The 57671-nt window shown below is 56.5% G+C and carries 50 protein-coding genes and 1 tRNA gene (2 of these 51 cut by a window edge); 19 read left to right on the top strand and 32 right to left on the bottom strand.

Annotation, left to right across the window (positions count from 1 at the left end; translation table 11 throughout):
• Both AB3N39_RS00275 and AB3N39_RS00280 read left to right on the top strand, forming a co-directional pair.
• A protein-coding gene (locus AB3N39_RS00275; protein ID WP_367896990.1) for a hemagglutinin repeat-containing protein crosses the window boundary here: on the top strand, window positions 1-9247 show its 3' portion. 2888 nt of this gene lie to the left of the window's left edge; 9247 of the gene's 12135 nt are visible here — the last part of the coding sequence; the start codon falls outside the window, past its left edge; its stop codon occupies window positions 9245-9247.
• Complete coding sequence (locus tag AB3N39_RS00280) at window positions 9244-9474, top strand: hypothetical protein (protein WP_047651828.1); 231 nt, start codon at window positions 9244-9246, stop codon at window positions 9472-9474. The genes AB3N39_RS00275 and AB3N39_RS00280 overlap by 4 nt, the downstream gene beginning before the upstream one ends.
• A gap of 40 nt (window positions 9475-9514) precedes the next feature.
• Here AB3N39_RS00280 and AB3N39_RS00285 read toward each other — a convergent pair whose 3' ends face one another.
• The 4 genes from AB3N39_RS00285 to AB3N39_RS00300 all read right to left on the bottom strand — a co-directional run bounded on the left by AB3N39_RS00285 (window position 9515) and on the right by AB3N39_RS00300 (window position 13049).
• Window positions 9515-10603 carry an AAA family ATPase gene (locus tag AB3N39_RS00285; protein ID WP_367896991.1) on the bottom strand — a complete coding sequence of 363 codons (1089 nt, stop codon included), beginning with the start codon at window positions 10601-10603 and terminating at the stop codon, window positions 9515-9517.
• A 145-nt stretch (window positions 10604-10748) separates the two neighbouring features.
• Window positions 10749-11708 (bottom strand): DUF523 and DUF1722 domain-containing protein, encoded by a 960-nt coding sequence (locus tag AB3N39_RS00290; RefSeq protein ID WP_111964276.1) that lies wholly within the window; start codon window positions 11706-11708, stop codon window positions 10749-10751.
• A 102-nt stretch (window positions 11709-11810) separates the two neighbouring features.
• The gene (uraH, locus tag AB3N39_RS00295) at window positions 11811-12224 is read right to left on the bottom strand and encodes a hydroxyisourate hydrolase (RefSeq protein ID WP_252093524.1); all 414 of its coding nucleotides are present in this window, start codon (window positions 12222-12224) and stop codon (window positions 11811-11813) included.
• 99 nt (window positions 12225-12323) lie between these two features.
• Window positions 12324-13049, bottom strand: a complete 726-nt coding sequence (locus AB3N39_RS00300; protein ID WP_136195873.1) for a MerR family transcriptional regulator — start codon at window positions 13047-13049, stop codon at window positions 12324-12326.
• Between the two features lie 117 nt (window positions 13050-13166).
• Here AB3N39_RS00300 and AB3N39_RS00305 point away from each other — a divergent pair, with 117 nt between their 5' ends.
• On the top strand, window positions 13167-13691 hold the full coding sequence (locus tag AB3N39_RS00305; RefSeq protein WP_008500115.1) for a lipocalin family protein: 525 nt from the start codon (window positions 13167-13169) through the stop codon (window positions 13689-13691).
• Window positions 13692-13694: 3 nt separating this feature from the next.
• Here the strand turns inward: AB3N39_RS00305 and AB3N39_RS00310 are convergent, their stop codons facing one another.
• Genes AB3N39_RS00310 through AB3N39_RS00335 form a run of 6 tightly spaced genes read right to left on the bottom strand, consistent with a single transcriptional unit; the run spans window position 13695 to window position 19731 of the window.
• The gene (locus AB3N39_RS00310; RefSeq protein WP_367897319.1) at window positions 13695-14705 is read right to left on the bottom strand and encodes a fimbrial protein; all 1011 of its coding nucleotides are present in this window, start codon (window positions 14703-14705) and stop codon (window positions 13695-13697) included.
• Window positions 14705-15223, bottom strand: coding sequence for a fimbrial protein (locus AB3N39_RS00315; protein ID WP_111964279.1), 519 nt, complete (start codon window positions 15221-15223; stop codon window positions 14705-14707). Before AB3N39_RS00315 ends, AB3N39_RS00310 begins: the two co-directional genes overlap by 1 nt.
• Entirely contained in the window at window positions 15214-17739 is a 2526-nt protein-coding gene (locus AB3N39_RS00320) for a fimbria/pilus outer membrane usher protein (RefSeq protein WP_367896992.1), read from the bottom strand. Before AB3N39_RS00320 ends, AB3N39_RS00315 begins: the two co-directional genes overlap by 10 nt.
• Window positions 17740-17759: 20 nt before the next feature.
• Window positions 17760-18437 (bottom strand): molecular chaperone, encoded by a 678-nt coding sequence (locus AB3N39_RS00325; RefSeq protein ID WP_115876729.1) that lies wholly within the window; start codon window positions 18435-18437, stop codon window positions 17760-17762.
• A 53-nt stretch (window positions 18438-18490) separates the two neighbouring features.
• Entirely contained in the window at window positions 18491-19075 is a 585-nt protein-coding gene (locus AB3N39_RS00330; RefSeq protein WP_115876728.1) for a fimbrial protein, read from the bottom strand.
• A gap of 53 nt (window positions 19076-19128) precedes the next feature.
• The gene (locus AB3N39_RS00335; protein WP_143344467.1) at window positions 19129-19731 is read right to left on the bottom strand and encodes a LuxR C-terminal-related transcriptional regulator; all 603 of its coding nucleotides are present in this window, start codon (window positions 19729-19731) and stop codon (window positions 19129-19131) included.
• 706 nt (window positions 19732-20437) lie between these two features.
• On the opposite strand from AB3N39_RS00335, the gene AB3N39_RS00340 reads away from it, so the two are divergent.
• The 5 genes from AB3N39_RS00340 to AB3N39_RS00360 all read left to right on the top strand — a co-directional run bounded on the left by AB3N39_RS00340 (window position 20438) and on the right by AB3N39_RS00360 (window position 24451).
• Complete coding sequence (locus tag AB3N39_RS00340) at window positions 20438-21199, top strand: winged helix-turn-helix domain-containing protein (protein ID WP_127729064.1); 762 nt, start codon at window positions 20438-20440, stop codon at window positions 21197-21199.
• Between the two features lies 1 nt (window position 21200).
• Window positions 21201-21680, top strand: coding sequence for a hypothetical protein (locus tag AB3N39_RS00345; RefSeq protein ID WP_127729066.1), 480 nt, complete (start codon window positions 21201-21203; stop codon window positions 21678-21680).
• A 189-nt stretch (window positions 21681-21869) separates the two neighbouring features.
• Window positions 21870-22808, top strand: a complete 939-nt coding sequence (locus AB3N39_RS00350; RefSeq protein ID WP_367897320.1) for a GlxA family transcriptional regulator — start codon at window positions 21870-21872, stop codon at window positions 22806-22808.
• A gap of 85 nt (window positions 22809-22893) precedes the next feature.
• Window positions 22894-23892, top strand: coding sequence for a class I SAM-dependent methyltransferase (locus AB3N39_RS00355; RefSeq protein ID WP_367896993.1), 999 nt, complete (start codon window positions 22894-22896; stop codon window positions 23890-23892).
• A 103-nt stretch (window positions 23893-23995) separates the two neighbouring features.
• Window positions 23996-24451 (top strand): acetyltransferase, encoded by a 456-nt coding sequence (locus AB3N39_RS00360; protein WP_143344469.1) that lies wholly within the window; start codon window positions 23996-23998, stop codon window positions 24449-24451.
• Here the strand turns inward: AB3N39_RS00360 and rhuM are convergent.
• Both rhuM and AB3N39_RS00370 read right to left on the bottom strand, forming a co-directional pair.
• Window positions 24441-25478, bottom strand: a complete 1038-nt coding sequence (rhuM, locus tag AB3N39_RS00365) for a virulence RhuM family protein (protein WP_143344470.1) — start codon at window positions 25476-25478, stop codon at window positions 24441-24443. The genes AB3N39_RS00360 and rhuM overlap by 11 nt on opposite strands.
• Before the next feature lie 61 nt (window positions 25479-25539).
• Window positions 25540-25881 carry a SymE family type I addiction module toxin gene (locus AB3N39_RS00370; RefSeq protein ID WP_143344471.1) on the bottom strand — a complete coding sequence of 114 codons (342 nt, stop codon included), beginning with the start codon at window positions 25879-25881 and terminating at the stop codon, window positions 25540-25542.
• A gap of 116 nt (window positions 25882-25997) precedes the next feature.
• On the opposite strand from AB3N39_RS00370, the gene AB3N39_RS00375 reads away from it, so the two are divergent.
• Entirely contained in the window at window positions 25998-26180 is a 183-nt protein-coding gene (locus AB3N39_RS00375; RefSeq protein WP_127729074.1) for a YlcI/YnfO family protein, read from the top strand.
• Between the two features lie 61 nt (window positions 26181-26241).
• On the opposite strand, the gene AB3N39_RS00380 is transcribed toward AB3N39_RS00375, so the two are convergent.
• Together AB3N39_RS00380 and AB3N39_RS00385 are read right to left on the bottom strand one after the other, a co-directional pair.
• Complete coding sequence (locus AB3N39_RS00380; RefSeq protein ID WP_143344472.1) at window positions 26242-27270, bottom strand: hypothetical protein; 1029 nt, start codon at window positions 27268-27270, stop codon at window positions 26242-26244.
• 162 nt (window positions 27271-27432) lie between these two features.
• Window positions 27433-27527 (bottom strand) — tRNA-Sec (locus tag AB3N39_RS00385).
• Between the two features lie 289 nt (window positions 27528-27816).
• Between AB3N39_RS00385 and AB3N39_RS00390 the strand changes: the two genes are divergently transcribed.
• Complete coding sequence (locus tag AB3N39_RS00390) at window positions 27817-29208, top strand: glycoside-pentoside-hexuronide family transporter (protein WP_367896994.1); 1392 nt, start codon at window positions 27817-27819, stop codon at window positions 29206-29208.
• 12 nt (window positions 29209-29220) lie between these two features.
• A complete protein-coding gene (gene yicI, locus AB3N39_RS00395) occupies window positions 29221-31539 on the top strand; it encodes an alpha-xylosidase (RefSeq protein ID WP_367896995.1) in 2319 nt (772 codons plus the stop codon).
• Between the two features lie 60 nt (window positions 31540-31599).
• Here yicI and AB3N39_RS00400 read toward each other — a convergent pair whose 3' ends face one another.
• Both AB3N39_RS00400 and xanP read right to left on the bottom strand, forming a co-directional pair.
• On the bottom strand, window positions 31600-33303 hold the full coding sequence (locus AB3N39_RS00400; RefSeq protein ID WP_252093534.1) for an AsmA family protein: 1704 nt from the start codon (window positions 33301-33303) through the stop codon (window positions 31600-31602).
• Window positions 33304-33422: 119 nt separating this feature from the next.
• Complete coding sequence (gene xanP / locus AB3N39_RS00405) at window positions 33423-34814, bottom strand: xanthine/proton symporter XanP (protein ID WP_127729084.1); 1392 nt, start codon at window positions 34812-34814, stop codon at window positions 33423-33425.
• 225 nt (window positions 34815-35039) lie between these two features.
• On the opposite strand from xanP, the gene gltS reads away from it, so the two are divergent.
• The gene (gene gltS / locus AB3N39_RS00410; protein WP_133293503.1) at window positions 35040-36242 is read left to right on the top strand and encodes a sodium/glutamate symporter; all 1203 of its coding nucleotides are present in this window, start codon (window positions 35040-35042) and stop codon (window positions 36240-36242) included.
• Between the two features lie 2 nt (window positions 36243-36244).
• On the opposite strand, the gene recG is transcribed toward gltS, so the two are convergent.
• Genes recG through gmk form a run of 5 tightly spaced genes read right to left on the bottom strand, consistent with a single transcriptional unit; the run spans window position 36245 to window position 42111 of the window.
• Complete coding sequence (recG, locus tag AB3N39_RS00415) at window positions 36245-38326, bottom strand: ATP-dependent DNA helicase RecG (RefSeq protein WP_252093535.1); 2082 nt, start codon at window positions 38324-38326, stop codon at window positions 36245-36247.
• A gap of 3 nt (window positions 38327-38329) precedes the next feature.
• Entirely contained in the window at window positions 38330-39019 is a 690-nt protein-coding gene (trmH, locus tag AB3N39_RS00420) for a tRNA (guanosine(18)-2'-O)-methyltransferase TrmH (protein WP_047059694.1), read from the bottom strand.
• A gap of 4 nt (window positions 39020-39023) precedes the next feature.
• Window positions 39024-41138, bottom strand: a complete 2115-nt coding sequence (gene spoT / locus AB3N39_RS00425; protein ID WP_111964293.1) for a bifunctional GTP diphosphokinase/guanosine-3',5'-bis pyrophosphate 3'-pyrophosphohydrolase — start codon at window positions 41136-41138, stop codon at window positions 39024-39026.
• Between the two features lie 19 nt (window positions 41139-41157).
• Window positions 41158-41433: a DNA-directed RNA polymerase subunit omega gene (gene rpoZ / locus AB3N39_RS00430; RefSeq protein ID WP_000135058.1), complete on the bottom strand. Its 276-nt coding sequence runs from the start codon at window positions 41431-41433 to the stop codon at window positions 41158-41160.
• 54 nt (window positions 41434-41487) lie between these two features.
• A complete protein-coding gene (gene gmk, locus AB3N39_RS00435) occupies window positions 41488-42111 on the bottom strand; it encodes a guanylate kinase (protein WP_010426438.1) in 624 nt (207 codons plus the stop codon).
• Window positions 42112-42362: 251 nt separating this feature from the next.
• Here gmk and ligB point away from each other — a divergent pair, with 251 nt between their 5' ends.
• Window positions 42363-44033, top strand: coding sequence for an NAD-dependent DNA ligase LigB (gene ligB, locus AB3N39_RS00440; protein WP_143344484.1), 1671 nt, complete (start codon window positions 42363-42365; stop codon window positions 44031-44033).
• A gap of 2 nt (window positions 44034-44035) precedes the next feature.
• Here ligB and AB3N39_RS00445 read toward each other — a convergent pair whose 3' ends face one another.
• Both AB3N39_RS00445 and AB3N39_RS00450 read right to left on the bottom strand, forming a co-directional pair.
• Window positions 44036-44653, bottom strand: a complete 618-nt coding sequence (locus AB3N39_RS00445) for a trimeric intracellular cation channel family protein (RefSeq protein WP_023334014.1) — start codon at window positions 44651-44653, stop codon at window positions 44036-44038.
• A 205-nt stretch (window positions 44654-44858) separates the two neighbouring features.
• Window positions 44859-45722, bottom strand: coding sequence for a YicC/YloC family endoribonuclease (locus AB3N39_RS00450; RefSeq protein WP_090420358.1), 864 nt, complete (start codon window positions 45720-45722; stop codon window positions 44859-44861).
• A gap of 125 nt (window positions 45723-45847) precedes the next feature.
• On the opposite strand from AB3N39_RS00450, the gene rph reads away from it, so the two are divergent.
• Both rph and pyrE read left to right on the top strand, forming a co-directional pair.
• Window positions 45848-46564 carry a ribonuclease PH gene (rph, locus tag AB3N39_RS00455; protein WP_048975619.1) on the top strand — a complete coding sequence of 239 codons (717 nt, stop codon included), beginning with the start codon at window positions 45848-45850 and terminating at the stop codon, window positions 46562-46564.
• Window positions 46565-46631: 67 nt separating this feature from the next.
• Window positions 46632-47273 carry an orotate phosphoribosyltransferase gene (pyrE, locus tag AB3N39_RS00460; RefSeq protein WP_367896996.1) on the top strand — a complete coding sequence of 214 codons (642 nt, stop codon included), beginning with the start codon at window positions 46632-46634 and terminating at the stop codon, window positions 47271-47273.
• A gap of 40 nt (window positions 47274-47313) precedes the next feature.
• Here pyrE and slmA read toward each other — a convergent pair whose 3' ends face one another.
• From slmA to coaBC, 3 genes are all read right to left on the bottom strand, one after another.
• The gene (gene slmA / locus AB3N39_RS00465) at window positions 47314-47910 is read right to left on the bottom strand and encodes a nucleoid occlusion factor SlmA (RefSeq protein ID WP_008502690.1); all 597 of its coding nucleotides are present in this window, start codon (window positions 47908-47910) and stop codon (window positions 47314-47316) included.
• A 120-nt stretch (window positions 47911-48030) separates the two neighbouring features.
• Window positions 48031-48489 carry a dUTP diphosphatase gene (gene dut, locus AB3N39_RS00470; RefSeq protein WP_133293509.1) on the bottom strand — a complete coding sequence of 153 codons (459 nt, stop codon included), beginning with the start codon at window positions 48487-48489 and terminating at the stop codon, window positions 48031-48033.
• Window positions 48467-49678 (bottom strand): bifunctional phosphopantothenoylcysteine decarboxylase/phosphopantothenate--cysteine ligase CoaBC, encoded by a 1212-nt coding sequence (coaBC, locus tag AB3N39_RS00475; RefSeq protein ID WP_367897321.1) that lies wholly within the window; start codon window positions 49676-49678, stop codon window positions 48467-48469. Before coaBC ends, dut begins: the two co-directional genes overlap by 23 nt.
• Window positions 49679-49850: 172 nt before the next feature.
• Between coaBC and radC the strand changes: the two genes are divergently transcribed.
• From radC to mutM, 4 genes are all read left to right on the top strand, one after another.
• On the top strand, window positions 49851-50519 hold the full coding sequence (radC, locus tag AB3N39_RS00480; RefSeq protein WP_143344485.1) for a DNA repair protein RadC: 669 nt from the start codon (window positions 49851-49853) through the stop codon (window positions 50517-50519).
• 218 nt (window positions 50520-50737) lie between these two features.
• Entirely contained in the window at window positions 50738-50974 is a 237-nt protein-coding gene (gene rpmB, locus AB3N39_RS00485) for a 50S ribosomal protein L28 (protein WP_002436699.1), read from the top strand.
• 22 nt (window positions 50975-50996) lie between these two features.
• Window positions 50997-51164 carry a 50S ribosomal protein L33 gene (gene rpmG, locus AB3N39_RS00490; protein ID WP_003024094.1) on the top strand — a complete coding sequence of 56 codons (168 nt, stop codon included), beginning with the start codon at window positions 50997-50999 and terminating at the stop codon, window positions 51162-51164.
• Window positions 51165-51236: 72 nt separating this feature from the next.
• Complete coding sequence (gene mutM / locus AB3N39_RS00495; RefSeq protein WP_143344486.1) at window positions 51237-52046, top strand: bifunctional DNA-formamidopyrimidine glycosylase/DNA-(apurinic or apyrimidinic site) lyase; 810 nt, start codon at window positions 51237-51239, stop codon at window positions 52044-52046.
• 2 nt (window positions 52047-52048) lie between these two features.
• On the opposite strand, the gene coaD is transcribed toward mutM, so the two are convergent.
• The 6 genes from coaD to AB3N39_RS00525 form a co-directional block, all read right to left on the bottom strand.
• Window positions 52049-52528: a pantetheine-phosphate adenylyltransferase gene (coaD, locus tag AB3N39_RS00500; RefSeq protein ID WP_367896997.1), complete on the bottom strand. Its 480-nt coding sequence runs from the start codon at window positions 52526-52528 to the stop codon at window positions 52049-52051.
• Window positions 52529-52531: 3 nt separating this feature from the next.
• On the bottom strand, window positions 52532-53302 hold the full coding sequence (locus AB3N39_RS00505) for a glycosyltransferase family 2 protein (RefSeq protein ID WP_115876711.1): 771 nt from the start codon (window positions 53300-53302) through the stop codon (window positions 52532-52534).
• The gene (gene waaA, locus AB3N39_RS00510; RefSeq protein WP_029740803.1) at window positions 53302-54576 is read right to left on the bottom strand and encodes a lipid IV(A) 3-deoxy-D-manno-octulosonic acid transferase; all 1275 of its coding nucleotides are present in this window, start codon (window positions 54574-54576) and stop codon (window positions 53302-53304) included. Before waaA ends, AB3N39_RS00505 begins: the two co-directional genes overlap by 1 nt.
• 66 nt (window positions 54577-54642) lie before the next feature.
• Window positions 54643-55632, bottom strand: coding sequence for a glycosyltransferase (locus AB3N39_RS00515; protein WP_143344487.1), 990 nt, complete (start codon window positions 55630-55632; stop codon window positions 54643-54645).
• Between the two features lie 11 nt (window positions 55633-55643).
• Window positions 55644-56744: a glycosyltransferase gene (locus AB3N39_RS00520; RefSeq protein ID WP_143344488.1), complete on the bottom strand. Its 1101-nt coding sequence runs from the start codon at window positions 56742-56744 to the stop codon at window positions 55644-55646.
• 2 nt (window positions 56745-56746) lie between these two features.
• Window positions 56747-57671, bottom strand: the 3' portion of a protein-coding gene (locus AB3N39_RS00525) for a glycosyltransferase family 4 protein (protein WP_111964301.1). 203 nt of this gene lie beyond the right edge of the window; only the last 925 of its 1128 coding nucleotides appear in the window; its start codon lies beyond the right edge, outside the window; the stop codon is at window positions 56747-56749.

Genomic DNA, 57671 nt, shown 5'->3' on the forward strand with positions numbered 1-57671 from the left:
CGCCACCGCGCTGCTGCTGAACCTGACCCGACAGGCCAGCAACGATGCCGACGGGCGGGTAATTGCCCGGAACGGCCTGACGCTGACCGCCGCCAGCCTGACGAACGGCGGCCTGATGGCCGGTACCGACGCGCAGTTTAACAGCGCGTCGGTGACCAACGGCGGCACGCTGCAGGGGACACACTCCCTCACGGCGACCGGGACACAGCTCAGCAACCAGCAGGCGGGCATGCTGCTCTCCGGCGGCGCGCTCGACCTGCACCACACCACCCTGAACAACGCCGGGCTGCTGCAGGGCAACACCCTGAACCTGGCCACCGGCGAGTGGATGAATACAGGCAACGCGCTGGGGGAAGCGGGCGTGACGGCGGCGGTGACCGGCACGCTGACCAACAGCGGCAAGGTGCTCAGCCAGCAGGCGCTGGACGTCCAGGCCGGCAGGACCGATAACCGGGGCCAGCTGCTGGCGAAAGTGCTGACCCTGCGGGGCGACCTGCAGAACAGCGGCCTGCTTCAGGGCAGCAGCACGCTGGCCTGGTCCGGCAACACCTTCACGAACCAGCCTCAGGGCCAGGTGACGGGCGGCGAGACCCTGACGCTCAGCGGACAAACGCTGAGCAACGCGGGCAGCCTGCAGGGGCGCCGCGCGACGCTTGACGCCGGGAGCCTGAATAACCAGGGCAGCGTTCAGGCGCTGGACGCCCTGACGCTTTCCGCGACCGGCAGGCTGGATAACACCGGCGCCCTGCTCAGCCAGAACCTGTTCACGCTGACGGCGGCGCAGCTGTTCAGCGACGGCCAGCTGGCCGGGAAGGCGCTGACGGTGAACGCCGCGCAGCTGACCAACACCGGCATGCTGCAGGGCAACGACACGCTGGCGCTGACCACCCGCGCGCTGAGCAACGGTGCCACCGGTCAGCTGGTGAGCGGCAGTTCGCTGGACCTGTCCCTCGACACGCTCGATAACGCCGGCCTGCTGCTGGTGAAGGGCGGGTTTACCCTGCGGGGCAGCGACCTGACCAACCGGGGCGATATTCAGGCGCAGGACCTGGATTTGGGCCTGAGCAGTGCCCTGACCAGCACGGGGAACATCGTTGCCACCGGAGATGCCGCGCTTCACGCGACGACGCTGACCAGCAGCGGCACGGTGGCGGGCAAAACGCTGACAGCTGGCGCGACGGAGCTGCGCAACAGCGGCCTGATGCAGGGCAGCAGCGCGGTTAACGCCGCCGCTGACCGCTTTATCAACGAGCAGAACGGCAAATGGCTCTCCGGCGGCGGCTTCACGCTGACGGGCGGAGAGCTGACGAACGCCGGTACGCTGCAGGGCGCGACGCTGGGCATGACCGGCACCACCCTCACCAACAGCGGCACGGTGAACGGGCAGACGGGACTCAGCGGCACGCTCGGCGGGGCGTTAACCAATACCGGGCTGCTGCAGAGCGGCGGCACGACCGCCTTCACCGCGGATACCCTGGCGAACCCGGGGCGCATCACGGGCGGTACGCTGTCCCTCACCGCCCGCGAGATGAACAACGGCGGGCTGATGCAGGGAACGAACGGCCTGGCGCTCACCGGCACCGCGCTGACCACGGGCGCGACCTCGCGCACCCTCTCCGGCGGCATGCTGACGCTGGATGCAGGCCAGCTGACCACCCAGGGCACGCTGCAGGGGAACGGCGCGGACATCCGCGCCAGCGACTGGACGCACGGCGGGTCCCTGCTCAGCCAGGGAGCGCTGACGGCCACGACCGGCGGCACGCTGACCTCAGCCGGCTCGCTGATGAGCCAGGGGCGGGCGGATATCACCGCGCAGACGCTGGACAACCGCGGGCAGCTCCTCAGCGAGGGGGATGTGACGCTCGGCGGCAGCACGCTTAAAAACAGCGGCACCGTGCAGGGGAACACCCTCGCGCTGCATCAGAACAGCATTAACAACCAGGGCACGCTGACCGGCCTGCAGAGCCTGACCGTTCAGGGGGAGCAGCGGCTGATGGCGCGCATGGCGATGGCCGCGCCGCAGCAGGCGCTGATCAACGGCGCAGGCGGCAGGCTTCTCACTCAGGGCGCGCTGACGATTGCGTCCGGCGCGGTGACCAACGCCGGGAGCTGGCAGGCGCAGAACATTCTGCTTAACGCGCAGTCGCTCAGCAACAGCGGCACGGTGCAGAGCGCCGACGGGCTGCAGATGACGCTGGCCGACACGCTCACCGGAACCGCGGGCAGCAGGATCACCGCGCTGGGTGCGGCGACGCTGCAGGCCGCGACGCTGGCGAACCAGGGCCAGTGGGCGGCGAAAAACCTGACGCTGACAGGCGGTACGCTCAGCAACAGCGGCGCCATCAGCGGCGTGAATGGCCTGACCCTCAGCCAGACCGGCGCGGTCAGCCAGCAGTCTGGCGGCACCCTGCTGTCCGGCGGGGCGCTGAACGTCACGGCGGCCTCCGTCACCAGCGACGGCAAAATGCAGGGGAGCACGCTCGGCATCACCACCGGGGCGCTCACCAACGGCGGACGTCTGCAGGGCGATAACGGCGCGACGCTGGCCCTCAGCGGGACGCTCACCAACAGCAGCGGAGGCGAAATCGTCAGCCGCGATGCGCTGACGCTGACCACGCCCGCGCTGTTTAACTACGGCCTGATCCAGGGCGGCGGCGAGACGCGGGTGACCGCCTCCTCGCAGGCGCGTAACGACGGCAGGCTGCTCTCCGGCGCGCGCCTGACGCTCGGCACGCCGCAGTTCACGGGCACTGGCTGGCTGCAGGCCACCGACCTGATACTCAATGCGGCAAACGCCACCAACGGCGGTACGTGGGTGGCCGACCGGGCCACGCTGACCGGCACCAGTTTCGCCAGCCAGGGCACCACCCAGGCGGGGCAGCTGACGGTTAACTACGGCCAGCTGAACAACAGCGGCACGCTGCTCGGCAACGCGCAGCTGAACATCAATGCCGACCAGGTGACCCAGAGCGCGGGCGGCAGGCTGCTGAGCGGCGGCAACCTGTGGCTGCAGAGCCGTGGGCTGGACCTGACCGGCCAGCTGGTGTCCCTGGGGGACTTAACGCTGCAGCTGACGAACGCGTTTACCAGCCGGACCGCCGTGGCGGCAGGCCGAACCCTGACCATCAGCAGCGGCGGCGACATCGATAACCGCAGCGTGCTGCAGGGGCAGGCGGTCAACCTGAATGCGGGCGGGCAGCTCAGCAACAACGGACAAATCACCACTGGCGGCGGCGCGAGCACGCTCTCCGGCAGCAGCGTGGCGCTGAACGGCGCGGGCTCGGTGCAGGGCGGAGGTGACATCACCGTGGCCAGCCGGAGCAACATTACCGTCGACGGCTTCACCGGCACGCGCGGCTCGCTGACCCTCAGCGCGCCGGGCGCCATCGTCAACACCGCGCTGCTGTACGCGGCGAATAACCTGGCGCTGTTTGCCGACAGCATCACCAACCGGCGCGGCGACATCATGGCGGGGAATAACCTGTGGATGCAGCGGGATGCGGCGGGGAATGCGAACAGCCAGGTGGTGAACACGTCGGGGAATATTGAGACGCAGGGTGGGGATATTGCGATCAGAACGGGGCATTTGCTGAATGAACGAGATGATATGGAGTCGAGCGGTAATACGCAAACTTTGACCAATCCTGTTTACGTCGGAACGGCATCATATCAGATATCTCTGGATGACATGCCAAAACTCAATTACGACATAGTTTATACCCGTACTGACGTATGGGTTGGCAGTTGCGGGCCTACGGGCGCATGTACTATGGATGAACCTTTTTACAGGAAATCCTACAAACTTACCGACACAGGAAAAACTCAGCGTTTTGCTATCTCCCGTACAACGATGGACATTTCAGGGAATAGTGCGGCAGGTCGTATTGCTTCAGGTAAAAACCTGAACATAAACGCCGCTACGCTAGATAACAATGCAAGTAACATTCTGGCAAATAGTAATGTCTCGTTAAGTGGAAACGTGCTTAATAACAATAGCTATCAGTCTGGTGGTTATACAGACTATCTGGTTTACTCATCCTCTTATGTTGGCGCGGGTGGTGCACTCTACACGTTGACTGGTCAGGAGCGGGTGCAGGATGAAGGAGGCGCTATTATTCGCGCCGTCATCCAGGCAGGCGGTAACGTCACCGCAAACTTTACCAGTAACATCAGCAACACCAATACCACTGCGAACGCGGGCGGCGTTAGTAACGTTATCTCCACGCCGTCGCTGAACACCCTCAGCAACCAGAGCGTCGGCAGCGGCGTGCAAAAACAGGGGCTGAACACGACCGGCACCGTGGCGGTGAACTCGCCGCAGTGGAACGATCGGCTCCAGGGTGCGCTGCAGCAGCTTAACGGCGGCGGCGCGCTGGAAAACGGCGGCGCGTCCGGCACGCCTCTCAGCAACATTGGCACCAGGCAGAAAGGCAACGCGAACCTCGGCCAGCTGGGCGCGCTGGCGAACGCCGGGGTCACCACCGCCGATCTCCGAACCGCTCAGGGCGGTGCCGTCGGGCATTATCAGGGCCAGCGCGTCGATACCAGCGCTTACCCGCTGCCGTCGGGCAACAACGGCTATTTTGTCTTCTCCGACAACCCGAAAAGCCCGTACCTGATCGGCATCAACCCGAAACTGAACGGTCTCGGACAGCTTGATCCCGCCCTGTTTGCCGACCTGAACGCAATGCTCGGGGTCAAACCGTCGTCCACTGCGCCGCAGGAGACGCGGCTGGCGTTTACCGACGAGAAGCAGTTCCTCGGCTCGTCTTACATGCTCGGCCGTCTCAACCTGAACCCGGATTACGATTACCGCTTCCTCGGTGATGCGGCGTTCGATACCCGCTACGTTTCCAACGTGGTGCTCAACCAGACCGGTAACCGTTACCTGAACGGTATCGGCTCCGATCTGGATCAGATGCGCTACCTGATGGACAACGCCGCGGCGGCGCAGCAGTCGCTGGGCCTGCAGTTTGGCGTCTCGCTGACCGCCGATCAGATTGCCGCGCTCGACCACAGCCTGCTGTGGTGGGAGAAAGCCACCGTCAACGGCGAAACGGTGATGGTGCCGAAACTCTACCTGTCGCCGAAGGACGTCACCGTCAACAACGGCAGCGTGATCGCGGGCAACAACGTCACCCTGAAGGGCGGCAGCATCACCAACGGCGGCAGCTCGCTGCTGGCGCAAAACAGCCTGACGCTCGACAGCCAGAACAGCATCAGTAACCTCAGTAACGGCCTGATGAAAGCGGGCGGCGACCTGAACCTGAGCGCCATCGGCGATATCAATAACATCAGCTCCACCATCAGCGGCAAAACGGTCGCGCTGGAGAGCCTGAACGGCAGCATCAACAACCTGACCCAGGTTGAGCAGATTGATATCAACGCCGGCGGGAAGTACGGCAACATCGGCCTGAAGGACACCCTGCTGGGCAACACGGCGTCTATTACCGCACAGGATGGCCTGTCGCTTGAGGCGGGGAAAAACATCACCGTTACCGGGGCGAACCTGGCCTCCGGCGGCGATATGCTGCTGAACGCGTGGGGCGATATTGCCGTCAACGCGAATCAGATCAACGACGCATTCAGCTCCAGCCGGGCGAAAACCAGCCGTTCGTCCGTCACGTATCAGGGCAGTAACGTCACCGCGGGCGGCAACCTGCTGGTGAATGCCGGGCACAACCTTGACGTGACCGCCAGCGACCTGAAGGCGGGCGGCAGCGCGGGGCTGAGCGCGGGCAACGACCTGAACCTGAACGCAGAGCAAACCAGCGAAAGCAGCCGGAAAGGGAAAAGCGAGTCCCACAGCACCGGGCTCGACCGCACCACGATTTCCGCAGGCGATAACCTGGTTCTGAAGGCCGGACAGGATATCAACGCCCAGGCCGCCGCGCTGGCGGCGGAGAAAAGCGTCGGGCTGCAGGCGGGTCACGACGTGAATCTGGCTGCGGAAGAGACCACGCAGGGCGACAGCTATAGGTCAGGCAAGAAAACCGTCATCAACGAGTCCGTACGTCAGCAGGGAACCGAGATCGCCAGCGGGGCGAATACCCAAATCCTCGCCGGGCGCGATGTCATCACCGAAGCCGCGCAGGTGACGGCGAAGGGCGATATCGGCGTGGCGGCAGGCCGAGACGTCAATCTCAATACCGCAACCGAAAGCGACTATCACTACAAAGAGCAGACCAAAACCAAAAAAGGGTTCCTGAGCAAGAAAACCACCCACACCATCGAGGAGAACAGCGCGACGCGTGAATCCGGCTCTTTGCTGAGCGGCGACAACGTGCAGGTGGTTGCGGGCAATAACCTGTTGGTGTCAGGCTCCGCCATCGCGGGCGATGGCGACGTGAAGCTCAAGGCAGGCAACAACGTCGATATTGTGGCAGCGACGAACAGCGATACCTCCTGGCGCTTTAAGGAAGAGAAAAAATCCGGCCTGATGGGCTCGGGCGGGATTGGTTTCACCATCGGCAGCAGCAAAAGCACGCACGATCTCCGTGAGAAGGGCACCACCCAGAGTCAGAGCTTCAGTACGGTGGGTTCGACGGGGGGGAGCGTTGATATTGCCGCCGGTAATCAGCTGCATGTCGGCGGCGCGGATCTGGTGGCTGGCAAAAATATGGCGCTCACCGGTGACAGCGTGGTGATCGAGCCGGGTCATGACAAACGCGCCCGCGATGAGAAGTTTGAACAAAAATCCAGTGGCCTGACGGTGGCTCTGTCTGGCGTAGTGGGTAGCGCAATCAACAGCGCTGTTACCACTGCACAGGAGGCGTCTAAAGAAAGTGATGGACGTCTGGCTGCCCTGCAGGCAACGAAAGCGACACTTTCGGGCGTACAGGCAGCGCAGGGAGCGGTTGTTGCCCAGCAGACTGGCGATCCGGCGAACGGATTTGGTGTCAGCCTCTCTCTGACTAGCCAGAAATCGAAATCTCAGCAGCATGCCGAGAGCGACACGGTAGCGGGCAGCACGATCAATGCCGGAAACGATCTTTCCATTACCGCCACGGGCAAAGGTAAGAGTGCGAATAGTGGCGATATCCTGATCAGCGGTAGTCAGCTGAAAGCGGGCGGTGACGCCGCGCTGAATGCTGAAAACGACATCCTGCTGACGGGAGCGGCCAACACGCAGAAAACCACCGGCAAAAACAGCAGCAGTGGTGGTGGTGTGGGCGTAAGTATTGGGGGCGGCAGCGGCGGGATGGGGATCAGTGTCTTCGCCAATGTGAATGCGTCTAAAGGTAATGAAAAAGGTAACGGCACCGCCTGGACCGAAACCACGCTGGACAGCGGCGGCACGGTCTCCATGACCAGCGGTAGAGATGCCATTCTGAACGGGGCGCAGGTCAACGGTGAGAAGATTGTCGCTGATATTGGCCGCGATCTTTTGGTGAGTAGTCAGCAGGACAATAATGATTACAAATCTAAGCAGACCAGCGCAGCGGCGGGCGGCAGCTTCACCTTCGGCAGTATGACTGGCTCCGGTTACATCAGTGCCAGTCAGGACAAGATGAAGAGCACGTACGACTCCGTTCAAGAGCAGACGGGGTTGTTTGCCGGTAATGGTGGATTTGACGTCACGGTTGGCCGTCATACGCAGCTGGATGGCGCGGTTATTGCCTCCACGGCGACGGCTGACAAAAATTCGTTGGACACGGGAACGCTGGGCTTTAGCGACCTTCACAACGAGGCGGATTATAAGGTCAGCCATACGGGTGTGAGCCTCAGTGGGAGCGGTAGTTTTGGCGATACGTTTAAAGGCAAAATGCCGGGCGGCATGATTTCAGGCGCAAGCCACAGCGGTCATGCGGAAGGTACCACCCAGGCAGCGGTGGCTGACGGCACCATTATCGTTCGCGATCGGGATAATCAGAAGCAGGATGTGGCAAACCTGAGCCGCGATACCGAACATGCTAATGACAACATCAGCCCAATCTTCGACAAGGAGAAAGAGCAAAATCGCCTGAAAGCGGTCGGGCTTATCAGTGATATCGGCAGCCAGGCGGCGGATATCGCGCGGACACAGGGAGCGATAGCGGCACGGAATGCCATGACCGATCCAGAGGCGCTGAAGGCGGCCAAAGAGAAGCTGAAATCGGAAGGTAATGCTAACCCAAGTGATAAGCAAATCGTGAATCAGGCTGGCCAGACGGCAATGGAGAAGTACGGTACAGGCAGCGATATTCAGCGCGGTATTCAGGCGGCAACGGCGGCACTTCAGGGCCTGGCGGGCGGTAATATTGCGGGTGCCTTGGCAGGCGCGTCGGCGCCTGAGCTGGCGCATCTGCTTAAAGCAACCGAAGGCGATCCAACCGTCAATACCGTTGCGCACGCAATTCTGGGCGGCGCGGTGGCGGCTCTTCAGGGTAACAGCGCCGCTGCGGGAGCTGCAGGGGCGGCAACGGGCGAGCTAGCTGCGCATGCTATAGCCAGCCTGCTCTATCCGGATGTTAAAGACCTGTCGAAACTGAGCGAAGATCAAAAGCAGACGGTCATTACTTTGGCATCAATATCGGCGGGGATGGCTGGAGGAATTGCGGGGAATAAGACGGTCTCGACAGCAACGGGTGCACAAAGCGGGAAGAATGCGGCTGAGAATAATGCCAATTCTTTCCCTCTACCTGATGGTCTGGCCAAATATATGACTTCTGCAGGCTCATTGAACAATTATGCGGAAGCCAAAGGTGCATCTGCGGATGAAAAGCAGGCCATGATGAATAAGCTGGCAAAAGGAGACTTGCCTGAAAATCAGCAACCCGCTACCGGGCTGGTTAAAGCATGGGGTGCGGGTATGTCAAGTGTAGTTGCTCCAGCACTATTACCTGGAGCGGCAACGGCAGGATCCGTCGTGGCTTCTGGAATGATTGGTGGCACAGCAAATGTGTGGTCTCAATTAAACACTAATGAACCCTTCAGCGTAACCGACGCACTTATAGCAACAGGGGTTAGTGGATTAACACAAGGTCGTGGGTTCTGGTTTACAGAAGGTGCGAGTATGGCTGGTGCTTATGCGGGGGCTGTGTTGCAAGGGAAAGATCCGCTTGCTCCAACTGTTGGCGCAGGATTTGGAACTTTAGCGGGGGCGGGAATAGGTAAGGGATATGAGAAATTGCAAAATTACTTCCCGCAATATTCTTTGCCAAAATATACTAGTACTATTACCGAAGCTGTTGGTTCCGAATTTATTGGTAGCTACGCCCAAGCTTTAACTGAAAAACTACAAAAAAACCAGAGTAGCAATAAATGATGATTAATCCGCGACTAAAACTTTTCTTATTACTGGTATTACTCTGGATGTCAGGTCTCTTTATCACTATGGCTGCAGGCCGTCTGCTAATTGCAGCGGCCTCGTATCTCTTCCTTAATGATTTTGATTTCAAGTGGAGCGACTTGATTACTGCGCTCAAAATCTCTGTAGGCGCAGGGTTCATCATTGGAGGGGGGCAGTCCCTGCAGGTGAAAGAGAAAAAATGAAAATTTCATTTTACTGGGCTTTAAAAGAAGAGAATGCGGCCTACCCCAGCCTCTCCACCTTCGTCTCCCCCTCCACCATAGACAGCTGATACAGCGAGAAAGATCGCTGCTTCTCAATCAACTGCGCCAGCTCCGGCGAGTGGCTGGTGAGCCAGATCTGCGAGTAGCGGCTGGCCTCGGCGATTAAGCTCGCCAGGGCAGGCAGCATCTGCGGGTGCAGGCTGTTTTCCGGTTCGTTCAACGCGATAAACGCCGGTGGGCGCGGGCTTAACAGCGCTACCGCCAGGCACAGAAAGCGCAGGGTGCCGTCGGAGAACTCCGCGGGTTCCAGCGGCCTGCTCAATCCCTCGCGCTGCATCATCATGCGAAAACGTCCGCCGGCGTTGTCGCTGTAAAACACGCAGCCGGGGAAGGCCTGGTCAAGGATGCGCATCAGCAGCAGCTCGTCGCCAATTTCGACGATGGTCTGAAACGCCGCCGCCAGGTTAGCGCCGTCGCTGGCCAGCACCGGGGAGCGGAAACCGACCTGCGGCGCCCGCATCGCCGAGCCGATTGATACAGAAAACTCATGATAAAAGCGCCAGTTACGCAGGGACTCGCGCATCTGCGACACTTCCGGGTAGAGGTGCGGTTCGCCGAGCTGTCCGAATACCGATTCGTTCTCGTACAGCGTGCCGCTGTGGGTCACCTTCTCGTGATGCACGTTGTTCAGAAACACAGCCTGGTTCTTACGCTTCATCAGCTGTGACGAAGGACGACGGTGCTGGCCGCTCAGCCAGAGAGATTCTTCCTTGATCACCGGGTCGAGCTGAAATTGCGAGGGATAGGGCAGCTTCTCCACAAACCCGACCTGCAGCTCGTATTCGTAGGTCTCTGTTTCTACCGCGAGGTTCATCCGCCGCAGCTGGTCGCTGCGGGTTTTGCCTGCCCAGAACACCTTCAGAATGCCGCCCTCGTTCGCCAGCGCCTGGGAAAACTGCCCCTGGGCGGCGCTGTGCATCAGGTGTATCGCCTTGTAGATATTGGATTTTCCGGTCCCGTTCGGCCCGAAGACGATATTGAGCTGCTCCAGCTCCAGCGACATGTCGCGGATGGAGCGGTAGTTTTGAATGTGCAGGGTGTGGATCACAGGCAGGCCCCTTTCGCAGAATAAGCCTGTATATAATCACAGCCTTTGAGATGAAATGCAAAAAAGAGACGACAGTGAGGATGTCGTCTAAACGGGGTACTGCTTTGGGCCTCTACGGGTCAATGGGGCCTTCGCATTTTTATGATCACTTGACTGCCAGACGCAGACCCAAATCATCAGGATAGGGATCAAAGTAGTTTTGCGTCATCAGATACCGGTCGGGGTATTCGGCCAGGTAGTGCTTCAGCAGCGTGATCGGGGCGAGGATTGGCAACTGTCCGTTGCGATAGTGCAGGATCACGTCGCGCAGCTCGCCGCGCTGGCGGGTGTTAAGCTGGTTACGAAAATACCCCTGAATATGCATCAGCACGTTGGTGTGATTCTTCCGCGAGGCGGGTTTTTTCAGGATGGTCATCAGCTTTTCCCGGTACGCCACGAAGAAGGCGTCCAGGTCTTCCCACTCGTGCAGCGAGGCAACGAACGGGCCGATTTCACGGTAACCCGCCTGATGGTGCGCCAGCAGCTGGAGTTTGTAACGGCTGTGGAAGTCCAGCAGCGCGCGGCGCGTGAGGCCATTTTTACGCAGCGTGTTCAGTTCGTGCAGGGCAAAAACACGTTCGACGAAATTTTCCCGCAGCACCGGATCGTGCAGGCGTCCATCCTCTTCCACGGGCAGCCACGGCCAGGTTTCAAGGAGGGCAGCGGTGAACAGCCCGACCCCCTCCTTGCGGCCCCGGTTGCCGTTTTCATCGTACAGCCGCACGCGTTCCAGGCCGCAGCTTGGGGATTTTGCACAGACGATAAATCCGGACAGATCGCCGATTTTTGGCAGATAGTCCGCCGTAAAGTCGGCCATTTTCTGCGTGAGGTCATCATGAGGCGGCTTGCTAAAACGGAGCTGCGTTTCGCCGCTTTCCGTCAGCGTCAGGCGTATGGCCGGGCGAGGCGTCGGCAGGCCGATGGCCATCTCCGGGCAGACGGGCCTGAAATTTACCCACTGGGCCAGCTCATCCATGACGAAGCCCATACGCTTGTGTCCGCCGTCAAAGCGAACGGCGGATCCGGTCAAACATCCGCTAATACCCAGCACTGGTTTCGTCGTCATGGTGTAGTCCTCCCGTTCATATAATTAAAACTTACACAACATGACTAATTTGTCCAAATATTCGCGGAACTATTTTTTTTATTCCTTTAGAATCAATGCGTCTTAGCTGCCCTTATAGGTCGAGTAACCGTACTGGCTCAGCAGAAGCGGGATGTGCAGCTTCTCGTTGGTGCGGGTCACGGTAAACAGCACCGGGATCTCCGGGAAGAAGGAGTCCAGCTTTTTGCCGTGGAAGTACTCTGCGGTTTTGAAGGTCACTTTATACACGCCAGGCTGCATGTCCTGGTCCTGCGGATAGAGCGATTTGATGCGTCCGTCGTGGTCGGTTTTACCGCTGGCAATCGAGGTCCATTTGTCCTGCTGCTGCTTCTCCAGCGTGACGGTGACGCCCGGTGGAGGCGTGCCGGTTTGCTGGTCGAGGATGTGTACGCTCAAGGTGCCAGCAGGAGCGGCGCTAAAGGCGGCAGGGGTAAAGGCCATCGCGGCCAGCATCAGCAGAGGGGTAGTTTTTTTCATGGTGTTTTCCTGTGGAGTTATAGGTCACAGGAAAACGTTAGCATCTGCGGCGCGGGAAAATATTCAACTTTTCGTGAAGATTCCCGCAGGAGAAAATTATCAGAGGATAATTACTTCAAGCGATACCTGCTGCTGCCACTGCTCCACCTGCTTTTTCCGCGCGGCGGTGAGCTTGCCGCTGGTGACCAGCAGCCATTTCCGCTCCGGGAAAATTTCCGGTGCCAGCGCTTCAGGCGGAACCGGCAGGATGTCGATGCGGTGGCCCTGGCCGGTGCGCGTTAGGGCTTCGAGCCAGATCTCGCACGGGTCGTTCAGGTGCCAGCCGCTGAGCAGAATATTATCGCCCGGCGCTTTTTTATCGCCTTCGAGGCAAAACGAGGTGTAGGCCATGATGATGCCGTCGAGGATCGCGCGCAGGGTCATGGCGGCGGCGACGTTGGCCGAGACCTGGCTGCGCAGCGGGCGCAGCACGTTCGCGACCAGCTCTGGCCTTGGGTACTCGCGTCCGGCGTCGTAAATCATCTGGCGCAGAGACTCAACTTTGCCGTCCTGCAGGCGTTGCAGCATGTTCTGCTGCAGGGTTTGCCAGTTGTTGGTCCGCCCGGGCGTCGGGCGTTCCAGCAGCGGTTTGACCTGGCCGATCGGGACGCCTTTTTTTACCCAGTCGAGGATTTTGAGCGCCTGCTGGACGTCCTCATCGCTGTACTGGCGGTGGCCGCCTTCCGTGCGCTGTGGCTTGAGTAAACCGTAGCGACGCTGCCACGCCCGCAGGGTGGTGGCGGTGATGCCGCTGAGTCTGGCGAATTCGCCGATGGAGTAAGCCATGTCCGTGTCCAGAGTGGAGGAATACTCTCAATATACTACGAATTTTCCCGAAGGGGATGAAGCGCCGAAACGGTGCACTACACTTAACATCCAACCGTGCAAATGAAAGGAATTCTCATGAAGCTATGGCCCGTTGTGACCGGTGTTGCGATTGCTTTGACGCTGGTCGCCTGTAAATCCCCCACGCCGCCGAAAGGCGTGCAGCCTATTACCAACTTCGAAGCCAGCCGCTATCTCGGCAAATGGTACGAAGTCGCCCGTCTGGAAAACCGCTTCGAACGCGGGCTGGAGCAGGTGACGGCGACCTACGGCAAGCGCAGCGACGGCGGTATCAGCGTGCTTAACCGGGGGTACGATCCGGTGAAGAACAAGTGGAATGAGAGCGAAGGCAAAGCGTACTTCACCGGCGAGCCGACCACGGCCGCGCTGAAGGTGTCGTTCTTCGGCCCGTTCTACGGCGGGTATAACGTGATCAGGCTGGACGATAAGTACCAGTACGCGCTGGTGAGCGGCCCGAACCGCGATTACCTGTGGATCCTGTCGCGCACGCCAACCATCCCGGATGCGGTGAAGCAGGATTACCTGAACACTGCGCGCAGTCTGGGCTTCCGGGTTGACCAGCTGGTGTGGGTGAAGCAGTAGCCCCTACTGGTAGGAAAACGTAATGCTGGCCAGCGCGTTGGCCGAGCCGGGGACCAGTTCACCGGTTCGGATGTACCGCGCCTGGAACGGTAACGTGAGCGTTTGTGCCGCCGTGGTACTCTGGATAAAGAACTGGCCGGTCGCACCCGCGGCCGAGCTGTCCGGCCCCATCATCAGCGGCCCGCTGCCGTTGTAGAAAAACTGCACCCCAACGCCGGACGCCGTGGAGTCTCCGGTTAGCGTCACCACCGACGAGGTGTTCGACGGCGTGGTCTGATCGGTCATCACCGCGTGAACCGCCACGTTCGCGTCGCAGGTCAGGCCGACGTTAAACGTCCCCGATGGCGACGTGCTTCCCACCGTGGGCAGGGTGCGAATATCAATGGTGCCCAGCGCCACGCTGGCGTTTTTGCTGCCGACCGTACACCCGCTGGCGGTCACCGTGATGGTGGTCGGGCTGATAATCACCTGCGCCGTTTTTGTCTCGTTGTTATAGGCGGTGAGCACCGCGGCGTTGATGGTCGGGATCTGATAGACGCCGGATTTAAGGGCGGCACCGGTTTTAATAAAGGTGACCTTTGCTGACCATCCCAGATCCTGGGCAAACCCACTGGTGCCCTCTGCCGGGTAGCTTTGCGTGATACCGGTCTGCAGGGGAATATATTGTGTACTCTTAAAATCCTTCAGCCCGATGATATATCCCACGCCCGGTACGCCGGTCTCAAAAATGGTGTAATTCGCGCCGTCGACGGTGACCGTCGCACCGCTTGAGATGGCGCTGCTGCTGGGCTGCAGCGTGCCTTTGTTGCAGGTAAAAATAAGCCCGCACCAGAACACCTGCTGCACGCTGGCGGTGGCGCTCCAGGTTGAGCCGATAATGCTGCCCGGCACCACGGAGTCCGCTGGCCCGCTGTAGGTCATCGGCTGAGGGGAGAGCGTAATATCCGATTTCCAGTCCAGCGCCTGTACGCTGGCGCAGAAAAGTAATCCGCTGAGAAGAAACGCTAAACGCATCATAGATACTCCGTTGTCCAGGTGGCGAGGGCTGACACATCACCGGCGCTCACCGGCGTAGCGGTGGCAACCAGCTGCGCGTAGAAGGTCATCTGTACGCTGTCATCCCCCGCGGTTCCGTATGCGGTGGTCTTTGTATTCAGGGGAATGAGTACGCTCTCTTTATCGAGGATTTGCACCGCCACGCCGGTAGCGCCACCGTCGGCAATTTTCAGCAGCTGCGGGTTGGCATCATCCGGCGTTCCGCTGAAGCGAATTTTTACGCCAGCAAAGGTTGGCCCGCACGCTTCAAGCCTGAGCGTGAAGGGCGTTTTGATATTGCTGACGGCCCCGGCACGGCTGAACTGTTTAATACCAATAGTGCCCAGCGGCACGTTCTGCTCCCCGGAGTCCTGCGCCACCACGCAGGTGTTGCCGATCAAATTGCCGGTGACGGAGACCAGCACGTCGTAGCCGCGAACGGGGAGCGTGAAAACCAGCAGCAGCGCAATGCAGCCGATCCGAAGCGTTACTGACATACCACCTCCTGAGAATAAAGACCGGTGCGGGCGCTATAGTTCTGCTTGTTTAAGGCATAGGTAACGGCGCAGCGCTGGCGGTTGCCGCGACCCCACACGGCGTTCAGCGTGCCCTTCTCTGACAAACCGGAGAGATACAGGCTGCCGCCATCGCCGACGATGCCGCTGGTTTTGTCATCATCGAGCGAGACCAGCGTGCCGAAGGGGAGTACGTCGTTGCCGTGACGCACGATAAACATCGCTTTTGCCCCCTGGTGCGTAGCGAAGGTGGCGCGAACCAGGGCGCCATCGGTAGGCGTTTTGTTGGCGATGGCGTTTTCCAGCTCCACGTCGTTGCCAGCGGTCGTCACGTCCAGCGCGACCTGGTTAACGCGGTACGGCGTGGCGTACGGGATCACCGCGTAGCCACGGCTGTCCGTTTTGATGCCCTTATGGTTAAGCACGGCGACGTTGCTTGCCCCCGGGGCTTTCACCAGAATGTTGGTGTTCCCGAGCGGCTGGCTCAGCGTCAGGCCATCTTCATGCACTACCGCGCCGCCGCTGATGCCGTAGCTGAGGTTGCGGGAGTCGCTGGCGTAGCTGTAGCCCAGGTTGTAGTCTCCCCACGCGCCTTCGTACTGCAGGGTGGCATCGCCGCCGTAGTGCTGCTGCGCGCTGTAGCGCTGGTTGACGCTATAGAACAGATTCTCCTCACCCGGCAGGTAGCCGCTCACGCCCGTGCTGGTGGTGGTGCCAGTGGAGTCCGCATGGGTCGTGGTAAAGCGCGCGCGGGTTGACAGCGTCGGGTTGCCCAGCGGGACCGAAATCGACATCGACAGGATGTTATCTTTCTTGTCGTCATACAGGCTCGAGCTTCGCTGGACGCTGACGCCAAGGGACACGTTACGAAACGTGGCGTTCCACGCAAACTGCAGGCTTTGCGTGGTATTTGATGTGTTCCAGTAGGTCTGCTGATCCCACGACAGTGACAGCGAGCCGTATTCTCCCATCGGCTGCGACAGCAGCAGCTGGTTTTTTGCCTTACGCGACATGCGCAGGTTGTACACAGTGTCGTATTGGGTGGTGACGGTGCCATCGTCTTCCACCGTCTGCTTTGGCGATCCGCCCGACATGCCTTTGTACGTGGTGTCGCTGAGGGTATAAAACCCTTTCGTGGAGTAGCGCAGCGAGAAGAAGTTAACCCGCGTGCCAATGTCGTTCAGCAGCTTGCTGTAGCGCAGGCGCACCGAATCACCGGTATATTGCCGATCGTCCGCCAGCTGGCTGCGGGCGTGGGTCAGGTCGATGGAGTAGGCGCCAAAGCGGCCGAGGTTTTGCCCAAACCCGAGGGCCAGGCCGTTATAGCGATCGGCAAACTGCGCCCCACCGTAAAACGTCAGGCCGTATCGCCAGCCGTAGAACAGCTCGCCCTGCGCGAAAGAGGGCGCGTCCTGATTGCCCGTCGGACGGTATTTCCCGGCGCCCAGGGCATATTTCACCTGTCCGTTACGCACCAGGTTCGGCACGCTGGCAAAGGGAAGCGTGTATTGCGTTTTGCTGCCGTCGTTCTCCTGAATGGTGACCGCCAGATCGCCTCCCGAGGAGGTCGGGTAGAGATCTTTCAGCACGAACGCCCCCGGCGGAACGGAGGTTTGATAGATGATGTTGCCGTTCTGGCGAACCGTGACCGTGGCGTTGCTGCGCGCAATGCCCCGGACTTCAGGAGCATAGCCGCTGAGGCTGGCGGGCAGCATGTTGTCATCGGTTTTCAGGGCGATACCGCGCAGGCCCACGGAGTCGAAAACCTGCGCCGAGGTGTACGTTTCCCCGGCGTACACCTGCGCGCGCAGGGCGTGAATATCGCGCTGCAGCCAGGTCTGCACGTGGGCAAGTTCATTGCTGTCTTTGGTCCACGTGGTGAAATCACGCAGCCGCCACGCGCCCAGGTTGACGCCGCTGTTGAGGCTTGCAAATAGCTGCTGTTCCCGTGTGCGCGTCTCGCCGCGATATTCATTATTCGAACCATTGACCACGTAATTCAGCCACGCGGCAGGAATGCCCGCCTCCCAGCTTTCCGGGCTGACATATCCGCGCGGCAAATTGCGCATCGCACTTTGCGGTACGGTGAAGCTCAGGGTGAGCGTCTTCTGGTCCAGATCAAACTGCGTATCCGCAAACGCCTTCGTTAAGACGATGCAGCGTTGCGCCAGCGGCAGCACTCCGCCCTTCGCCTGATGGCTATCGATGCCCAGCGCGTCGAATTGCTCGGGCGTGAGGCAGGGCAGTGCTTCACCCGTACTGTCTTCAGCAAGGCGGAACGTGACGTTACCTGTGAACACGTAGTTGGTATTGATATACACGTTGAGGTTGTAATCACCCGGCGGCAACGCGCTCCCGGCGTTGACCCAGGCGAGATCGGCGCTGTTCGCGCTCTCGCCGTTGAGGAATGCGGGGTTAAATTGCAGCTCGCTTTCAGCAGCCACGGCTTGCCGAATCACCAGGGAGATCACCGTGGCGCACAGGATTTTTATTTTCACGTGGTCACGCCTTACTTTTTTTATTGGGATAACGACGCGCGCGTGGCGGGAGTCCATGCCCCGTAATCGTTAATGGTCTGATAGCTCATGCTGCCCGCATGGCTGAAGGTTTCGGCCAGCGTCACGCTGCCTTTCGGGGGCACCATCACCGGCTGCACCGGCATGCCGTCAATTTTCACGTTGATGGTGGTGAGGTAGTACGGCGTGGGGTTGCTGAGCGTAACCTTTCCGGCACGGTAGACACCGGCCAGTTTTTTCCATGCCTCTGCCGGGCTCTCACTGAGTCCTTCTGGGCGATAAAAGACCTTGATGCGGTTAGCCGACGCAAACTGCAGCGTGTTCCCGGAGCCGCTTTTAGCCTGCTGGGGGATGGCTTTGACGGTCATCCAGTAGAGCGTCTCCCGATCCTCTGGCAGGGCTTTGCCGTTAAACATGATTTTTACCGCGCTTTCGCTGGCCGGTTTCATGACGTACAGCGGTGGCGTGATCACGAAGTCGTTGGTGCGTTCGCCTTTCTCATTCTCCATCCAGGACTGGATGAGGAACGTGGCCTCGGGATGGGTGTTTCTCACCTGCATCATGGCCTGGCTGGTGGCGCTGGAGTAGACCATTCGCGTTGCGCCCAATCCCACGCCACCGGCATAGACGGCGGATGAACATAACGCGCCCGCCAGGCAAATCCATGTATTTACGCGCATAGTGTTTCTCCTGAAAGCTAAGACAGGCCCGGCTCGCAGACCGGGCCTGAAGATTACGAATAGGTCACGGTGTAAGTCGCGACGGCGCTAGCATCGCCCGCGGTGGCGCCGCCCTTCGGCGAGTAATATTTCGCGCTGAAGTTCAGTGTGTTGGCACCCTTACGCAGAGGGATGGCCGATGCCGGTTCACCCAGCTTCACCACGTTGCCTTGCTCGTCATAAAGGCGAATAGCCACGTTTTGCGCAGAGTTGGCGCTGCCGTTTGCACCGACGGACAAGCTATTGACATCGGAACCGTCCGGCGTACCGGTGAAGGTGACGGCCACTGTGGTCGCAGCAATCGGGTTCTCTGCCGTTGAGGCTGAGGTATCGGCGATTTCACAATCTTCCAGGGTGATGGCAAACGCTTTTGCCGTGCTGGCTTCACTGCCTGCCGTCTTCAGCGTTGCGGTCCGCACTTCACCCATATCCACGTCAATGTTGGCGCTTCCTGCGCTGATGGCGCAGGCGGAGGTCACCACTTTGCCGCTAAAGTTCACCGTGCCGCCGCTGGTGCCGGCAGCCAGCACCGAGCCCACTGGCAGTACTGCCGCAATAGCGATCGCAAGCAGCGTTTTATTATTGAATTGAGCTTTCATTGTCCTGATTCCATTATGGTGTTATGTCGAGATTTGCTCTGAAAGCAGCAGGTCTAACTGGTTAAAAAGACCAGCAAATCTGTCTTGTTCCTGAGCCCTAGTTTTCTTATCGCTGAGCTTTTTAACGCGCTGACACGACGGTAAGAAAGCTGCTCTGTTTCGGCGATGTAACGCATATCCAGACCCTTTCGTAGTTCCTTCAATACCCTCCATTCACCCGGCGTCAGCGATAACGCCGTGGGTTTTTTTATTGGGCGATAACGGCTATCGACCATTTTTAATACGCTGGCTCGCCAGTGATAAAGCGGGTCCTGTAGCGAGATATAGGCGTCTATTTCACCGCGTATCCACAGCCAGGAATTTGCCGGTGCGGAATACATGCAAATAAGTACGTCGGGATAGAGGACTTTCATCTTCCTGATATATTTCAGGCAATCATATCCCGCGTGATATTTCTCCGTACCGGATAAAAAAATTAAGTCTACCGGTGCGGCCGCGAGTATTGTTTCGATCTCCGCATAATTATCGAACGATGCTGTTATCTGCATGGTCGGGGTGATATTTTTTAATAACGCGGCGATCCCCTGACGCGCAAAGTGATCTCCACCCAATAGCGCGATATTTAAATGACGTGTGTTGTTGAGTTTATTCGCCATGTCATTCCCTCGATTTATAATTGTAATGAGACTCCTCTGTCGGGCAGAGCGATGCCTGTATTTTCGAAGCAATTAAGCATTGCACGGTGTGAGCCCACTATACTCAGGGCGTTAAATAGGTAACCTGAATTAATCTTAATTTGTTTTAAGTACAGTTTAGGTGTGGCGTCAATTTCTCCTCGCTAAACCGGCTTTTGCTTATCTGCCTGTAAATAATCATACCGGTAGTTTTTATTGAAAAGTTAGCTTTAATAAATGTTTTGTAAGGAAATAGTCTGCTGACGTCATGTGATGAGGGTAGTTACTGACGGTAGCTAACAGTTTCGTGGCGAAATTGTTAATTAAGACGACAGCTTTCGAACTGGTTGTAATTTCGAAACCCGCTGGCAGAGAGCGTCCCCTCTGCTTTTTATCAAAAAAACAAATTAAGCACGCTGAATAATTCAGACAACAATGGCTAAAGCGTTCAACGGGCGCCTTTGTCGAGTTTTGTCAGTGTCAAGACGGCTTTAAATGGCGGTTAAGAAAACTTCAGACCGGTCAGATAAAGAGAAAGGAAAAATAAGATTTTTCGCCAGGTGCCAGGATATACAGTTGCGCAATTATCCGTCACATTAAGCCTTACACAGGCGAGGGATACGCAGGTTAACCGTGAAGGGAATCTACTGGAGCAACAGGCGTTGACCGGAGGTATTTAGCCTATTCTATGCATAAGCATTACATTATTAATGGCCTGGTAGAGTTTCACCCAGCCGCCAGCACATTACGCGATCTCAACAATCCTGACCGGGTGGTGGTATTAAATTCCCCGGCGGGCCGCTGTTTGTTGTTATTAATAGAAAGAGTCGGAAGTATTGTGACTCAACAGGAGTGCATGGATATTGTCTGGCAGCGCCGGGGGATGCTGGTTTCGCCTAATACCTATTACCAGAACATTTCTATTCTGCGCAAAGGTCTGAAGAAGGTGGGTTTCGAAACCGATCCAATTGTCACTATCCCGCGCATAGGGCTGACGCTCGCAAGCGATACGCAAATCACTATTAAAGAGATGCAGCCGCAGGCTGAAGAGGAAGAATGTGCTGCTCCGGATGTCTACGAAGAGACCGTCGCCCCGACGGTCTCAAGAAACCGCTTCTGGCTGTCGGGCGCGCTGGTGCTATTGCTGATGCTGGCTGGCGTGAGCGTTATCAGCCATAACCTGCTGCATGACAGCTATTTCGTAGACGGGTACCGCTTCGCGATGAAGATGGGCGAGTGTCAGCTCTATTTTTCTCGCGATATTGAAACGCAGCGCGACAGGGATAAAGCCCTGGCCTATGCCGCCCCGTTTAAGGACCAGTGCGCGAACTATCCCTGGGTGTACGTCAGCGGTTACATCCTGCTGCCCCGTGCATCGGTCATTCGCTGTGACAGACCGATGACGGAACCCAACCGCTGTATGTCCGATTATTTTATAGAGGATCGCTAGTATGGTTCGCTACCGTCAAACGCTTGTTGTGCTCTGCCTGTGCCTGCTGATAGGGGCTGTCGTGGCGACGTATTACCTCTTGCATCGCCATTACATCAAGCCCTTTTCCTGCCAGGCGAACTTTATTCAGCATCACCGTGATGAGACGCTCTCTCTGTGGCTGAATTACACCGTGGAGGGTAACAGCGGAATACTCAGCATGAATGGCCGGTTGAAAAGCGATCCTACGAAGACCCTGAATCGCAAAGTTTTCTTTCAGATTGAGCGCAAAGACAGCGTCTATAATCTGACGTCCATACGCAATATGAAATTTCCGGACGACAACATCAGCGACAGCTGGCTGGAGAAGTACGAGCCCTTATTTTTTATCTATCCGAATAAGAATATTTATATGCGTATTAAGAAACAGCAGAATGAGAATTATTTATTTATTCTGGGAACGCTGCCGACCTATGTGTGCCACACGTCAAAAAACGGATAGCGACAGGGAGAAATGTTTTTAAGTTTTTGCAACCATCATTTATGTTTGATTTAACAGCCAGGACCTATCTTAGGAAAATATAACAGCAACAACAATGTTGCGATAATGTAATTATTCTTCGGCAAGTTAATGAAAAATATAATTTATGATAGCGTCAGAATGACGCCTGCGCGGAAAAAATCCCTGCATATGGGGTTACTCCTGTGGCCTCATTTCTCGCTTTTCGCATATTCAGGATTGATAGAGGCGTTACGTATTGCTTCCAGCGTCCAGAAGCGTAGCCAGAAAATACGCTTTAAACTCAGCCTGATAAGCACTTACCCCGACTTACCGGTAGTGAGCAGCTCAGGGCTCAGCGTGCGGCCCGAGGCCGCCCATGCGCCGCCCGGCGACTTCGACTATATTGCGGCGATCGGCGGAAGTCTTGCTCATCTTCACCTGGGACACCGTGGCGACAGAGCGTTTCTCACGGATGCTCATCACAACAACGTTCCCCTGATTGGTATTGGTACCGGCAGCTTTATTCTGGCGGAGGAAGGCTTACTGAACGAGCGCCGCGCCTCGATTCATCCGCATCACCATGACGTTTTCACGCAACGTTTTCCGCAGGTTTATGCTGAGCAAAGCCTCGATTTTATCGACGAAGGCGATGTGCTGACCTGCCCGGGGGGGATCTCAACGCTCACCCTGATAACGGCGCTGATCCGCGCCCTCGGGGGAGACGACATTGCGGCCACCACCTCCCGGCGGCTGTCCCTTCCTCCGCATGATGCCGCCACGCCGCGGCCCGCGAATATCGCCATGATCCCTGATTCGCGCCTGCGCAGGGCGGTGACGATCGTCGAACAGTATCTGACTCACCCGCTGAACGCCGCCAGGCTCGCGCAGGACGTTAAGCTGAGCGAACGTCAGCTTAATCGCCTGTTTCACGCCGAGTTTGGCAAAACGGCGCGGGAGTTTATTCGCAGCGCCAGGCTGCGCTATGCCTGCTGGCTGCTGAAAAACTCTCAGCAAAGCGTTACGGATATCGCGCGACGGATGCGGTTTAGCGACTGCGCCCACTTTATTCGTCATTTTCAGAGCGAGTACGGCTGCACGCCGGGGGTATGGCGCACGTCGCAGAACTGATGCACCTATTTCGTGCTTTCTTCGTAGGGTATTACTGGCTCGCCTGGATAGACTTCCGTTAAAAGCCTAACGGAGGGATGACGACATGAACTGGCAGCCTTTTCGCGGCGATGCACCGGAAAATATGACGATTTTCAGCGCGTCATTTCCCGACGTCAGCGACCAGTGGCCGATGAAAGACGATGCTGCCCGCGAGATCGCCTCCCTTGACCGCGCCTTGAAAGCGGAGCCGGCACTTCGGCCGCCGCGGGTGGAATACGACGAAGGGGGGCAGGCCGTGCTGGTTCCCCAGAACCGCTATTCCGAACAGGCCTTCCGTAACCGTCCGGCGCTCACTGCGTGGCGAACCCGGCTGGTGCCCTCCGCGCTGGCGCTGTTTGTGGTGCAAAATCCGCTGGAGGACCGCCTGCCCGACGGCACGAAAATGGACAGCGACAGCCGCCAGTGGTTTATCCACGCTAACGATGCGATTGGCGTGCGTTCCCGCGCCCGGGTGCTGGCCGCGCTGGTGGATAAGTACATTCATAATGAAAGCGAGAATAACTGGGTCAGCCTGGCGAGCGGTGCCGCCATCCCGGTGCTGGAGGCGCTGCGCGAAGCAAAGCTCGACGGCCAGCGGGTGTATCTCACGCTGGTGGACAAAGACCCGGTGGCGCTCAGCTGGGCCGAAACCATGGCGGCGCAGGAAGGGATTGTGGTGGGCGAACAGCTGACCCTGCTCAGGCGCAACCTGCTCCATACGCTGGTGCGTAACGAAGACCTGCTGCTGGAGCTGGGCGAGCATCAGGCCGAACTGGTCGACGCGCTGGGGATATTTGAATACTTCAACGATACCGACGCGGTGATTTTTCTCCAGCGCGCGCTGCGGCTGGTTAAGCCCGGCGGGGCGGTGATTGTGTCGAACATGCTCACCAGCAGCCCGCACATTGACTTTGTGCTGCGGGGTATCGGCTGGGAGGATATTCACCCGAGGACGCTGCAGCAACTGCAGGACATCCACCTCGCGGCAGGCGTGCCGGTGGATAACGTCACCGTGGTCGTGCCGAAGGATGGGGTGTACGCGGTGATGGAGATTAGGGGTTAGCGCGATCTGTTCCCTCTCCCTGAGGGAGAGGGTTAGGGTGAGGAGGGAACAGGGCGCACGGAGTGACTTGAATTAACGTCCTAAACCGCACATGATCCGCCCCATGAAAATAGAAACCGCACTCCCCTCACACTTCGAACGTCTGGTCGCGATCTGGGAATCCTCCGTCCGCGCCACCCATCACTTTTTACAGGAAAGCGATATTGCGGCGCTGCGTCCGTTATTGCTTAACGCCTATCTGCCTAACCTCAACGTTTTCATTGCCCGTGATGAAACAGGCGTTATTCACGGCTTTTTAGGCGTGGATGAAAACCGCATTGAAATGCTGTTTGTTGACGACGCGAGCCGCGGGAAGGGCGTCGGGAAATTGCTGCTACAGCACGCCATCGCAGCGTTCGGCGCGAACGAGGTGGACGTGAATGAGCAGAATCCGCAGGGCGTGGGATTTTATCGCCATATGGGGTTTGAGCAGGTCGGACGCTCTGAACTGGACGGGCAGGGGAATCCGTTTCCGCTGCTGCATATGAAGCTGAGCAGGAATACCGGAATTAGCGCTTAGCCTGTTTATCCCATTTTAATAAGCCGACGATATCTTTCTCACCTTCGGCTTCTTTCAGCAGGCGCTGCTTTTTTTCAAACTCAATGTATTCTGAGCACGCCTTTTCATCAGCCGCTTTCTTGCTGATTTTGCCTGCCCCTTCTAAAACGTCCCGGTCATTGAATTGCAGGAACTGATCGAGCTTGGTTTGCCAGTCTCGTAAAAATACCTGCTTCCGGCGTTTGGCCTGATCTTCGGCAAAATCGAGCCACATATTAACGACGCGATTAAGTTCGCTCACCTCATCCTGAGACAGATAATTTTTTGCAGTGGTGACATCGCTTTTACGGACTTCTTCGCCTTTATAGCTTGTCAGCCCCATATGCGGTTGAGTTGCATCGGCGCGATGGTGAATCAACTCAGCAGCGGTGTGGCCCGTGCAGGCAAAATGCAGTTTATTCTGGATGGTCTGAAAGAATACCGTCGTCTCTTTGAGCGACGGCTGATAGTCAGCGGCTAATGCGAAAATCTCCCTCACGCGAAGATAGACCCGGCGTTCGCTGGCCCGGATATCGCGAATGCGTTCCAGCATTTCGTCGAAATAGTCAGGTACGGCGGAAGATCCGACAGGCGGGTTTTTCAGGCGCTCGTCATCCATAACGAAGCCTTTTACCAGATATTCCTGCAGCGTTTGGGTGGCCCATTGTCGGAACTGGATGCCTCGAGACGAGCGCACCCGGTAGCCGACAGCTAGTATTGCTTCTAGATTGTAGTGCTCTATCTCTCTGGAAACCTGACGTTTTCCTTCCTGACGAACTAACCGGAATTTCCGGATAGTTGAATTTTGATCAATTTCGCCATCAGAAAATATATTCATCAGATGCTCGTTGATAGTTCGAACATCTTTACCGTACAGATCGGCCATTGCTGCCTGGGATAACCAGATCGTGTCTGATTCGAAGCGACATTCGACACGAACTCTTCCGTCACCGCTGGCAAACATAATAAATTCGCCTGCTGGAGATTGGATTACGTCTTTATCTGCCATGTCTCCCCTCCACATCCTCAACGATTAACGCACCAGGCACTTAGTATGCCAGAAACAGCCGCTAAGCCAGGTAGTTTGTATTTGATTTTGCGAGGCGCTTTCCAGGACGTGGAGTTTGGATCGCTGCAAGCGCGTTCTCTATCTCAATAAGCTTTGCTTTCGTCCGTTTATAATCATCCTGCAACCTCTGCTCCTGCTCGTTATACGCCACCAAAACGATGCATCCCTTCATGACTTTTATCGTGACCTGCTGTCCGGTATCAAAACCCGCCGCGCGTAGCCACTTGCCGGAAAGGATGATTTTCGGCGTGGATTTGTCGAAAACATTCGGGCGGTATCCCACAATTAACGAACGCTCGGTTCCGGATTGGTCGGTGTCTGGGGTAGAATGCGAATCAGCCATAATCAACTCCTTGATAGTTGGTGAGGTTAGACGCTCTTTAATGCTTCAACCCTGCTAGGCGTTGCTAGATTTTCAAATCCATGTGGTAAGTACCACATGCAGATAAGCCAACCGAAGTGGTACCTACCACGCAAGAGAAAAAGAAACCAAATTTTGACCGTACCAAAAGCACGATGAAGAACATCCGGTTCGAGGATGAGCTTTTAGAAAAGATTGAAAAGGCGGCGGGGAAAGGGAATTTTAGTAAGTGGGTGAAAGAGGCATTTTGGCTAAGATTAAATGAAAAAATTAAATTATAAATCTTGAGCGCTTGAATTAAATAGGGGGCTGATGAACAATATTCATCAGCCTATTGACGTGCTAATTAAGCCATCCGTCTTTGATTTTATCAATGAACCCTATTATTGTCGTAAGTGCTGTTGCTATTTTGGCTGTATTTTCTGCAGTTGTTGCGCCTGATTCAATTGCAGACTGCGTCCTCTTCAAAAATCCATCAGCCTGGGTAACTGCTCTCTTGGCATCAAGAGTGGTGTTAGCCTCCATGGCATCGTCAATTGATTTTACTAATTCGTTAATTTCTGAAGATTTATCCACTAGCAGTGTGGATAATTCGGTAAGTTGGCTCTTTATGTTTTCAAGATCTTTTCCTGTAGCCATGGATTCTGACCTGCCAGAGTAGGATTCACATTCACAGATATTTTTCTTGCAGACTGGGCAACCGTCTAAATAGTAATCTTTAAATGCATCACCTAAGCTTCTTTTCGGACATTTGATTCCCCATGCAGAGAAAATCCAAGCTGCTACATCTGCAATTTCCTCTGCCAAATTAGAGATATTCCCACTGTTTTTTATAACTGCAGAATAAGCTTCCTGCGTTTCGCCTAATTCTTCAAAAATCCTTGAAAAATGGTAGAAACTGCCAAATATTTTCCAAACTGCACCGTTTGAGGGGTAGATGTCGTTAATATTACTTACTGCTTTATCAATTAATCTTCTGTTTAAGGTATGAGTGTTTTGAAGTGAAAGGAATTTCTCATTCAATTCGTGCCTTGCTGCATATGCTGCTAAATTTCCTGCTGGTTGTTTATGTGTTTGGACGCACTCACATGTAGATTTAAGGCAATAGGGACATGCATCAGGAAATTTTTTATAAAATGCTTCATTTAAATTAATATCAAACTTTGATGCCAAAGTGAATAACCAAGATAAGCTTTGAATGAAGCTTTTTTCAAACTCACCATCGCGAAGAATTGCTCGTGAAAGAAAGGATACCTTTCTTACAAGAAATGAATATATATAGTCTGGATCCTTGCTTTCATTCGCATTTCCATACATTTGTTCCAAAAAAAGTTGGTAGTCATTTATTGTTTGTAACTTAGTGATTTCCACTCTTATTCCCTCTTAAATTGAATGATGAACAGATTATATAATACACAGTGCGACATTGTATTGCACTCACATTCAATGAATTTATATAATATATCTTTACCAAGAAAGGCTAAATGAAGGGCGAATATATTTGTAAGATACCTTACTAAGAAGCTTAATTTTTGGCGGAAGATCACAGGAGTCGAACCTGCCCGGGAACGCTGGCGTCCCCAACTGGATTTGAAGTCCAGCCACCTCACCGGAGATGACGATCTTCCGCGCCTCGATTGCTACATGGAGGCGGGGCGCATTATAGCTACTTTCAGGCATTTACCACATACCCCGACACACTTTTTTCACCTCTCTTTTGACCTGTACACCCCTGTTTCAGTTAATTCCTAAGAAAATCCTCAGGTTAGCCTTTTGTGCTCTTCGACATTTACCGCGATCACAAAAAACAAGAAACGTAATCTGCTAACCAGAAAACGCAATACCCGCTCCTGAAACAATGGTTTAAAACTCTGTAACCGGTCTCAGCGCCCCCTACAGCGTGAAGGATAAAAAAAGATGAGCGAAGTATTGTCAGTAAAAGAGAAGATTGGCTACGGCATGGGAGACGCCGCCAGCCACATCATTTTTGATAACGTCATGTTGTACATGATGTTTTTCTATACCGATATTTTCGGCATTCCCGCCGGGTTTGTCGGCACCATGTTCCTGCTGGCGCGCGCGCTGGATGCGATCTCCGACCCGTGCATGGGGCTGATTGCCGACCGCACCCGCAGCCGCTGGGGCAAGTTCCGTCCGTGGATTTTGTTTGGCGCGATCCCGTTCGGCATCGTCTGCGTGCTGGCCTACACCACTCCGGACCTCAGCCTCAACGGCAAAATGGTTTACGCCGCCGTTACCTACACCCTGCTGACCCTGCTCTATACCGTAGTGAACATCCCGTACTGCGCGCTGGGCGGCGTGATCACCAACGACCCGACGCAGCGTATCTCCCTTCAGTCCTGGCGCTTTGTGCTGGCGACCGCGGGCGGCATGCTCTCCACGGTGCTGATGATGCCGCTGGTGAAGCTGATTGGCGGCGACGATAAGGCGTTCGGCTTCCAGGGCGGGATCGCCGTGCTGTCGGTGGTCGCGTTCCTGATGCTGGCGTTCTGCTTCTTCACCACCAAAGAGCGCATCCAGGTGCCGCCGAGCACTACCTCCATGCGGGAAGACCTGCGCGACATCTGGCACAACGACCAGTGGCGCATCGTGGGCGTGCTGACCATCCTCAACATCCTTGCCGTCTGCGTGCGCGGCGGCGCGATGATGTACTACTGCACCTGGATCATGGGCTCGCCGGAGGTGTTCATCGCCTTCCTCACCACCTACTGCGTCGGCAACCTGATCGGCTCCGCGCTGGCGAAACCGCTCACCGACTGGAAGTGCAAGGTCAGCATCTTCTGGTGGACCAACGCCGCGCTGGCGGTGGTCAGCGCGGCGATGTTCTTCGTGCCGATGTACGCCACGGTGCTGATGTTCGCCTTTATCTTCGTCATCGGCGTGCTGCACCAGCTGGTGACGCCGATTCAGTGGGTGATGATGTCCGATACCGTCGACTACGGCGAGTGGACCAACGGCAAACGCCTGACCGGCATCAGCTTTGCGGGCACCCTGTTCGTGCTGAAGCTCGGCCTGGCGCTGGGCGGAGCGATGATCGGCTGGATGCTGGCTGGCGGCGGCTACGACGCGGCAGCCAAAACCCAGAACAGCGCGACCATCAGCATCATTATCGGCCTGTTTACCCTGGCCCCGGCGGTCTGCTACGTGCTGAGCGCCATTATCGCCAAACGCTACTACACGCTGAAAACCCCCTTCCTGACCAAAATCCTGGGCGAGCTGGCGCAGGGCGCGCGCCGCAATCAGCAGGAGTTTGAAAACCTGCCGGTCAGCAAAGAATTACAGAACTAAGAGGACGAGAGCATGAAAATCAGTGATGGAAACTGGCTTATTCAACCGGGCCTGAACGTGACGTATCCGGTTCAGGTGTTCGACGTGGAGCAGCAGGGCAATGACCTGGTGGTATTTGTTGCGCCGCGCGACGTGCGCGAGCGTACCTGGCAGCTCGACACGTTGATGTTCACGGTGCGCCTGTTTGCCCCGCAGGAAGGGATTATCGGGGTGCGCATCGAACATTTCCAGGGCGCACTTAACAACGGCCCGCACTATCCGCTGAACGTTCTGAAAGACGTGAATGTTGAGATTGAAAACAACGCCGATTTTGCCGAGCTGAAAAGCGGCAGTATCAGCGTGCGCGTCACCAAAGGCGAGTTCTGGGCGCTGGATTTCCTGCGTAACGGCCAGCGCATTACCGGCAGCCAGCTGAAAAACAACGGCTACTTGCAGGACAGCAACACCGATCGCAATTACGTGTTCGAGCGTCTGGATCTGGGCGTGGGGGAAACGGTCTACGGTCTCGGCGAGCGCTTCACCGCGCTGGTGCGCAACGGCCAGACGGTCGAAACCTGGAACCGCGACGGCGGCACCAGCACCGAGCAGTCCTACAAAAATATCCCGTTCTACCTGACCAACCGCGGCTACGGCGTGCTGGTGAATCACCCGGAAAACGTCTCGTTTGAAGTCGGCTCCGAGAAGGTCTCCAAAGTGCAGTTCAGCGTGGAAGGGGAATATCTGGAATACTTCGTGATCGACGGCCCGACGCCAAAAGAGGTATTAAACCGCTATACGCAGTTCACCGGGCGTCCGGCGCTGCCGCCTGCCTGGTCGTTCGGCCTGTGGTTGACCACCTCGTTCACCACCAACTACGACGAGGCGACGGTCAACAGCTTTATCGACGGCATGGCCGAGCGCGACCTGCCGCTGCACGTGTTCCACTTCGACTGCTTCTGGATGAAGGCCTTCCAGTGGTGTGACTTCGAGTGGGACCCGGTGACCTTCCCGGATCCGGAAGGCATGATCCGCCGCCTGAAGGAGAAAGGGCTGAAGGTCTGCGTGTGGATCAACCCGTACATCGGCCAGAAATCCCCCATCTTCCGGGAGCTGAAAGAGAAGGACTACCTGCTCAGGCGCCCGGACGGCTCCCTGTGGCAGTGGGACAAATGGCAGCCGGGGCTGGCGATTTATGACTTCACCAATCCGGACGCGTGCCGGTGGTATGCCGACAAGCTGAAAGGCCTGGTAGATATCGGCGTCGACTGTTTCAAGACCGACTTTGGCGAGCGTATCCCGACCGACGTCCAGTGGTTTGACGGATCCGATCCGCAGAAGATGCACAACCACTACGCCTACATCTACAACGAACTGGTGTGGAACGTGCTGAAAGAGACGGTGGGTGAAGAAGAGGCGGTGCTGTTTGCACGCTCCGCGTCCGTGGGTGCGCAACAGTTCCCGGTTCACTGGGGCGGCGACTGCTACGCCAACTATGAGTCGATGGCCGAAAGCCTGCGCGGCGGGCTGTCGATTGGTCTGTCCGGCTTTGGGTTCTGGAGCCACGATATCGGCGGGTTCGAAAACACCGCCCCGGCGCACGTCTACAAGCGCTGGTGCGCGTTCGGGCTGTTCTCCAGCCACAGCCGCCTGCACGGCAGCAAATCCTACCGCGTGCCGTGGGCATACGATGACGAGTCCTGCGACGTGGTGCGCCACTTCACCCAGCTGAAGTGCCAACTGATGCCGTACCTGTATCGTCAGGCGGCGCTGGCCCGCGAGTTCGGCACGCCGATGCTGCGCGCGATGATGCTGGAATTTCCGGACGATCCGGCGTGCGATTACCTCGACCGTCAGTACATGCTGGGGGATTCGTTAACGGTGGCACCGGTATTCTCCGAGGCGGGCGACGTGCAGTTCTACCTGCCGGAAGGGCGCTGGACGCACCTGTGGCACAACGACGAAATCCAGGGCAGCCGCTGGCATAAGCAGCAGCACGGTTTCATGAGCCTGCCGGTCTACGTGCGCGACAACACGCTGCTTGCGCTAGGCAACAATAACCAGAAGCCGGACTACGCGTGGCACGAGGGAACGGCCTTTCAGCTGTTTAACCTGGACGATGGCGCAACGGCGGTCGGCGAAGTCCCTGCGGCGGACGGCTCCGTGGCGTTTACGCTGAAGGCGTCACGTCGGGGCGACATCGTGACCTTTACCGGCGCGGGAGACGCGCAAAACTGGTCGGTGTGCTTGCGCAACGTGCAGAAGGTGAGCGGCGTGAAGGGCGGTTCGCATGCGGGCAGCGAGTGGGGCGTGGTGGTGAAAGCGGAGGGCGATGAGGTGGTGGTTCACCTTTAATTCCCCTCTCCCTAACCCTCACCCCAAAGGAGCGAGGGAATGGTTTGCTCCCTCTCCCTTTCAGGGAGAGGGCTGGGGTGAGGGTGGTGTTGAAACCACCCCGCCCGTCATCGTCTGCTGCACCTGCTGCTTATCCATATTCACCGCGCTCAGCTTCCCATTCACCGTCGGCTTCAGCGGGGCATTCGCCTGCACGCTGCCGCTGGCAGTGAGCTGAATATTGCCGTCGCCCGTAATCGGCAGAGCAGGCCAGCCCCACTGCTGCAGTACGTTGAGCGGTACGCCGCGCCCGTTCAGGCTTACCGTAGTCTGCCGCTGCGGGAGTTGTGAAACGGTCGCCGTGGCTTCCAGAATGCCTTTTTCGGTAAACGCGCTCAGGTCGGTAATGTTCACCGTGGCGGCGTTGGCATTCAGCGCCAGCGACGGGCGGCGCACGTCGACGCGGTTAAAGGTCGCCGCCGCGCCGTTCAGGGTTGCGCTCCCGCCCCAGACGCCCCACTGGCGATCTTTCACCAGCTGCAGGTTTGCGCCATAGCCGTCCAGAGAGGTGATCTGCCAGGGGAAGGCGGGATCGATGTCGATCACCAGGTTACGGCTCAGGCCGAATTTTTGCAGCGTGACGCTGTTCAGCCATTCCGGCAGAGGCTCCATCCACAATGTTTTCCAGTTCTGCGGCAGGGTGTACTCCAGTCCAGCGATGGCAACATCGTCCAGAACCAGCGCTTTACCGTCGCGTAGCCAGTTGCCCGAGGTGCGTACCATGCCGCCCTCCCAGCGGGAGGTGAACTGACGCAGCGCCATGCCCTGCGGGGAAAACTCCGCATTCAGGATCGGGTCGAAAAGATGCAGCGAGCCGTAGATAAACTCGCTGGCGTTCATGGACAGACGACCTTCCTGGCTCTGCCAGTCACCTTTGCTCAGAGTCAGGTTGCGCAGGCTTAAGTCGAGATCGGTCACAGCCCAGTCCGGGCCCTGAAGCCGGGCGTCGGTCACGTCCAGACGACCAATCTGCAAAGAGGGAATGGTGCCCAGCGGCGCGAAGAATGCCGTCAGCGTTTTATCGCTCTGCAGGCGGATCTCGTTGAGGCGCATGGTGTCGATAATCCAGCTCCCGTCGGCGTTGCGCAGGGCGGAGCCGGTGAGTGAGCCACGAGCCATGTCGGCGCCAATCGTTTTCAGCACCACCTCCTTGCCGTTAAGCTGGCCCTCGATCAGCACGTTGGTGGCCGGTACGCCGTTCAGGGTCAGCGAGCCCGCGCTCATCTGAATCTGCGCATTATGCCCCAGCACGTTGCCGGCTTCCGGCTGCCATGGGCTGACGCCGCCCGTGACCTTCTGCGCGCTGAGTTCCCATTCGGTATTCGGGCTGTTAAAGGCCATGTTGTTAAGCTGCAGGCGATCCGCCTGGAAAGGCAGCGGCGCCGTCTGCGGCGAGAGATTCAGCGTGCCGTCGAAGAGGGTGATGGTGTCCATGTGCAGCGGATCGGTTATCTGACGGCTGCTCAGTCCAATATCGACTTTTTTGGCTACCAGCGTGGCGGGTTTACCGTCCCGACCAAAGGTGACGTTTTCCAGAATGATGTGGGAAGGCGACGAAAAGCGGTGATTCATCTTGTCGAAACTGAGTTCGTAGTCGGTATTCACCGTTACCCAGCTGCTGACCTGAGACGCGCCCCAGCGGGTCTGGAGCAGAATGTAGAACGCCAGCAGCACAATGAGCAGGGCTACAAGAAGATAGATGAGGAGCTTTCCAATAAATTTCATGGTCTTCCATCCCGCAAAACGCACATAAGGGAGTTATGCACGATTTATGCGCAATCCTCAAGGCGGGAATGGTGTAATTCGATGTCACGGCAGGCATTGACTGCCTGCCGTGAGAGAAATCAATTTTTCTCAGGCGGGAAAACGAGGTTCAGCACGATAGCGGTGATACCGCCCGCAGCAATGCCGGAAGAGAGCAGGTTTTTCACCCAGTCAGGGGCGAACTGCAGGATCAGCGGCTGCTGGGAAACGCCCAGACCAACGGCCAGCGACAGCGCGATAATCATGATCGCGCGGCGGTTCAGTGGTTCGCGGGAGACGATACGCACGCCGGAAGCTGCGATAGTCCCGAACATTACCAGCGTTGCGCCGCCCAGCACCGGCTCAGGGATGTGCTGCACAAAGCCGCTTACCGCCGGGAACAGGCCGAGGACGATCAGCATCAGCGCTACTACAAAACCGACGTAGCGGCTGGCCACGCCGGTCAGCTGGATGACGCCGTTGTTTTGACCGAAGCAGGAGTTCGGGAAGGTGTTGAATACCGCAGAGACAAACGAGTTCAGACCGTTCGCCAGAACGCCGCCTTTCAGTCGCTTCATGTACAGCGGGCCGGACACCGGCTGCTCGGAGACGTCTGAGGTAGCGGTGATGTCGCCGATGGTTTCCAGAGAGGTGATCATAAAGACCAGCATCAGCGGCAGGAGCAGACCCCAGTCAATGCCCAGACCGTAGTACAAAGGCGTGGGGACGACGATCAGCGCGCTGTTGGTCGGCGCGGTGTTCTCCGGCAGCATGCCCAGCGCCCACGCCAGCAGATAACCCGCCGCCATGGCGATCACCAGGGAGGCGACGCGCAGGTAAGGGTTACGCTGACGGTTAAGCAGAATAATGATCGCCAGCACGACGCCTGCCAGCAGCAGGTTTTTCGGCGCGCCGAAGGTATGGTCGCTCATCGCGGCATAGCCGCCGCCGATGGAGGTAAGGCCCACCTGAATCAGCGACAGGCCGATAATCATCACGACGACGCCGGAAACCAGCGGGGTGATAACGCGGCGAGCCAGATGCAGAACGCGGGAGATCACCATCTCCGTACAGCTGGCCAGCATCAGCGTGCCGAACAGCGCCGCCATCATGGTCGGAACATCCGCACCGCCGGTTTTCAGGGCCGTACCGCCCATGATCAGCGGTGCCACGAAGTTAAAGCTTGTGCCCTGAATCGACAACAAACCCGACCCCACCGGACCCCACGCTTTAATTTGAATAATCGAGGCCACGCCGGAGGCGAAAAGAGACATGCTGATAATGTGCTGCGTGTCCTGCGCCGGTAAGCCGAGCGCCTGGCAAATCAGCAGCGCCGGAGTGATCACCGCAACAAACATAGCCAGAAGATGCTGGCAGGCAGCGAAAAGCGTTTGCGGCAGCGGCGGGCGGTCTTCAAGGCGGTAAATCAGTTCGCTATTTTGCTTCGGCGCAATCGGTTGCGCATCAGGCGACTCTATGGTGTTAACGGACATCGGCGGCAATCCCACGGTGGAAAAGCGGGCATTTTATCTGACCACCTGGTAAAAGCAAACGATTGCCAGCAAAAAAAGGCAAGAAATTCTGCCGCTGTGAGCAGGTTTTCTACAACGCATCGGGAAAAAAAATTACACTTTTTGCGCCGGGGGCTTATGAAGAGCGCAAACCGGCCCAGGATAACGCCGCGTGTGTATGGAACACGCGCAAAAAAGGAGCCTTCTATGATTCATCTCGATACGTTGTCGACCCTTGTTGCCGCAACGCTGGTCTTACTGCTTGGTCGTAAGCTGGTACATAGCGTTTCCCTTCTGAAAAAGTACACCATTCCTGAACCCGTCGCCGGCGGCCTGCTGGTAGCGCTGGCCCTGCTGGTGCTGAAAAAAAGCCTGGGCTGGGAAATCGATTTTGATATGTCCCTGAAAGACCCGCTGATGCTGGCCTTCTTTGCCACCATCGGCCTGAACGCCAACCTGGCGAGCCTGCGCTCGGGCGGTAAGGTGCTCGGCGTATTCCTGATTGTGGTGGTGGGGCTGCTGCTGATGCAAAACGCCATTGGTATCGGGATGGCGACGCTGCTGGGGCTGGATCCGCTGATGGGGCTGCTGGCGGGGTCGATTACCCTTTCGGGCGGTCACGGAACCGGGGCCGCGTGGAGCAAGCTATTCATCGAACGCTACGGCTTTGAAAACGCGACGGAAGTGGCGATGGCCTGTGCCACCTTTGGCCTGGTGCTGGGTGGCCTGATTGGCGGCCCGGTGGCGCGTTATCTTGTGAAGCACTCCACCACGCCGGACGGTAGGCCGGACGATGAGCTGGTGCCTACCGCCTTTGAAAAGCCGGACGTTGGGCGCAGTATCACCTCGCTGGTGCTGATTGAAACCATCGCGACGATCGCCATCTGCCTGACCGTGGGCAAAGTGGTTGCGCAATGGCTGGCGGGCTCAGCGTTTGAGCTGCCGACGTTTGTTTGCGTGCTGTTTATCGGGGTGATCCTGAGCAACGGTCTGGCGCTGATGGGCTTCTACCGCGTGTTTGAAAGGGCGGTGTCGGTGCTCGGCAACGTCTGCCTGTCGCTGTTCCTGGCGATGGCGCTAATGAGCCTCAAGCTGTGGGAGCTGGCCTCGCTGGCGCTGCCGATGGTGGCGATTCTGGCAGTGCAAACCCTGTTTATGGCGCTGTACGCTATGTTCGTCACCTGGCGCATGATGGGCAAAAACTACGATGCGGCGGTGCTGGCGGCGGGTCACTGCGGGTTTGGTCTGGGGGCAACCCCAACGGCTATCGCTAACATGCAGGCGATCACAGAACGGTTCGGGCCATCGCACATGGCGTTTCTGGTGGTCCCGATGGTCGGGGCGTTCTTTATTGATATCGTCAACGCGCTGGTGATCAAGCTATACCTGATGCTGCCGATGTTTGCGTGAAATCAGGCGTTGGAATACCGCTCGGTTTCCGGCATCCAGCGCTCAATTAACGCTGCCGCCTGTTCGGGGTAGCGTTCATGAATGTGGCGCGCAAGGCGCTGAACTTCCGGGATCATAGCCTGATCGCGCAGCAAATCCGCCACTTTGAATTCCGCGTTCCCCGTCTGGCGCGTGCCCAGCAGTTCGCCCGGGCCGCGGATCTCCAGGTCTTTTTGCGCAATCACAAAACCGTCGTTGCTGTCGCGCAGCACCTGCAACCGCATCTGGGCGGTTTTCGAGAGCGGGGCTTTGTAGAGCAGGACGCAGTGGGAGGCTACCGCGCCGCGGCCAACGCGCCCGCGCAGCTGGTGGAGCTGGGCAAGGCCCAGGCGCTCCGGGTTTTCGATAATCATCAGGCTGGAGTTCGGGACGTCCACGCCCACTTCAATGACCGTCGTGGCGACCAGCAAATGCAGCTCGCCCTGCTTAAACGACTGCATCACCGACTGTTTTTCAGCGGGCTTCATGCGTCCGTGAACCAGACCCACGTTCAGCTCCGGCAGCGCCAGCTTGAGTTCTTCCCACGTGGCTTCGGCAGCCTGCGCTTCCAGCAGTTCAGACTCCTCGATCAGCGTACAGACCCAGTAGGCCTGACGTCCTTCGTGGGTGCAGGCGTTGCGCACGCGGTCAATAATATCGCTGCGACGCGTGTCAGGAATCGCGACCGTCGTCACCGGCGTCCGCCCCGGCGGCAGTTCGTCGATAGTGGAGGTATCCAGATCGGCGTAGGCGGTCATTGCCAGGGTGCGCGGGATCGGCGTAGCGGTCATGATCAGCTGATGCGGGTGGAAGCCCTGTTGAAGGCCTTTTTCCCACAGAGCCAGACGCTGATGGACGCCAAAGCGGTGTTGTTCATCGATAATCACCAGCGCAAGGCCGCTGAACTGCACCTGCTCCTGGAAGATAGCGTGCGTGCCGACAATCATCTGCACCTGCCCGCTGGCGATGGCTTCCTGCTGCGCAAGTCGCGCTTTGCCTTTTTGCTTCCCGGCAAGCCAGCCCACTTCAATCCCCAGCGGCGCGAACCAGGCGCGGAAATTGTTGGCGTGCTGTTCAGCCAGCAGCTCGGTCGGCGCCATAAGCGCGACCTGTTTACCGTGGGCAATCGCGCGCAGGGCTGCCAGCGCGGCAACCAGCGTTTTACCGGACCCTACATCGCCCTGCACCAGGCGCATCATCGGCACGTCGAGCGCCATATCGCGTTCAATCTCAGCGGTGACGCGCGCCTGCGCGCCGGTGGGTTTAAACGGCAGAGAGGCCAGCAGCTTATCTTTGAGCGCATCATTCTGGCTTAAAGGCTGAGCGTGGAAACGCTGCGCGCCCGCACGAAGCGCCAGCATGCTCAGGTTATGCGCCAGTAATTCCTCAAGGATAAGACGCTGTTGGGCGGGGTGTTTGCCGCTTTCTAAATCGCTGAGCTGCAGCGTTGGCGGCGGACGGTGCAGGGTTCGCAGCGCCTCGGGCAGGCTCATCATGCCCTGCGCCAGCTCGGGCGGCAGCAGCTCGGTAATGGCGCAGGTATCCAGCAGCTCCAGCGCCTGATCGGTGAGCTTACGCAGCGTTGCCTGCTTGATGCCTTCGGTCGTCGGGTAAACCGGGGTGAGCGTCTCCTGCAGTTCCGGCGTGCTGAGATCGCCCTGCACGCGGTACTCCGGGTGGATCATCTCTGCGCCGTATTTCCCGCGTTTGGCTTCACCATAGGCCAGCACCCTGCGGCCCGTCGCCAGGCTGTTTTTCATCGCCGCGCTGAAGTTGAAAAAACGCATGGTAAGGATGCCGGTGCCGTCGCTGATCTGGCAGGTCATCATCCGGCGTCCGCCGAAGGTGATATTGCAGTTCAGTACTTCGCCTTCAACGGTGGCGTAAATGGCGGGAAGGAGATCGCCAATCTTATAGAGCTGGGTGCGGTCTTCGTAACGCAGGGGGAGGTGAAGCAGGAGATCCTGCACGGTGTGCAGGCCAATTTTCGCGAGCTTATTGCTTTGCGCCGCGCCCACGCCCGTCAGGCTGTTAAGCGGGATGGCATCCAGCAGGCGGCCTTTCATCGCTTACCCGGCGTACTGCATGGTGGCCCACCACTCGGCATCGGCTTCAATTTCGCCCTGCGCGTTGACGTGGGGGTAAGGCAATTTTTTCTGCTTCGCAACGCGAGCCAGCACCGGATAACCACCTTCAAACAGCAGGCGCTGCTGTTCATCTTCCGGCAGCATGCTGTTGCTGCGCTCGTACATCCCCGCGTTCTGACGCTGGCGCTGCGCTTCATAAAGAATGAGCGCGGACGCCACGGAGACGTTGAGAGACTGGACCATGCCGATCATCGGAATGATGATGTCCCGATCCGCCAGATCCAGCGCTTCCTGGGAGATCCCGGTTTTCTCCTGACCCATTAAAATGCAGGTCGGGCGGGTGTAGTCGATCTCGCGGAAATCTACGGCTTTAGCGGACAGGTTAGTGGCAAGGATCTGCATCCCGCGCCCTTTCAGGTGCGATACGGCTTCGCCAATGGTGTGATGATTTTTGACGGACACCCAGCTGTTGCTGCCTGCCGCCGCTGAGACCGTATTTCGCATACGGCCGTCCGGCCAGACGGCGTGCACTTCATGCACACCGACAGCATCTGCGGTACGGACGATGGCAGAGACGTTATGAGGTTTATGCACCTGCTCCATGCAGACCGTCAGGTCAGGCTGACGCCTGGCGAGCATTTCGCAGATACGTGCATAACGTTGTGAATTCATAAACCTAGTTTCGGTTTCGGGTGACTTTAATCACGTCCGGCATGACGCGGATCTTGCGCATAATATTCGCCAGATGTACGCGGTCGCGGGCGGTCAGACGAATAAAGGCGCTATAAACGCGGCCATCTTTTTCTTCCGTATTCAGACTCTGAATGTTGGAAGAGGCCGTGTTGATCGCTGCCGTCAGGTTCGCCAGGGCACCCTGGTGGTTGAACATATCCACCTTAATTTCGGTGATAAATTCCTGCGCGGTCTCTTTATCCCACTCGACCGCCATAAACTTCTCGGCTTCTTTCTGGTAGCCGCGAATGTTACGACAGGATTCATGGTGGATAACCAGCCCTTTGCCCGGGCTGACGTGCGCAATAATCGGGTCGCCAGGAATTGGGCGGCAACATTTTGCGAAGGTGATCAGTACCCCGTCCGCGCCTTTAATCGGCAAATGAGCATGGCCAGATGCGCCTGGAGCAGAAGGTGTCGCTTCGCCCTGCTGCAAGTTTTTCGCTACTACGACACTCATGGCGTTGCCCAGACCAATTTCCGCCAGCAGATCGTCCAGAGACGTGAGCTTCATTCGGTCGAGTTCGCGCTGGATATGCTCCGGTGGGATCTCAGCCAGCTTACGGCTACCGCCCAACGCGTGGTTGAGCAGCCGACGTCCCAGACTGACGGAATCATCACGCTTGAGGTTTTTCAGCAGCTGGCGAATTTTGGCGCGTGCTTTGGAACTTACGACAAAGTTCAACCAGGCCGCGTTAGGACGCGCGCCCGGCGCGGTAATAATTTCTACCGTCTGGCCGCTGGAGAGCGGCTGAGACAGCGGATAAGGCTGTCTGTCGACGCGCGCGCCGACGCAGGCATGCCCGATATCGGTATGCACGGCGTAAGCGAAATCGACCGGCGTTGCGCCCGCAGGCAGTTCGACAATGCGACCTTCTGGGGTGAAAACGTAAATCTCATCCGGGAAGAGATCGGATTTAACGCTCTCGATAAATTCAAACGAGCTGCCCGCACTCTGCTGAAGTTCCAGCAGGCTCTGCATCCAGCGCTGGGCGCGGATTTGTGCGGTCGTACTGCTTTCGCCGCCGTGCTCTTTATAGGCCCAGTGTGCGGCTACACCCATCTCTGCCATCTGGTCCATGTCTTCGGTGCGAATTTGCACCTCAACAGGCACGCCGTGCGGCCCGATCATCGAGGTGTGCAAAGATTGATAGCCGTTCGCTTTTGGAATGGCGATATAATCTTTCATACGCCCCGGACGCGGCTTGTAGAGGCTGTGCATCTGCCCCAGCACGCGATAACAGGTGTCCGAGTCATGGACGATCACGCGGAAGGCGTAGATATCCATGATCGAGTGAAAACGTTGCTCTTTGAGCACCATTTTGCAATAGATGGAGTACAGGTGTTTCTCGCGACCGCTAACGCGGCACGGAATTCCCGCTTCCTGCAAGCGCCCTTCGATTTCAGAGAGGATTTTTTGAATCATCTCTTTACGGTTACCGCGTGCGGCTTTCACCACCTCTTTAATGACGCGATAACGGTTCGGGTACAACGCTTCAAAACCCAGCTCTTCCAGCTCGGTTTTAATGTGGTGAATACCTAAACGGTGCGCCAGCGGGCTGTAAATTTCGAGGGTTTCACGGGCAATACGGCGACGTTTATCCGGACGAAGTGAGCCCAGCGTGCGCATGTTGTGGGTACGGTCAGCGAGTTTGATGAGAATGACGCGGATATCCTGCACCATCGCCATAATCATCTTGCGGAAGTTTTCGGCTTGCGCCTCTTTCTTGTCGCGGAAATTCAGCTTATCAAGCTTAGAGACCCCTTCCACCAGTTCGGCAACGCTTTTGCCAAACAGCTGTTCCATGTCCTGGTAAGTGGCAGGGGTATCTTCGATCACGTCGTGCAGCAGAGCGGCCATGAGCGTTTCGTAGTCGAGTTTCATCTCGGCCAGAATACAGGCCACCGCTACCGGGTGCGTGATATAGGGTTCACCGCTTGAACGTGTCTGGCCCTCGTGAGCGTCACGTGCAACGAGATACGCCTGCTGAAGACGCTTAATCTGGTCTTCAGGCAGGTAGGTTTGAATCAGTTGATTCAGGCTTTCAAACAGATACAAGGGCGACCCGCAGGTTTAATTAACGACGACCTTCAGCAATAGCGGTTACGGCCTGCAGTTCTGCGGCTTCCTGCTCTTGCTGCTCCTGGCGCTCACGCACGTCGAGGATCTGGTTGTTGATCAGACCTTCTTCGATTTCGCGAAGTGCAATAACGGTGGTTTTATCGTTTTCTTCCGGTACCAGCGGATCTTTACCGCCTACCTGCATCTGACGAGCGCGACGCGCGGCGACCAGTACCAGGTCAAAACGGTTACCAATTTTCTCTACAGCGTCCTGAACAGTTACGCGTGCCATACTTAAAATGCTCCACAGGTGAAGAAATGACTGGGCATGATACTGAAAGTGGGTTCAGTCTGCCAACAGTTTGGTGATTAATGCGTCATGTCGCTGCTTCTGGCGGCTCATACGCAGACGTTCTGCACGAAGAATGGTTTTGAGATCGCTCAGCGCGGCATCAAAATCATCATTCACAATTAGGTAATCATATTCCGCGTAATGGCTCATTTCTGCAACAGCCTGTTCCATACGCTTTGCGATCACTTCTTCGCTGTCCTGGCCGCGCCCACGCAGGCGGCGATCCAGCTCATCTTTCGATGGTGGTAAAATAAAGATACTGCGGGAGTCAGGCATTTTCTTGCGAATTTGCTGCGCACCCTGCCAGTCGATATCCAGGAACACATTCACGCCCGTGGCCAGAACCTGCTCAATGGTTTCACGCGAGGTACCGTAGTAATTACCGAAGACTTCAGCGTGTTCAAGAAACGCGTCTCTGCCGATCATCGCTCTGAATTCGTCGTGATCCACAAAGAAATAGTGTTCACCGTGCACTTCACCCGGACGCGGCGCTCGCGTGGTATGAGAAACAGAAACCTGTGTGTCGTACAACGGTTGGGTTTTTAACAGTGCCTGAATAAGGCTGGATTTACCCGCGCCGCTAGGGGCAGAAACAATATAAAGCGTGCCTTGAGCCATGAGAGTCTTTTGTATGTGTTAACGAAGAAGTCCTACATACGGGCTTATTATACACGTCACCGCCGTGTGACGTAGTCTTTGTCACACTTTTTCCCTCGGATTATTGAATTTTGCGTGCCGTTTTCAGGTTTTATCTGGGGTTTTCAGCCACCAAAAGAAATACCGGATAGCGTCTCGCATTGTGAAACGTTGCCGTTAGCGTTGTTTCAGGCATCAGGGTATACCTCTTGCAATGCAAAGGAGGGGTAGCGATGTGGCGATGGATAAGCGGGGTAATGTTGTTGTGGTGTGGCTATGGCGCGGCGGTTTGCCCAGTGTGGTCGCAGGCAAAAGCAGAGAAAGAGATGGCGTCGTTAAGCGCGCAAATCAAACGCTGGGATAACGCTTATTGGAAGGAGGGGGTGAGCGAGGTCAACGACGAAGTTTACGACCAGCTTCACGGGCGGTTAACGCAGTGGCAGCGCTGTTTCGGCAGCGAGCCTTCAGAAGAGAAACTCCCTAATCTGACGGGGAGCGTAAAACATCCTGTCGCCCATACGGGCGTACATAAAGTGGCCAGCAAAGAGGCTCTGAGACAGTGGATGCTCGCTCGGCAACATCTGTGGATGCAGCCCAAAGTTGACGGTGTGGCGGTAACGCTGGTCTATCGTGACGGAAAGTTGGCCCAGGCCATCAGTCGAGGTGATGGCCTGAAAGGGGAAGACTGGACCGATAAGGTACGTTTAATCCCGTCTGTTCCGCAAAAGCTCACCGGCAAGTTGGCAAATAGCGTCTTACAGGGCGAGCTTTTCTGGTTAAGCGACAATCACGTTCAGCGGCAGATGGGCGGGATGAATGCTCGCGCAAAAGTTGCGGGTGCGATGATGCGGCAAAAGGATAACGCGCTATCGAATAAGCTCGGCGTATTCATCTGGGCCTGGCCGGACGGACCGAAAGAGATGCATACATCTCTAGCTGAACTGTCTCAGGCCGGTTTTACGCTGTCGGCACGGTATACGTTACCCGCCGATGCTGTTGATGCCGTCGAGAAACAGCGCGCGGCCTGGCACGTAACCGCATTACCCTTTGCCACGGATGGCATTGTGGTGCGTTCGGAGAATGAACCCGCGGGCGAAGATTGGTTACCGGGAGAAGGCAGCTGGGTCGTCGCGTGGAAATATCCTCCTGCAGCCCAGGTCGCCGAGGTGAGTGATATTCATTTTTCCGTGGGACGAACGGGCAAAATTTCCGTTGTAGCAGCGCTGGAACCCGTGCAACTGGATGATAAACAGGTGCAGCGGGTGAGTCTGGGCTCGGTTGAGCGCTGGCAGGGGCTGGATATTGCCCCGGGGGATCAGATCCAGATCAGCCTGGCCGGGCAAGGTATCCCCCGGTTTGATAAGGTGCTCTGGCGCGGGAGTGACAGACATAAACCAGAGCCTCCGGCCCCACGTTATCATTCTCTTAGCTGTTTCTATGCTTCACCGGAGTGTATGGAACAGTTCTTTGCCCGACTGACCTGGCTTAGTTCAAAGCAGGTACTTGATATTGATGGATTAGGCGAGTCAGGCTGGCGAACCCTCTGGCAGGCGCATCATTTTGAACATCTCTTTTCGTGGCTATTATTAACGCAGGCGCAGCTGCAGGCTGTACCGGGATTTTCCTCTGCGCGCGGGCTGGCGCTCTGGCACCGATTTAATCTGGTGCGCGAGAAGCCTTTTACCCGCTGGCTCATGGCATTGGGTGTGCCAATGTCGCAGTCTTCGCTGAAGGCAATGGGAGACATATCGTGGCAGAAGATGAGCGGGCGCAACGCAAAGGACTGGCAGACCCTGCCGGGAACGGGAGAGGAGAAAGCGCGACAAATCATTAACTGGCTGCACGCGCCTCAAATTGATGTGCTGGCGAAATGGCTCGCTGAACAGCACATCAATGGGTTCTGAAGCTAGTGTGCGCTGTGTTTGTAATGAAAAACGGGCAGCCCGAGCTTCAGACGCAGCGCCAGCATGCGGGCCGTAAAGCCAAACAGCAGCGTCGAGATGACCACCACGTCATGGTTAGAAACATAATGCTGCAGAGCGATATAAAGCACCGCTGCCGCAAAGGAAATGCCAGCATACAGCTCTTTTTGAAAGACCAGGGGGATGCGTTTGCAGAACATATCTCGCAGCACGCCGCCGAATACGCCAGTGACCACGGCAGCAATGGTGGCGATTACCGGGCCTTCCCCCATATCGAGCGCGATTTGCGCACCGATGATCGAAAAAACGATCAGCCCCAGCGCATCAAGCACCAGGAACAGGCGGCGAAGATGGGGCATAACGGGCGCCACGATGGTGGTTAACACGGCGGCCGTCGCCACGATAATCACGTATTCAGGGTGTTTAACCCAGCCGAGCGGGTAATGGCCAAGCAGAATATCGCGCACGGAACCGCCGCCCAGTGCGGTTGCTGTAGCAATAATGATTACGCCGAAGGTATCCATACGGCGACGTCCGGCGGCAAGTGCGCCGGTCATGGCTTCTGCGGTGATGCCAATGAGATAAAGGATGTGAAGCAGCATATACCCTCCGGTGTGAACGCGTGGGAGGTTAGCGATTTGTGCGCAAGATCACGATTGAGATTTTCTAAGGCGACTTGATTTGCCCTATAAATTTTTATCAGGATATGTTGAAAAAGCTTGATGAGCGGCGGTAAAAGACAAAAATAGATGCATGGATGGATTAGAAATAGTAATGGGTGGCACCATCGACACCACCCGAAATGCATTACTCGATATTCTGGATCTGCTCGCGCATCTGCTCAATCAGCACTTTCAGCTCAATCGCTGAATTCGTCACTTCTGCATTGATTGACTTAGACGCCAGGGTGTTCGACTCGCGGTTGAACTCCTGCATCATAAAGTCCAGACGGCGGCCCACAGCCTCTTTCTTCTTCAGAATGTTGTAGGTTTCTTTAACGTGCGCTTCCAGACGGTCCAGCTCTTCAGCGACATCGATACGCTGCGCCATCAGCACCAGTTCTTGTTCCAGACGGGTGTTTTCCAGCTGAACTTCGGCTTCTTCCAGTTTGGCGACAAGACGCTCGCGCTGCCATTGCAGCACTTCTGGCATATGGGCGCGGACTTTGGCTACTTCGGTGCTCACGCCTTCAAGGCGCTGCTCAATCATCGCTTTCAGCGCCTGGCCTTCGGTTTCACGGGCAACGATAAAGTCGTCCAGCGTGCCGTCGAGGGCTGCCAGGATTTCAGCGGCAATGGCATCCAGGTCCTGTTCACCGGCGGCCATGACGCCAGGCCAGCGCAGAATATCAACCGGGTTGATTTCGCCTTCATCGCTCTGCATTTTGACCCAGTTCGCCGCATTCACGAGCTGTTTCGCCAGTTTTTCGTTGAGGATCAGTTCGCCCTGAGCGCTGGCATCAGGCTCAAAGCGCAGGTTACATTCCACTTTCCCGCGCGTCAGACGCGTACGGATACGTTCACGTACGACAGGCTCAAGGCTGCGGAACTGCTCCGGCATACGGAAATACGTTTCCAGGTAACGCTGGTTTACCGAGCGCATTTCCCATGTGGCGCTACCCCAGCTACCCTTGATTTCACGCCGGGCGTAGGCGGTCATACTGCGGATCATAGACATTCCCGTTTTTAAAGGAGAGATGGGAGGATTATAGCTTTCGGGGGCTTCTCAGGATAGGAATAAGCGTCCTTTATCCGTATAATGCGCAGCCACATTCGTTTCAAGCCGGAGAATCCATCATGCGTCCATCAGGTCGTAGCGCCAATCAGGTGCGTCCCGTCACCCTGACCCGTAACTATACAAAACACGCTGAAGGCTCCGTGCTGGTTGAGTTTGGTGACACGAAGGTTCTCTGCACCGCGTCCATTGAAGAAGGCGTTCCGCGTTTCCTGAAAGGTCAGGGCCAGGGCTGGATCACCGCAGAGTACGGCATGCTGCCGCGTGCGACCCATACCCGAAACGCCCGCGAAGCGGCAAAGGGCAAGCAGGGCGGTCGTACCATGGAAATTCAGCGTCTGATCGCGCGTGCGCTGCGTGCAGCCGTTGATCTGAAAATCCTCGGCGAATTCACCATTACGCTGGACTGCGACGTTATTCAGGCAGACGGTGGTACGCGTACGGCGTCCATTACTGGCGCATGCGTGGCGCTGGCGGATGCCCTTAACAAGCTGGTTGCGGCCGGTAAGCTGAAAACCAACCCAATGAAAGGTATGGTTGCGGCGGTGTCCGTGGGTATCGTTAACGGTGAAGCGCTTTGCGATCTGGAATACGTTGAAGATTCTGCCGCCGAGACCGACATGAACGTGGTGATGACCGAAGACGGTCGCATCATTGAAGTACAGGGCACGGCGGAAGGCGAGCCGTTCACCCACGACGAGCTTCTCTCCCTGCTGGCGTTGGCCCGAGGGGGAATCGAATCCATTGTAACGACGCAGAAAGCGGCGTTAGAAAATTGATTTAAAAGGCGACCAATGAGTCGCCTTTTTTTTGCCTGTAAGACAGAAAAACCAAAGGAGCAAATCCATGAAATCGTATCAGCGCCAGTTTATTGAGTTTGCGCTTAACAAGCAGGTACTTAAGTTTGGCGAGTTTACGCTGAAATCCGGGCGTAAGAGTCCCTATTTCTTCAACGCCGGGCTGTTTAATACCGGGCGCGATCTGGCACTGTTAGGCCGTTTCTATGCCGAAGCGCTGGTGGATTCCGGGATTGATTTTGACCTGCTTTTTGGCCCGGCCTATAAAGGCATTCCGATTGCGACCACCACCGCGGTGGCGCTGGCGGAACACCATGACCGCGACGTGCCGTACTGCTTTAACCGCAAAGAGGCTAAAACCCACGGTGAAGGCGGGAATCTGGTCGGCAGCACACTGCAGGGCCGCGTCATGCTGGTCGATGACGTGATCACCGCGGGTACGGCGATCCGCGAATCGATGGAGATTATCCAGGCCAACGGTGCGACGCTTGCTGGCGTGCTGATTTCTCTGGATCGTAAGGAGCGTGGTCGCGGTGAAATTTCCGCTATTCAGGAAGTTGAGCGCGATTACAGCTGTAAAGTGACGTCGATTATCACCCTGAAAGAGCTGATTGCGTATCTGGAAGAGAAGCCTGAGATGGCGGACCATCTGGCGGCGGTACGTGCGTACCGGGAAGAGTTCGGGGTGTAGTTAAATTGCCCGGTGGCGCGACGCTTACCGGGCTTACGGATTACTGCAGCTGAGCAGCCACTAACGGCCAGCGGGCATCAAAATCGTCCGTTGGACGGTATTTGAATTCGCTACGCACAAACCGGGAGAGCATGCCTTCACAAAACGCCAGAATCTGGCTCGCCAGCAGCGTTTCATCAATGCTGTAACCTTCGCCCTCACGCATTTTCTTTTCGCGCAGTACCTGGCGCAGCTGCGCTTCAATTCGCTCGAAAAGCTGGTTAATGCGGCCCTGCAGTCTGTCCTGTTCAAACATCAGCGCGTGGCCGGTGAGGATACGGGTTAAGCCCGGATTGCGTTCACCGAAGCCCAGGATTAACAGCACAATCAGACGCAGACGCGCGGTCGTGTCTTTTTCATCTTTCAGAATCAGGTTGATGCGCGTGATCAGGCTGTCTTCAATGAATTCGATCAGGCTGTCGAACATCCGGGTTTTGCTCGGAAAATGACGGTACAGCGCCGCCTCAGACACGCCCACAGAGGCGGCCAGTTTAGCGGTGGTGATGCGTTGACTGCCATCGCTGGATTCAAGCATCAGAGCCAGAGATTGAAGTATTTCTTCGCGACGATTCCTTTTCGCGGTTTGTTTTTCTGCCATGTTACAAAATACCCCTGAAAATAAGCACTTGCCAGGCTAGCATCCACACAGCGACCGCAAACTGGCGTTTGCGGTTTGTTATTGCATTATGACGCTGTGAGATACGTGTCTTTCGGGCCGTTATTTGCGCCCGGAATGGCCGAAGCCGCCTTCGCCACGGTCGGTGGCGTCAAAGTCTGCCACCAGGTTAAATTCTGCCTGTACCACCGGTACAAAGACCATCTGTGCGATACGCTCGCCTGGTTCAATGGTGAAGCTGTCCTGACCACGGTTCCAGACGGAGACCATCAGTTGACCCTGATAGTCGGAGTCAATCAGACCCACCAGGTTACCCAGCACAACGCCGTGCTTATGGCCCAGACCAGAACGCGGCAGGATCACCGCTGCCAGAGACGGGTCAGCAATGTGAATCGCCAGGCCAGTTGGAACCAGGGTAGTGGCACCCGGAGCCAGTTCTACGGCGTCATCGAGACAGGCGCGCAGGTCAAGACCGGCAGAGCCGGAGGTGGCATAGGTTGGCAGCGGGAATAGCTCGCCAACACGCGGGTCCAGAATCTTAACGTCGATTTTTTTCATCATAACGGGTAACGATCTCGTCCAGTAATTGTTGGCCCAGGAGTTCCTTGCGCTCAAGCGGTAAGACTTTATCTCCATCCTGCCAGAAAAGGTGCAGTGCGTTGCTGTCGCTGTTAAATCCTTGTGTGGCCAGCGATACATCGTTCGCGCAAATCAAATCGAGGTTTTTGCGGGTACGTTTTTGCCGGGCATATTCTTCCACATTATTCGTTTCTGCGGCAAACCCAACAACGTATGGACGATGGCTTTTTAGTGCGGCGACACCGGCAACGATGTCCGGATTTTTCACCATTTTTATTGTTAATTCATCGCCTTGCTTTTTAATTTTAGCCTCGGCGATCGTCTCGGCACGATAGTCTGCAACGGCTGCACAGCCGATAAAAATCTGCTGGCTTTGAGCATGTGCCTGCACGGCGGCTTCCATCTCCAGCGCGGTGGTAACGTCAATTCGCTTCACAAACGCAGGGGTAGGCAGCGATACCGGGCCGCTCACCAGCGTGACGTTCGCGCCGCGCTTCGCCGCTGCGGCGGCAATGGCAAAACCCATCTTACCGGAGCTGTGATTGGTGATATAGCGCACCGGGTCCAGCGGCTCGCGCGTAGGGCCCGCGGTAATCATGATGTTGAGATGTTGCAGATCGTTGACAGGCGAAAAATGGGCGGCGGCCATATCAACAATCGTCAGCGGATCAAGCATGCGACCCGGGCCAACGTCGCCGCAGGCCTGGCTGCCGCTGTCCGGTCCCCAGATAAGCAGTCCGCGTGAGGCCAGCGTCTCAAGATTGTGCTGGGTGGCCGCATTACGGTACATCTGCTGGTTCATAGCAGGAACGACGGCAACAGGCGCAGGCGTGGCCAAACAAATGGTGGAAACCAGGTCGTTTGCCATACCGGCCGCCACCCGAGCGATTAAATCGGCCGTGGCGGGGGCGAGGATAACCAGGTCTGCCCATTTACCCAGTTCAATATGGCCCATCGCGGCTTCGGCGGCCGGATCGAGCAGGCTGTCAGAAACCGGGTATCCTGAAACGGCCTGCAGGCTCAGGGGAGTGATAAAGGCTTTACCGCCTTCGGTTATCGCGACCCGCACGTCAGCCCCTCGCTCGCGCAGGCGACGCACGAGATCCGGCGATTTATAAGCAGCAATGCCGCCGCTCACGCCAAGAACGATTTTTTTACCGGCCAGGCTCATCATGATTCTTTCCTGTTGGGTTTCACCAGAGAGCAGGCATTTTATCACAATCCCCAAAGCGGGGTGATTTTGTCCTTCGGCCACTTTGCGAGCCGCTACGCAAGAACGCAATGTGGTCGTCGAGCGACGGATTGGCCTGTGGCAGCATGAGGTTAAAAAAGGGAGAAAGGGCATGGAAGAAAAGGATGAGGAGCTGCTGCCGCGCGAAAAACTGCTGCGCTATGGCGTCACCCTGTTAAAAGACGATGAACTGCTGGCGCTCTTTTTACGTACCGGAACGCCCGGAAAAACGGTATTTACGCTGGCAAAAGAGCTGATAGCACATTTCGGTTCGCTCTACGGTTTACTGACCGCCGATCTGGCGCAGTTTAAGCACGTAGAGGGGATCGGCGTGGCGAAGTATGCCCAGCTGAGGGGCATAGCTGAACTTGCCCGCCGTTTTTATAATGTCCGCATGGAGAAGGAAGATCCGATCCTGACGCCAGAAATGACGCGTGAATTCCTGCAAAGTCAGTTAACCGATATTGAACGCGAGATCTTTATGGTGATCTTTGTCGATAACAGAAATCGAGTGCTTAAACATAGCTGTCTCTTTGCGGGCACATTGAGCCACGTTGAGGTGCATCCGCGTGAAATTGTGCGGGAAGCGATAAAAGTGAATGCAGCGGGCGTGATCCTCGCGCATAATCACCCCTCTGGCTGTGCAGAACCGAGCAGAGCTGACAAAGAAATCACCGAACGCATTATCAAATGCTGTCAATTCATGGACATTCGTGTGCTGGACCATCTGATAATTGGCCGCGGTGAGTACATTTCTTTCGCAGAACATGGCTGGATTTAGGCTATTTCTCGCGATCCATCGGGATCTTTGTCTGTTCGGGACTTGAGCACACCGCCGAGTCAGCGTATACTACGCCACCTTTGAGAATCTCGGGTTTGGCATTTGGGCCTGGCAATCGAGAGTTCACTTAGAACTATGCGATGACCGGGCTGTAAAGCCTGACGAGGCGCCGATACCCCATACGAAGCTCGAGCTAATTTGATTTTTGGAGAATAGACATGTCCCGAGTCTGCCAAGTTACTGGCAAGCGTCCGGTGACCGGTAACAACCGTTCCCACGCACTGAACGCGACTAAACGCCGTTTCCTGCCGAACCTGCACTCTCACCGTTTCTGGGTTGAGAGCGAGAAGCGTTTTGTCACCCTGCGCGTATCTGCTAAAGGTATGCGTGTAATCGATAAGAAAGGCATCGATACAGTTCTGTCTGAACTGCGTGCCCGTGGCGAAAAGTACTAAGTACTTAAAGAGGAAATAAATCATGGCTAAAGGTATTCGCGAGAAAATCAAGCTGGTTTCTTCTGCTGGTACAGGTCACTTCTACACCACCACGAAGAACAAACGTACTAAGCCGGAAAAACTGGAACTGAAAAAATTCGATCCAGTTGTACGCCAGCACGTACTGTACAAAGAAGCTAAAATCAAATAATTTTAGTCTCCTTGTAACGAAAAACCCCGCAACTGCGGGGTTTTTTGCATTCTGTATCTCAACGGAGGAACCATGCCTGAATTACCTGAGGTAGAAACCAGCCGCCGCGGTATTGAGCCCCATCTGGTCGGCGCGACGATTCTTCACGCGGTGATCCGCAATGGACGTCTGCGCTGGCCGGTGTCCGATGAGATCCACGCGTTAAGTGACAAACCCGTCCTGAGCGTACAGCGTCGCGCGAAATACCTGCTGCTGGAGCTGCCCGACGGCTGGATCATTATCCACCTGGGGATGTCCGGAAGCCTGCGCATTCTTACCGAAGAACTGCCTGCGGAAAAGCACGACCATGTCGATCTGGTGATGAGCAACGGCAAAGTGCTCCGTTACACCGACCCACGGCGCTTTGGCGCGTGGCTGTGGACGAAGGAGCTTGAAGGGCATAACGTGCTTGCGCATCTGGGCCCCGAGCCACTCTCAGACGCGTTTAACGCGGAATACCTCAAGGCAAAGTGTGCGAAGAAGATAAGCCCGATTAAGCCCTGGCTGATGGATAACAAGCTGGTGGTCGGCGTGGGGAATATCTATGCCAGCGAATCGCTGTTTGCCGCCGGGATCCATCCCGATCGGCTGGCCTCTTCGCTGTCTGCGGAGGAGTGCGAGCTACTGGTCCGGGTGATTAAAGCCGTATTGCTGCGCTCGATTGAACAGGGGGGAACAACGCTGAAGGACTTCCTGCAAAGTGACGGCAAGCCGGGCTATTTTGCCCAGGAGCTGCAGGTGTATGGCCGTAAAGGCGAACCGTGCAGAGTCTGCGGTACGCCCATTATTGCCACGAAGCACGCCCAGCGCGCCACGTTCTACTGCCGTCAGTGCCAGAAATAGGGCTACTTGAGCTTTTCGATCAACGCCTGGTGGACGTTAACCGGCAGGAAATGGGTAACGTCCCCATGATGGCGCGCCACCTCTTTTACCAGCGTGGACGAGATAAACGACCACTCTTTGGAGGGCATCAGAAACACGCTTTCCAGCTCCGGCATCAGGTGGCGATTCATGTGCGCCAGCTGCATCTCATACTCGAAGTCTGCCACCGCGCGTAAGCCGCGGATCAGAATATTGGCCTGCTGAGCGCGGGCGAAGTTAGCCATCAGATCGCTAAACCCGACCACCTCAACATTCGGTAGGTGCGAAATGGCATCGGTGGCGAGCTGCACGCGCTCGTTGAGATCAAACATCGGCTTTTTGCTGGGGCTGGCGGCAATGGCCAGGATCACCTTATCGAACATGCTCGCCGCACGGGTGATGATATCAAGATGACCGTTGGTGATCGGATCGAAGGTACCCGGATAAATCGCTTTTGTGCTCATGGCTCACGTTTTCTCTGAGTAGCCGCGGCAGAGCGCCCACAGCTCGGTGTATTTGTTGAAAGTATACTGGGCATTTACTACCGCGAGTAACCAGCCCTGCTTACCGTCCAGCACGCCACCACGCAGCAGCAGCGTTTTCAGAAACGCGCCCAGCGTATGGGTGAAGATACCCGTCAGCGAGGCTTTCTTGCCGCGCTGGTGACGCTCCTGCGCCCATGCGGTGGCATAGTTGAGCTGTTTACGCTGGAAGCTCGCGAAATCACGGCAGGTCAGATGCAGCAAATCGCCCCTCAGGGGGATGACCTGGGCGCTATCGCAGCTCAGGGATTCATGAACCAGATTGTCATTGTACTGATATCGCTCGCGCTCGTACAGGCGCATGACGCGATCGGGATACCAGCCGCTGTGGCGCATAAAACGACCAAGGAAGTAGTTGCGGCGGGCAATGCTGTATACGGCGCCAGGCTGGGGCGAAGAAAGCACCGCCTGAATGGCCTGCTGAAGCTCCGGCGTGATGCGCTCGTCAGTGTCGAGCATCAATACATAATCACCGGTGGCATACCCCTGCGCGCGCTGGCGCTGGATGCCATAGCCTTGCCAGTCCGTATCGGTAAAGACTTTTGCGCCCGCAGCCCGGGCAACATCTACCGTATCATCCGTACTTCCGGAGTCGAGCACGACAATCTCGTCAGCCCAGGCAACCGACGCCAGGCAGTCCGGAAGCAGGTCGGCGGCGTTTTTGGCGATCATCACGACCGACAGACGCGTTGACATTAGTGGCTCCGCTGAGGCAGATAAGGTTGCAGAAGCTGCAGCAGACGGGTCAGTGCGCCCTGGTTCTGGTGCAGTACTTCGACGGCATGGCGGCCGTACCACAGGCGATAATCTTCGTCAGTCAGAAGGGTCGATACCTCTTTGACCACCGAATCCGCATCGGTCACGGTAATTAAACCATCGGCCTGCTGTAATTTCGCGCAGATGTCTTTGAAGTTAAACGTGTGCGGTCCCATCAGCACCGGAATGGCGTGGGCTGCCGGCTCCAGCGGGTTATGACCGCCGCGCTCGACCAGGCTACCACCGACAAACGCGAGGTCAGCAATGCCGTACAGCAGCATCAGCTCGCCCATCGTATCGCCAATCACCACCTGGGTGCTGCCGGAAGGGATTTCACCGCTGCTGCGCAGCGTGAAGCTGAAGCCGCCTTTCTGGACCATTTCACGGGCATCTTTAAAACGCTCCGGATGGCGAGGCACGAGGATCAGCAGTAAATCAGGGAATTTTTCCAGCAGCTTGCGGTGAGCCTGCAGGATGATCTCTTCTTCGCCATCATGGGTACTGGTTGCAATCCAGACCTGACGACGTGGAGCCCACTGGCGACGCAGCGTGATGGCGCGAGCTGCGAGTTCAGGGGTTACAGAAATATCAAATTTCAGGCTTCCCGTTACCGCAAGCTGGTTGCGTTTCAGGCCCAGAGAGATAAAGCGTGCTGCATCTTCTTCATTCTGCGCGGCAATCAGCGTGATCTTACTGAGCAGGCGGCGCATAAATTTACCCAGCTTGCCGTAACCTTTCGCCGAGCGCTCTGAGAGACGCGCGTTGGCAATGACCAGCGGGATTTTACGAGCATGCAGGGCGGAAATCATGTTCGGCCACAGTTCGGTTTCCATCACGATCACCAGCTTCGGGCGCACGGTGTTGAGGAAACGATTCATGGCGCAGGGCAGATCGTAAGGCAGATAAACATGCTGCACGTCTTTACCGAAAGCGGATAACGCGCGCTCCGAGCCGGTTGGCGTCATCGTCGTGACGGTGATTGGCAGTGAAGGGTAGCGGTGACGCAGGGCGCGAACCAGCGGGATCGCCGCCAGCGTTTCACCAACAGAAACGGAATGCAGCAAAATACCGTCCGGTACGACTTTATTGCGGCAGAAGCCATAGCGTTCAGCCCAGCGTTTACGATACGCAGGCGCTTTCCGGCTACGAAGCAACAGTCTCAGCCACACCAGTGGCTGAATGATGTAGAGCAGAGCGGTATACAACAATTCCAAGCGATTATCCGTTTTTTTAGTTTCGGCGGGCAAATTCTAAGCATTTAGGCCAGGTAAAGCTATCTCTTATGCCAGATACCGTTTCAAACGGAAATAACGTCTACCCAGCCGCCAGCGCAGACGCGGACTTTTTGCACTTTTCCAGATGAGTTTCCAGATGCCTGTTTCGAAGAACTCTTTAATAATCATTGATTTCTTCTTCTCATCCTTCATGTTGTCAAAGGTGTGAATAATTCCCAGCCCCTCTTTGGCAATTTGCCAGTGGCAGGCAGGGATCCCTTTTACCTTATCCGGGTAACGCTGATTGATGGCGTCGAGCATCTGCAGGATTTTCATGTAGTGACGCGCGGAACGAATCAGCGTGTCGTCATTGTCCGGCATATGGGACACCGATGCAGAGTGAATGTAGTAGTCGTAATAACGTTCACTGGTGTACTGAACCCGCTCTGCCGCGAGCAGCACTTCGGTGGTCCACGGAATATCCTGATGGCGCAGGCCGGGTTCAAAATGGAAGCTGTGTTTACGGATAAAGTCGTGGCGATAGATGTTCAGCCAGGTGACGTGAAGGAATTTGCGAGAATCCAACGCCATTTTTAACCACGCAGGGCCAGCCATGACCCCTGTCGAAGCCAGTTTGTCTTCAGGAAAAATCGGGCGCGAGGGCTTCTTGTTATTCTCCCAGACGTAGTTCCCGTTACAGGTGGCGACATCCAGATCCTGCGTGACGGCCATATCCAGCAGACGCTGGTACATGCCTGGTTTAAAGACATCATCAATATCCGGGAAAGAGAGATATTGACCCGTCGCAACGGCCAGACCGGTATTACGCGCGATGGATACCCCCTGGTTTTGCTGTTCTATGACCTGCATCTGCGGCAGTTTTTCTCGCCATTTCTCGACGATCTCCATCGAGCGGTCAGTAGAGCCGTCATTAACAATGATGACTTCCATGCTGTCGATGCGTTGATGGACAAGGCAGGTAAAGAACTGATCCAGGAAAGCTTCACCGTTATAAACGGCAACCACCACGCTTAACAATGGGGCAGAATTTTGCATAAAAAACCTGATTATTTTTGATTGTCGACCAGAGCAACATATTGCTGGCAAATGGCATTGATACCGAACGACGCGATAGTTGCATCGCCAACGACCGGCGGGGCGGTATAAATATCCGCCAGCGTTTTTGCCAGTGAGGCGTCATTTAACTCTGCCAGCCCGCGAGCTAAAGCCCCGGTAAGGATTTCGGCAGGGCCTCCTGGGCAATTTGTACTGACCGGTGGCGTCTGGCAGATAATGGCTTCGACCAGCACATTACCAAAACCTTCGCAGTCAGAACTTAACACTAAAAGGCGTGCCCCTTTAATCCAGGGATAGGGATTGGACTCGAACGGGCGGAAAACCGTTTTGTTTTCAATGCCCAAATCGCGGGCAAGCTGCTTGAGTTTTTGAATTTGAGCGTCAGATCCATTGCCCATCATGACCAGCGTTGTGTCAATTTTACTCAGGGCGAACGCACGTAAGAGACGGTCGTGGCGTTTGTGCTCATGGAAGCGGCCAACATGAATGATGTAATCCTTTCCCTGCATCTCGAAGGGCGCATCCGCCAGACGCTGAATTTCAGGAATATCGAAAGGATTATGGATAACCGCTTTGCGTCGAAGATTGAGTGCCAGCGTCTCGGAAAGATCGTTCAACACGGCGCCTGAGACGGCGACGACGTTGCGGTTTTCGTAGGTATGACGAATTTTAAGATGTTTAAACCAGCGCGAAAGCCCGCTGCGATGGCGAAGATAGGAGAACGAGAACATGCCATGCACGCAGAACCAAACTTTGTTACGTTCAAGGGCGCGGCAGTGCGCCACAATCCGGTCTGTTTTGTGCAGATGAGAGAACACCACATCAAATTTGCCGCTGCGTTCAGCCCGCTCAATAGCTTGATCCAGCAATTGGGCGCGGCGTGGAATTTCCGTCAGCTTTCGCCACGGTTTTTTACATGTGTCTTGAACAACCTGATAATCGATGCCCTCCGGGATGGCGTAGTCGCACACTTTCCGCAGAGAGAATAGAGAGACCTGATGCCCCATATCTATTAATCCGCGGGAGAGTGTAAGAACCGTTTTTTCAGCTCCTCCACCGGGTAAACCATCAATAATCATTAGGATGCGCATTTTTAATCCAGTAATTTTTGATAAAGCGTAATAAGCTGACTTGACAGTTTTTCGGGAGTGGCGTCTTTTACACGTTCACGTGCTGCTCGTCCCATATTGTTATTTTTTTCCAGTGAAGGGATAGCGGCTACCGCTTCCTTCAATGTACTGATATCAAGCGCGTCACAATAAAATCCGTTCTGGCCTTGTTGAATAAACTCTGCACCACCGCAACTCTCTGAAGTAATGACGGGCAAGCCGCAGGCCATCGCTTCAAGAATAACGTTAGGAAAGGGATCATACAGCGTTGGTAACAGTAAACCATCGGATAGCTGATAAAAAGGCAGAGTTTCTTTTTGCACCCCCAGGAAACGGATTTGCCCCTCGCAGCCTAACGAACGGGCGAGGTCGCGATAACGATTTTCTGCTTTATCTTGTCCAACCACAATCAGCCAGGCTGATGTTCCAGCAATAGCGCGTATGGCGCTCGCCAACCCTTTTCGTTCAAACCCTGATCCTACAAAACAGAACACCACCGCATTGACCGGCAAACCAAATTGTTGGCGCAAAATCGCACGTTGCGTCTCCTGGGCCGGAACGAATCGGCTGGAATCAATAGAATTATAAATCACATGGATTTTATTTGCGTCAATATCAAAGTCTTCAACGATTTCGCGTTTGATCATCTCCGCATTACAAATTACGGCTTTTAACTCAGGTGCCTGATACATGTCCCGTTCCGCGCGCATCACGTAGCGGTGATAGCGGTCATACATCAGCATTTGCGCACGCCAGGCAGGTAAAATGCGCGCGCGCTGAAGCAGCCAGCGACGATGCACTCCATCACCCGCGCGATAGATATCACAACCCGGGATGCGCTCATGGCTTTGAACAATATCAAACTGCTGTTGCTGCCACAGCGCACGCGCGGCTTGTGCAAACCCGCGT

This window comes from Enterobacter vonholyi, assembly GCF_040834095.1.
GTDB lineage: Bacteria > Pseudomonadota > Gammaproteobacteria > Enterobacterales > Enterobacteriaceae > Enterobacter > Enterobacter vonholyi.

What these genes read in the sequence shown, in the direction of transcription:
- AB3N39_RS00280 (WP_047651828.1), top strand. Translation starts at nt 9,244, where the DNA reads ATGATGATTAATCCGCGACTAAAACTTTTCTTATTACTGGTATTACTC.
- AB3N39_RS00290 (WP_111964276.1), bottom strand. Translation starts at nt 11,708, where the DNA reads ATGACGACGAAACCAGTGCTGGGTATTAGCGGATGTTTGACCGGATCC.
- uraH (WP_252093524.1), bottom strand. Translation starts at nt 12,224, where the DNA reads ATGAAAAAAACTACCCCTCTGCTGATGCTGGCCGCGATGGCCTTTACC.
- AB3N39_RS00300 (WP_136195873.1), bottom strand. Translation starts at nt 13,049, where the DNA reads ATGGCTTACTCCATCGGCGAATTCGCCAGACTCAGCGGCATCACCGCC.
- AB3N39_RS00305 (WP_008500115.1), top strand. Translation starts at nt 13,167, where the DNA reads ATGAAGCTATGGCCCGTTGTGACCGGTGTTGCGATTGCTTTGACGCTG.
- AB3N39_RS00310 (WP_367897319.1), bottom strand. Translation starts at nt 14,705, where the DNA reads ATGCGTTTAGCGTTTCTTCTCAGCGGATTACTTTTCTGCGCCAGCGTA.
- AB3N39_RS00315 (WP_111964279.1), bottom strand. Translation starts at nt 15,223, where the DNA reads ATGTCAGTAACGCTTCGGATCGGCTGCATTGCGCTGCTGCTGGTTTTC.
- AB3N39_RS00325 (WP_115876729.1), bottom strand. Translation starts at nt 18,437, where the DNA reads ATGCGCGTAAATACATGGATTTGCCTGGCGGGCGCGTTATGTTCATCC.
- AB3N39_RS00330 (WP_115876728.1), bottom strand. Translation starts at nt 19,075, where the DNA reads ATGAAAGCTCAATTCAATAATAAAACGCTGCTTGCGATCGCTATTGCG.
- AB3N39_RS00335 (WP_143344467.1), bottom strand. Translation starts at nt 19,731, where the DNA reads ATGGCGAATAAACTCAACAACACACGTCATTTAAATATCGCGCTATTG.
- AB3N39_RS00340 (WP_127729064.1), top strand. Translation starts at nt 20,438, where the DNA reads ATGCATAAGCATTACATTATTAATGGCCTGGTAGAGTTTCACCCAGCC.
- AB3N39_RS00345 (WP_127729066.1), top strand. Translation starts at nt 21,201, where the DNA reads ATGGTTCGCTACCGTCAAACGCTTGTTGTGCTCTGCCTGTGCCTGCTG.
- AB3N39_RS00350 (WP_367897320.1), top strand. Translation starts at nt 21,870, where the DNA reads ATGGGGTTACTCCTGTGGCCTCATTTCTCGCTTTTCGCATATTCAGGA.
- AB3N39_RS00355 (WP_367896993.1), top strand. Translation starts at nt 22,894, where the DNA reads ATGAACTGGCAGCCTTTTCGCGGCGATGCACCGGAAAATATGACGATT.
- AB3N39_RS00360 (WP_143344469.1), top strand. Translation starts at nt 23,996, where the DNA reads ATGAAAATAGAAACCGCACTCCCCTCACACTTCGAACGTCTGGTCGCG.
- rhuM (WP_143344470.1), bottom strand. Translation starts at nt 25,478, where the DNA reads ATGGCAGATAAAGACGTAATCCAATCTCCAGCAGGCGAATTTATTATG.
- AB3N39_RS00370 (WP_143344471.1), bottom strand. Translation starts at nt 25,881, where the DNA reads ATGGCTGATTCGCATTCTACCCCAGACACCGACCAATCCGGAACCGAG.
- AB3N39_RS00390 (WP_367896994.1), top strand. Translation starts at nt 27,817, where the DNA reads ATGAGCGAAGTATTGTCAGTAAAAGAGAAGATTGGCTACGGCATGGGA.
- yicI (WP_367896995.1), top strand. Translation starts at nt 29,221, where the DNA reads ATGAAAATCAGTGATGGAAACTGGCTTATTCAACCGGGCCTGAACGTG.
- AB3N39_RS00400 (WP_252093534.1), bottom strand. Translation starts at nt 33,303, where the DNA reads ATGAAATTTATTGGAAAGCTCCTCATCTATCTTCTTGTAGCCCTGCTC.
- xanP (WP_127729084.1), bottom strand. Translation starts at nt 34,814, where the DNA reads ATGTCCGTTAACACCATAGAGTCGCCTGATGCGCAACCGATTGCGCCG.
- gltS (WP_133293503.1), top strand. Translation starts at nt 35,040, where the DNA reads ATGATTCATCTCGATACGTTGTCGACCCTTGTTGCCGCAACGCTGGTC.
- recG (WP_252093535.1), bottom strand. Translation starts at nt 38,326, where the DNA reads ATGAAAGGCCGCCTGCTGGATGCCATCCCGCTTAACAGCCTGACGGGC.
- trmH (WP_047059694.1), bottom strand. Translation starts at nt 39,019, where the DNA reads ATGAATTCACAACGTTATGCACGTATCTGCGAAATGCTCGCCAGGCGT.
- rpoZ (WP_000135058.1), bottom strand. Translation starts at nt 41,433, where the DNA reads ATGGCACGCGTAACTGTTCAGGACGCTGTAGAGAAAATTGGTAACCGT.
- gmk (WP_010426438.1), bottom strand. Translation starts at nt 42,111, where the DNA reads ATGGCTCAAGGCACGCTTTATATTGTTTCTGCCCCTAGCGGCGCGGGT.
- ligB (WP_143344484.1), top strand. Translation starts at nt 42,363, where the DNA reads ATGTGGCGATGGATAAGCGGGGTAATGTTGTTGTGGTGTGGCTATGGC.
- AB3N39_RS00445 (WP_023334014.1), bottom strand. Translation starts at nt 44,653, where the DNA reads ATGCTGCTTCACATCCTTTATCTCATTGGCATCACCGCAGAAGCCATG.
- AB3N39_RS00450 (WP_090420358.1), bottom strand. Translation starts at nt 45,722, where the DNA reads ATGATCCGCAGTATGACCGCCTACGCCCGGCGTGAAATCAAGGGTAGC.
- rph (WP_048975619.1), top strand. Translation starts at nt 45,848, where the DNA reads ATGCGTCCATCAGGTCGTAGCGCCAATCAGGTGCGTCCCGTCACCCTG.
- pyrE (WP_367896996.1), top strand. Translation starts at nt 46,632, where the DNA reads ATGAAATCGTATCAGCGCCAGTTTATTGAGTTTGCGCTTAACAAGCAG.
- slmA (WP_008502690.1), bottom strand. Translation starts at nt 47,910, where the DNA reads ATGGCAGAAAAACAAACCGCGAAAAGGAATCGTCGCGAAGAAATACTT.
- dut (WP_133293509.1), bottom strand. Translation starts at nt 48,489, where the DNA reads ATGATGAAAAAAATCGACGTTAAGATTCTGGACCCGCGTGTTGGCGAG.
- coaBC (WP_367897321.1), bottom strand. Translation starts at nt 49,678, where the DNA reads ATGAGCCTGGCCGGTAAAAAAATCGTTCTTGGCGTGAGCGGCGGCATT.
- radC (WP_143344485.1), top strand. Translation starts at nt 49,851, where the DNA reads ATGGAAGAAAAGGATGAGGAGCTGCTGCCGCGCGAAAAACTGCTGCGC.
- rpmB (WP_002436699.1), top strand. Translation starts at nt 50,738, where the DNA reads ATGTCCCGAGTCTGCCAAGTTACTGGCAAGCGTCCGGTGACCGGTAAC.
- rpmG (WP_003024094.1), top strand. Translation starts at nt 50,997, where the DNA reads ATGGCTAAAGGTATTCGCGAGAAAATCAAGCTGGTTTCTTCTGCTGGT.
- mutM (WP_143344486.1), top strand. Translation starts at nt 51,237, where the DNA reads ATGCCTGAATTACCTGAGGTAGAAACCAGCCGCCGCGGTATTGAGCCC.
- coaD (WP_367896997.1), bottom strand. Translation starts at nt 52,528, where the DNA reads ATGAGCACAAAAGCGATTTATCCGGGTACCTTCGATCCGATCACCAAC.
- AB3N39_RS00505 (WP_115876711.1), bottom strand. Translation starts at nt 53,302, where the DNA reads ATGTCAACGCGTCTGTCGGTCGTGATGATCGCCAAAAACGCCGCCGAC.
- AB3N39_RS00515 (WP_143344487.1), bottom strand. Translation starts at nt 55,632, where the DNA reads ATGCAAAATTCTGCCCCATTGTTAAGCGTGGTGGTTGCCGTTTATAAC.
- AB3N39_RS00520 (WP_143344488.1), bottom strand. Translation starts at nt 56,744, where the DNA reads ATGCGCATCCTAATGATTATTGATGGTTTACCCGGTGGAGGAGCTGAA.